Origin of the sequence: Nocardia sp. A7 (assembly GCF_046549215.1) — a bacterium.
In the GTDB taxonomy this organism is placed as follows: Bacteria; Actinomycetota; Actinomycetes; order Mycobacteriales; family Mycobacteriaceae; genus Nocardia.
In genome coordinates this window covers 1,772,942-1,827,751 of record NZ_JAJPWE010000001.1, presented here as the reverse complement: position 1 = coordinate 1,827,751, position 54,810 = coordinate 1,772,942, and the positions used below count along the sequence as shown (strand labels likewise).

Below are 54,810 nucleotides of genomic sequence, written 5' to 3'. Positions count from 1 at the left end.
ATCAAGCGCATCATCGAACTCACCAATCAGGTGGAGGCGTTGCAGCAGCGAGTCGAGGAGATGAGCGCGGAGATGGAGCGGTTGCGGGCGGGCTACCGGCCCGATCTGTCGCCGCCCGCACGCAGTACCGCGCTCGTGGTGTGGCAGCCACGGCATCGGCGCTGAGCTTTTCGATCCGACGAGCCTCCGGTTCGATATCCGCCGCGGCGGATGCCGAGCCGGGGGCTCGTCGGTCTCCGGTCAACCCCCGGCGACCGCCTGGTGACTCTCCAGCAACTCACTTATTCGTGATCTTGTTGAACGGAGATGCCGTCGCGGCGCGCTGAGGTGCGGATTCATCACGACGAACGTCCAAAAGTTTGCTGTCGGGATGCTGAAATCGGATCAATCAGAAGGCATTTCGACGTTCACGACCCGCCGGTCCTGGGTACCTACCCCGCGTGTCATGGCCCGGCGCGTCGGGCTGCGACTGCTGTCGACGTAGCGGAAAGGTCGCTCTACCAGGGCCGTTGGTCACCAATTGTCTGATATGCCGGGCGCTTTGAACATTCGTGCCCCGCTGTTCACCCGCGATTAACGGTCTTCAGGTATGTTTCTAAGGGAAACTACTAGGAACCGCCTGGTATATCTAGAATTACATGCGTGATGTTTAAGAGTACGATTCCTAAGCTGGCAAACCTCGCCTAGACTTCTCGCATCGGCTGCTGACGAGTGTCCTCCCAGCCCGTCACTCGCCGGCGCGGCTAGCGTTCGATGGCGAAACGAGGTTGTGACACATATGGATTCGCGGACTGTCGCTTTGATCCGTACTACGTTCAAGGCGGTTGCTGCTGAAGAAGGTGGATCCGAGAAGCTGTCGAGGTCGTTCTACTCGATCCTCTTCACGGACTACCCCGGTGTCCGCGACTACTTCCCGGCTGCCATGGATTCCCAGCGCGACCGACTGGTCACGGCGATCTCCTACGCCCTCGAACGCCTCGAGGAGCCCGACAAGCTCCTCCCGTTCCTGGCCCAGCTCGGGCGCGACCATCGCAAGTACGGCGTGCAACCGGCGCACTATGTGGCCGTGGCCAACTCGCTGAAGAAGGCCCTGCGGGTGTTCGCGGGCACCGAGATGTGGACCGACGAGGTCGCCAACGCCTGGGACGAGGGTCTGGCCACCATCAGCGGCGCGATGATCAGCGCTGCCGACAAGGAGACCACCCCCGCCGCCTGGACCGGCACCGTCGTCGAACATCGCGAGGTGCTGCGCAACCTGTCCATCGTGCGCGTGCAACTCGATCAGCCGATGCAGTACGCCGCGGGCCAGTACCTCAGCGTGGAGATCCCGTCGCGGCCCCGGATGTGGCGCTATCTCTCGCCCGCGAATCCGGCCAACGTCAACGGCGAGATCGAATTCCACGTTCGCGGCGTGCTCGGAGGCTGGGTGAGCCCCGCCATGGTGGCGCACACCGCCGTCGGCGATCAGTGGCGACTCGGCTCCCCCCTCGGCGGCCTCGGCGTACCACGCAACACCAAACGCAAGATGCTGATGGTCGGGTGCGGCACCGGCATCGCCCCCTTACGCGCCCAGATCATGGCGATGGCCCAACGCCGAGTGAACCCGAAGGTTCACCTCTTCGTCGGCGGCCACCACCCCTGCGACCTCTACGACCTCCAGGTCCTGAGCCAACTGGCCATCGCCAACAAATGGCTCACCATCACCCCTGTCACCGAAAGTGACGAAAACCCCTGGTGGTACTATGATTCCGGTGAGCACCACCCAGATCTACCAGGCCTGGAGCCCCGCATGACCGGCCAGATAGGCAAGGTAGTAGCCAGCTACGGCCCGTGGGCCGACCGCGACGTCCAAATCGTAGGCTCCCCGTCGATGGTCCAAACCACCAAGTTCCGCTTGATGGCAGCAGGTACACAAGCCCAATCGATCCGCCACGACCCCTTGTTCTGACTCGCGGTCTCAGGCGCCTTCGGAAGTGATGTTCGTTGGGGGAGTTCCTGATTGGATCAGGCGGTCGACGGTGGTGCGAACCATCGCGGGGGAGCCGCACACCAGCACTTGATGTTTGGTGAAGGGTCCGTGGGCGGCGGCGACGTCGGCGAGGGTGCCGTGCAGCATTTCCTCGGGAGCGAAGCCCACGTCGGAACGAGTCTGCTCGTGCCATTCATCGCGCACCGCAGGGTCATCCGGAGTCTCGACAACGGGAATGACCGAAAGCCACGGCAATTCGTCCGCCAGCAGGAACAGCATGTCGTTGGCGTAGAGGTCGCGAGGCGAGCGCCCACCGAAGAACAGGTAGGTGCGTGGCGGGGTGTCGCGGCGGGCCAGGTCCAGGATCTGGGCGCGCATCGGTGCCAGGCCGGTACCACCGGCGATCATCACCACCTCCACAGCGTCGGGATCGACCGCGAAAACCCCGTGGGGAGCATTGATTCGCCACTGATCACCGGGTTGGGTGTCGCCGACGATAGAACTCGAACACCACCCACCGGGCACCGTCCGCACATGGAATTCGAGCTTGCCGTCCAGCGAGGGCGGCAGCGCGGGGGAGAACCGCCGCCGCACCCCTGGATGCTGTGGCACTTCCACCTCCACCGAACCCCCGGCTTCGAACGGCACGAAATCGCCGATCAGCCGGATCACCGCGAGGTCGTGGCGCAACCGGTGGTGACCGACGACGGTGGCCGTCCAAGCGGGGTCGGGAAAAGCGTTGCTCATCATCCTCTTTCGCGAAGGGTCAGACAGGATCGGCAGCGATGATCTCACTCGGTGTACCGGCTCGCAGGAGCGCGTAACGGGTGTTGGCGATCATCGACGGCGATCCCGCGATCTGGATCTGCCGGTCCGACCACGCCCCGAAGCTGGTCACCACCGCTCCCAGATTACCGACCAATCGCCGCGGCATGCCCATCGGCGGTGTGCCCGAATCTTCGGGATACCACCAGGGATTGGCGCGTTCCTCGCAGACCGGCACCACGGTCAACCACGGATTGGATTGCGAGAGCTGCCACATGTTGTCCACGTCGTAGAGGTCGCCGGGGTAGCGCCCACCGGTGAAGAAGTGCACGCGCGGATTGATCCCCCGCTGGCTCATCTCGATCAGCTGTGCTCGCAACGGCGCGATCCCCGTGCCGGAGCCGATCATCAGCACATCGCGCCCCGACTCCCGATCCACCTGCAAGCCGCCAAGCGGCCCGGCGATCTTCCACCGATCCCCGACCTTGGTGTCGTTGACGATCGCCGGACTCACCCAGCCACCACTGATCCGCCGCACATGGAATTCGATCTCGCCATACGGGTTCGCGGGGATGGCGGGGGAGAAGTAGCGCCACATATTCGGCCGCTGCGGCACCGCGACCGGCACATACTGCCCGGCCTTGAAGGGAATGGGTCCGTCGGCCTGTAGTCGCACGATCGCCAGATCGTCGAGCACCCGCCGGTGACCGACCACGGTCGCGTCCCAGTACGGCTGCGAGGTGTCCTCGTTCGCCCCGATCGCCATCGACGCCGAGATCAGCAGCGTGATGTCGCGCCAGCCCTCGTCGAGTTCCCTGGTCCAGCGGTTGCCGTGGTAGGTGCGCAGCGCCGCGAGCAGCGCGCGTCCGGCCATGTCGTAGTGGTCGGCTTCGACGCCGTACTTGCGATGATCGCGGGCCAGTTGCTCGAGGAAGCGCTGGGCGCGTTCGAAGTCCTCGAGATGGTCGAGGACGAACTGCACCGCCGTCGTGATCCGCTTGGCCTGCATGTCCATGGCAGGCGGAAACAGCTCACGTAATCTCGGATCCTGGGCGAACAGGTGACCATAGAAAGCGCTGATCAGCCGCTCGGAACCACCGGGTGTCTCGGCCACCCCGCGGAAATCGGCGCGGACCAGCGCAAGCGAACGCGCATCCACGTCGTCAAGCTCCGTTTCTCTACAATTGCTGCAAAGTGGCCCCGCCCTGCGACGCGGCCATTACCAGTATCCCCCGAAACCACCGTCTCGGTGCGGGGATGCTCATCACGCCCGTTCCCGGCAGCACGGATCGTAAACCCCGTACTCCCGATCAGCGCGGTCTCCCCGTCATCGATACGCGTCGGTGATCTTGTGCGCTGCGCGGGACGGGTTTCGCGGGCGCTACCAGCCGTGTTCGAAGATGCTCGGGTCGTCTTCGGGATCGGTCGGTTCGGCCGGTGCCGGCGTGAACACCACGGTATCGGCCGAGGTGAACGCCATCGTCGATTCTACCAGCGGGTCAGCCGTGAGTTCGTGCATCGCGGCGGTGACCCGTGGTTGCATCTGCCGTACCGCGAGCTGATAGGCCGCGAGGATCGCCTCGCCCTGCGGGCCGCTGACCGCGACCACCTGGTTCTCGGCGTCGACCTCTACCGTCACGCCGTCGACGGTGCCGGTGCCACGAATCGACTCCAGCGCCTGCTGTGCCCGCAGGACTTTGAGGCCGAGCTCGTCGTATCGACTCGACACTCAGCCCCCGGCGGTAGCGGTGAAGACGAGAATCGGTCGGTCGGTGTGCAGGTATCCGGTCGCCGTGCCGTTCCATTCGGTGCCGCCGCCGAGCGCGGTGTCGAAGTCGGGACCGGTGGTGTAGGTGCCAGCGGGCACGAGGGCTTGCACGACATCGGGCAGTGCCGGTGGCTGCGCGGGTTCTCCGGGCACGTAGCGGGTGCGCAACGCGGCCGCGGTGTCGGGGTGCAGTTCGACGACGGCGTCGACCCAGTAGGTGGTCGGACCAGGTGCCCGGCCGCTCGCGTTGTTTCTGCCGACCCAGGACACCGCGACCGGGGTGCCGATTATCGGGAAGTATTTCTGCAGGGTCTGCGGGTCGTGGCGCAGTTCGTCGGACACGCTGCGGGTCCTTTCCTGCGAGTCGGAAGATGTGGTGGAACAGCCGAAGACGGCCAGCGTGGCGAGCGGAACCGCGAGCAGGGCGGCGATGCCTTTCGGTGGCGTCACTTCGGGCGGGCCTCTCCGGTGCTGCGATCGTTGTCCGGCATGCGGCCGTTGTCGCCGTCGTCGCGGCCGTCGGAGCGATCCTCGCGACCAGGGTTACGGTCCGGATTCGAGGTGTCGGTGGTCGTCGCGCTCGACGGCGGCTGCCCGAGTTCCCAGGACACCGTCCGGGTCACGCTGCCGTGCGATTCGAAGGGTTTCGCCCAGCCGATCTCGGCGAACCGACCGTTTTGCGAATCCGGTGCGCCGGTCGCGATATCGCTCTTGCCCTTGTCGAAATTGTAGTAGTCCTCGGCTTCCACGGTGACATCCATGACGACCCGGTTACCTTCGACGCGGACGTTGGCGTGGCTCCACTGCTGATGCCCCCCGATCGCCTTCTGCCAATTCTCGGTGCTCGTGCGTGCGGTTGTCGGATCACCGGTGATCGCGAAGTCCTTGTTGCCGGTTCTCGCGAAGTAGTCCGCGGCGGCGGCCGTGCTGGCGATCTCGGTATCGACAGCGCTACGAACCGATGGGTCTTCTTTGTAGGCCTCGTTGTAGTCGAATTTCATTCTTTCGCCGTTGTTGTCCCAGTAGTGCCGGTACAACGCGGTGGCGTCGTCCAATTCGGACTTGATGTATTCCCCGCCGAGCAGCTTGGCCTGCCACTTCTGTTTGTCGAGCCAGTCCTGGAAGTTGGAGTCTTTCGAGTTGTAGATGAATGTGTCGTCGTGCTTGACCCCCGGCCGTTTCGGGTCGCCGAGCCGATATCTGCCGTCCGGGGAGACCGACATCGATGGCAGGTTCGGTATCGACGCGGTGGGCTTGTCCTTCAGCGTCTGCAGTGCGTCGACCCCGAGTTTGATCGAGCTGGCGGCCTGCTGCTCGCCGGTGCCGAAGTTTTTGAGCAGGGCCGTCAGCTGGGTCTGGAACCACGCCGCCTGACCGTCGAGCTTGGCCTGCATGACGTACGCCATCAGCGTGCCGGAGGTCGCCGGATACTTCGGCGCGGTGACGGTGCCGTCGTCGGCGACCTTCATGCCCGCCGCGGGCGCGGCATTGTCGACGATGTTCAGCACCGCCGTGCGCGTCCCGTCCAGCTGGGCGCCGTAGGTCTTGTAGTACTCCGCGACGGAGGTGACCACTTCGTCGATTCGCGTGCCGATCAATTTCTGCGAGACCGAACCGGCCGATGCCGCCGCGCTCGCGACGCCCTTCCAGCCGTGCACGGTCTTGTCGACAGCGGAGGCCATATTTCTGACCTGCTCGGTGAATTCGCCGGTTCCGGTGGTGAGGGCCGCGCCGAAGCTCACCATTGTCGAGGGCCGGCAGCCGCGCACATGGCTGATCGTCGTCGCCATCGGCTCAGGCCAGCTTTCGGAACTGTTCCCCGAAGGCGTGGTCGACCTCTTCGTATGTTTTCGCGCCCGCCCCGGCTACCCGAGCCATCTGTCCGATGCGGTCGCCCATCGCGTGAAACGCTGCCTCCGCGTTCTCGTCGATGGCCGTGCTGACGCTGTGCACGGGCGAGCCCGGCATGGTGACAGCGACATCCAACGTGATGGCGGCGATGAGATCGGCCTGCCCTGTCAATGTCTTGCCCAGCTCCCGCAGCGCAGTCGCGTCTACCTGCAGAATCTCAACCATGGGTCTCCCCGTCGCAGCTGTCGAACCTTTCCCTGCGCGCGACCATAACCGATCGAGATTCCTTACGTAGCACTAACTTTCGTCGACCACGTAGGCCGCACATACCGTTCTCACGCGTAGGGGTCGGTGATTTCGCGGAGGGCGGTGAGTGTCTTGCGCAGTTCGGCAGCGGCGCGTTTCCCCAGGTGGGTGATCCATTCGGACTGAACCTCGGCGGCGGTGCGGTTGGCGAGGTCGGCGGCGGCGCTGCCGGTGGGGGTCAGGCGCAGCAGGCGAGCGCGGCCGTCGGTGGGGTCGGGGACGCGCTCGAGGTAGCCGGCGCGGACCAGCTGGTCGGCGAGGGTGCTCGCGGTCTGCTTGGTGACTTGGGCCTGGGCGGCGAGCTCGGTGAGCCGGGTGCCGTCGGGCCCGATCCTGGCGACCAGGCGTGCCTTGGCCGGTGTGAGTTCGGCGTGACCGCCCGCGGTGAGGGCGGCGAAAACCCGCCGCTCCATCTCCCGGTACGGGACGAACAGGAGTACGCCCAAGTTCACGTCGTCCACACTTCCTCCTTGTTTCGGTCAGTGTATCTGACTATATTGGTCAGAGAAGCTGATCAATATTCGGAGGTCGATCATGGATCGCGAGCAGCAATGGCAGGTCATCGAACAGCAGCGTCGCGCCGTCGCCGACCTACTCGACGACCTCACCCCGGCCGAATGGGACGCGCCGTCGCTGTGCGCGGGCTGGCGGGTGCGTGATGTCGCCGCGCACCTGGCGATGGCACCGCAACCGCCGGGCCCAGCCGCGATGGCCTGGCTGGCGATCCGGGCGGGCGGCAGCTTTCATCGCATGAATCATGATGTCGCAGTGCGCTATTCGACGCGCCCCGGGCTGGCAGGTGAGATCCGCGAGCACGCGGCCTCGCGCCGATTGCCCGCGGTCACCAGCTACCGCAACATCTTCTTCGACGTGATCGTCCACGCCCAGGACATCGCCCGCCCACTGGACCGCACCATCGAAGTGCACCCACGCGCCGCCGCCGCTGCCGCCCAACGGGTCTGGACGATGGGCTGGCCCTTCTGGGCGAAACGCCACCTACGCGGCCTGCACCTCGCCGCCGACGACATCGAATGGTCAACGGGTGCGGGCATTCCGGTACACGGCCCGATCCTCGACCTCCTACTGGTCATGACCGGCAGATCAGTCGCGGTGGGGAATCTGCGTGGACCGGGCGTGGAGGCGCTCACGCACAGCCTGCGCTGAGCACCGTCAACCGCCGATCTTCTGCACCGCCGCCTGCAGCACCCCCTCGTCGACCTCTCCGATCTCGAACCCCTTGCCCACGATGTGCTGGACCAGTGCGGGCTCCGGCGGCAGTCCGTACTTGCGCAGGTAATACGGGACCGCGCCCGGCCAGACGAAGACGCCGTCGGTGTGGAAGTTCAACGGCACGTCGCGCTGGGCGGGATCGAACTCGTCGGCGTCGTGGCCGCGGGCGCTCAGAATCACCGGCGCGTGCTCGAGGTAGGCCAGCACCCGATCCTGGATATCGGAGTCCACCGCAGACCGGTTCACCACCGGTTTGCCCTCGGAATTACGTCCGTCGAACGGCGCGGAAAGTCGAAGTTCGCTCATGTTCGGACAACCTACGCGGCTCCGGTTCGCGACCGTCGCCCGTGCTAATGTCCCTGGTCAAGGCAGTGCTCGGCCGGAAGGGGTGGGGATGAAACGCGCAGGTACGGCGTTGGTGGTTGCCGGTGTGGCGGTTGTCGGGCTGGTGGGTTGTGACTCGGGGGAGTCGCAGTCGCAGGGGACGACGACCACAGCGAAGCCGGCTCTCTGGAACCCGTGCACGGAGATTCCCGACGCCGCGTTGGCGGCGGCGGGGGTGGATCCGGGGACGGAGGAAAAGGGGGTCGCGGGTGTTCCACAGTCGGGTTGGGAGATCTGTGGATGGGATGGACCTGACTATTCGATCACCGTCTACACGACGAACAAGCCTGTGGGCGAGTTCGAGCAGAAGCCCGGCAATGTCGACTTCCGGGACGTGACCATCGCGGGCCGTACGGGACGCGAGTTCAGGGTCACGGGCGCATCCAAGGATCTCGGTTGCGACGTGGTCTTCCCCGCGAACCAGGGCGTCGTCCAATTGCAGATTTTCAACTCGGCGCTGAAGACAGGGCTGGATGATCCCTGCACGTATCTCGAGCGTGTTGGCGACGTGCTCGTTCCGCTGTTTCCGGCCTGAACAGGGGAGGGTTCATGAGTGAAAACACCGCATACAGCGCGTTGCTGACGCAGGCCAAAGCGGGCGAGGTCTATCTGAACGACGAAGCTGCGGCTTTCCACATGTTCAAGGCCTGCGACGACCGACTTGCCGACCTGCAAGAGATCCTGGTTGTCACCCGTCGGGTCCAGAGCGTCACCGGCTTCGGCGACTTCCAGATGGGCAAAGATCTCGAGAAGAAGTTCCTCCTTCAGGCGACTGGAGACCAGAACTCGATCGATGCCGTGGTGAGGAAGGACATCGAGGCCGTGCAACAGCTGCGCGAAGTCTTCTCCATCTCCTTCAAACGCATCGCGGGCAAAGACATCGAGAACGCCAACGCTCTCGACTACGTCACCGAGCAGGTGAGCTGAATGACCGGCATGCCGAGCATCGGCGGCCTCGACCTGTTCGGCAACCTGCGCGACTTCGTGATGTCCCCGTTCTCCGGCGACGACGGCGAACTCGACAGCTCCGAAATCGCTGACATCCAGAACCAGTACAACGCTCAGCGCGACGGCAACCGGCGCAAGGCGGGCGATCTCGGTTTCGACGGCGATTACCGTCCCACGGTGGTGACGAAGAACGATGCCTTCCCGGGGACAGTCGCGGAACTGCGCGCCAAGGTCGACAAGATCGATCTCGACGCCGTCAACGGCCTGATCGGTGCCTGGAACGAAATCTCCACCCGCAACAGCACCTCCCTCGACGAGTTCCGCAAGCAGATCGCGCGCGGGATGTCTCCCGATGTCTGGGCGGGTTCCGCGGCGAACGCGGCGGCGCAAACCGTTGCGGCATATGACGCTACGGGCAAGTTGGTCACCACGGCGGCCGCGCTCACCAGCACCAAACTGGACGAGTTGCGCACCGGCCTCGAGCCGACGAAACGTCTCGTCCCGCACGAGCCCGAGCACCGCAGCGGCTTGGACAACGTCGGCGCCCTGTTCACCGGTCGCGGGTGGCGCGATGATGATGTCGCGCAGGAGAACGCGCGCGTGGAGGCCGTCCGAATCCTCCAAACCGTCTATGCCCCAGTAATTTACGAGTCCGACAACAAGGTCCCGGTGATCCCCGTCCCGAAGACCGTCGATAACGGTGGCAGTGACCCCGAAATCACCGGCAGTGCAACACAACCGACCACCCCGGGTTCGGCAACGCAGCCAACCACCCAACCCGTCACGACGCCGACGACCACACCGGCGTCGACCACCCCCACCACCGACCAGGACGGCACCGACACCGACGACTCGACAGACGATTCGACCGACCCCGAATCCACCACCCCTCAGTCGACCGACCCGACCTCGACGACGCCGACCTCGACCACCCCGAGTGCGACGACCCCCGGTTCGGGCTCCCCCTCTGGATTACCAAGTGGCGCAGGCTCTCCCAGCGGCGGGTCCCCGGGCTCAGGCAATCCAGGCTCAGGCACGCCGGGCGCAGGCTCTCCCGGGGGCGCGGTTCCCGGCAGTCCGACCGCCGCGGGCGCCGGCGCGGGCCGCGGCACCGGTGCGGGCTCCGGCACGGCAGGCCGCTCCGGCATGCCGGGCATGATGGGCCCCGGCGCGGGCAAGGGTGGCGGCAACGACGACGAATCCACCAAGGCGATCCCCGACTACCTCATCACTCAGGAACACGGTGACGAACTCACCGGTCTGGACAATCTGCCCAACACGGTCCCGCCCGTCCTCGGCGCCGACTGAGCCGAATCCTGATGGAACAGAGTAGATCTCCCGTGCGAACCTGGCATCTCACCGCCCTAGATTTCCGCACCCTCTGGGAAGCCGCAGGCCGCGACGTCCTCCCGTACCCTCTGCACCACCGCCACACCGACGTCGAAACCCACGCCGAGATCCTGCGCCTGCGCAGCAAGGCGGCCGAGAATCTGATGGCCGAATTCGACAGCGACCTCGACCGCGCCATGGCCGCCCTGCTCGCCCCACACGCCCGCGTCGAGGTGGCGGGCGCGTCCAAGGGCGTCAAAACGATCCGCGCCCACGGCGGCACCCGCGACACCTACGCCTCCCTCGCTGTCCAAGCCCCCGGCGACGACGCGAACCCCGGCGACGTCACCCTCCACCTCTTCGACCCCGAAGCGCTCGCCCCCGCCGTCCTCGCCACCCTCCCCAAGGTCGCCCCCGGCAAAGGCCGCGAAATCCGCGTCACCGCAGCGGAACTCGCCGCCCCCCGCCCCCACGTCCGCGACCGCTGGAACCCCACCCCCCGCGAACAACTCGAATCCTTCCTGGCGAAACCCACCACCACCCTCACCCACATCGGCGTCTACGCCCACGCCAGCGTCGACAACCGCCACACCGAAGGCCGCGACGACTTCCAACTCCACGACATCCCCGGCGACGGCCGCTACGTCTTCTACGGCGAAACCACCTTCATCGCCAAACCCACCACCCCCGCCCGAATCCAATCCACCCTCACCACCATCCTCACCACCACAGCCACCAAGGCCCGCACCGGCACCTACCTCCCCCGCTGAGCCTTCGGTGCGGTGACCAGCTGACCTCCGGTGTTCGCGTTGGGCGAGATGTCAGTCCAAGACGGTGATTCGTGCGCCGGCGCCGAGAAGATCACTGGCATTGAGCCCGCACATGGCGTGAAAGGTGTCGCTGAAATGTGACGGGCTGGCGAATCCGGCATCGGTCGCGGCGGTGGTGAGGTCCGCGCCCTTCGCGACCGCGCGGCCGACGGCGAGCATTCGCGCCCAGATCCGGTAGCGGCGAAATGTGGTGCCCGCGTGATCGGCGAACAGGTGCAGCAGCCGGGATTTCGACAGATTCACTTCGCCGGCGAGTTGGTCCGCGGTGATCGTTCCGGTCGCGTGGGCGCGGACGATCGCGGTCGCGGCGGCGATTCTCGGATCGAGCGAGATATGGCTGGGACCACACGCGAGATCCATCACCTCGGTGGGGTCGAGGTCATCTCGGTCGGCGAGGCCGAGCAGAGCGGTTTCCTGGTTGTGGTCGATGCCGAACTCGTGCACGCGAACCGACATGTGATCCCAGCAGGAATGCGCGCGAGGTGAGCCAGGGTCGATGTAGCAGAACAACATTCGGGTTTTTCTCGCGACTACCTGATGGAGTGTGCGCGGGGGGATCAACGCGCTCCGCACGGTGCGCTGACCGAACGAATCGGCGTGCAGGGTGAACGGGGCATCGATGCCGACAGCCAGGCAGTGCACCGACCCTGAATGGCGGTCGAGTCGCAGCGAAGGTCCGCGATAGACGGCGTGTCCGATCCACAACCACACGTCCGCGCGCGGTGCTGCCGACGGGTAGCACGTTTCTGGAAGCGGTAGCTCACCCACGGCCGCCATGCTTGCACGAAATCAACCGAAACGAATCGCGTATCAATCGAGAGGACCCCGTGATGAGTGTTGTCACCGAACTCGGCGAATCACGCCTCGTGCACTTGCCGCAGGGCACGGTCCGGATCTACGAACGCGGTCAGGGCGAGCCGGTGCTGTTCGTTCACGGCCTGTTCGCCAATGCCGCCGCGTGGCGCAAAGTTGTTCCACCACTGGCCGATTCGTATCGGTGCGTCACAGCCGACTGGCCTTTCGGAGCGCACCGGATCCCGATGGCTTCCGATGCGGATCTGACCGCGCTGGGGATCGCCCACACCATCGCCGATGTGATCGAGACGCTCGATCTCGATGAGGTGACGCTGGTCGGCAACGATGGCGGCGGCATGCTCGCCCAGCTCGTCGTGGCCCATCGCCCCGAACGAATCGCCAGGCTCGTGCTGACTCCGTGCGATGCCTATGAGAACTTCCCGCCGCCACTGTTCGACTACATGTGCTGGATGGCCCGGACACCGGGGGCGGGCACGCTCATCGGTCGGCTCCTGCGAATCTCCACCCTTCGGCACGCCTGTGCGCGCTCGCGACTCGGATTCGGCGGACTGTCCTGCAATCCGATCAGCAGCGAACTGATAGACCACTACCTGCACGGATTGACACACGACCAGGGCGTCGTGCGCGACAGTCTCGAATTCCTTCGTACGGTCGACAACAAGTACACGCTCGATGCTGCCGCTCGTTTCGCATCGTCCACACTTCCGGTTCTCATCGCATGGGCCGAAGACGACAAGTTCTTCCCCTACGCGCACGCGGAACGGCTCGCGGAAGACTTTCCGAACGCCCGCCTCGAATCGATCACGGACTCGCTGACCTGGGTGGCCGAAGACCAACCCATCCGCACGGCCGACCTGATCAATCATTTCATCGGGTCGACACCGATCCACGTCGATCATCCCGGATAGGCAGATCGGAACCCATCTCGGCGAGGCGGGGTTATCCGTTGCTCACCTGCAAGTCCATGCCGACCGGCCCGTTATAGGCAGTCAACACCCCGCTCGCATTCGATCGGCTGGTCCCCCGGTCAACGTGAATCAGATTGCGAGAACGGTTTTTCCGCGCGCACTGCCCGCACCGAGTACGGCGGGCGCGGCTTCGAGCGGCACCGTCATCTGCACCGGAACAACAACATCACCCGCCGCGACCCGGGACAATAATCGGCTCAATTCCGGTGCGCGACCCTTGGATTCGAAATTGCCGCCGGTGAGGTCGCGGTCGCGCAGCGCGGCTTCGTCGGCTGCCCAGGTCGTCGAATAGGCATGTCCACCGCGACGGACAAGGGTGGCGTGTGACGCGAAATCGCGGGCCGTGCTGATCAAGTCGAACAGCACGTCGATGCCGTCGGGGTGGGTGAAGCGGACGGCGTCGGTGACGCTCGAGTCCTGATGGGTGGCCGGGTCCGGATCGACGAGATTCGGGTCAGCGGGGCGGGTCCGGGTGTAGTCGACAGTTTCGGCGGCGCCGAGACGCGCTACCTGGTCGGTGGCATCGCCGCGCGCGGTCGCGATCACATGGGCGCCGGCGATATTGGCCAGTTGCACGAGGAACGAGCCGACTCCGCCGGTCGCGCCGACGATCAGTACCGTCTGGTCGGGCTGGATACGGGCGGCGTCGACCAGGTCTTGGGCGGTCACGCCTGCGACCGGCAGCGCCGCCGCGGCGACCGCGGTGACGCCGTCGGGGATCGGGACGAGGGTCGCGTCCTCGGGGACCGTGGCGTACTGCGCCCAACTGCCGTGGCCCGCGGGTGCGGTCAGGAATTTGCCGACCACCTTGTCGCCCACCTTGAACTTGGTGACGCCGGTGCCGATCGCCGAGACGGTGCCCGCACCGTCGACGCCGAGGATCATCGGGAAGTCGATCGGCATCTTGCCCTTCAGCAGACCGTCCGCCATCTTCAGGTCGAACGGATTGACCCCGGCCGCGTCGAGTGCCACCTGAACCTCACCGGCACCCGGTTGGGGAACCGGCACATCGGCGAGCTCGGGTGTCGCGCCGAACTTCTGAACCACGATCGCGCGCATAGGGGGTGAACTCCTCGCATCTTCGGGTGGAGCCGGGCACCGTAATCCTAGGCGGATAGCCGTCCGACATGCAGTGATTGGTCGTCTTCGGTGGTGTCGCGGCGTAGCGTGAAGCCGGATCGGAAGTCGGGGAAAATTTTTGAAGTTGAGCGGAACAGACTCAACTTTTCGAGCGTTGAACAAGTCGATACCGGACACACCCAAGGAGATTCGTGGACTCGTTCAATCCCACCACCAAGACGCAGGCGGCCTTCAACGCCGCCCTTCAGGCCGCCGCGGCGGCGGGCAATCCGGAGATCCGTCCGGCGCATCTGCTGGTGGCGTTGCTGGATCAAACCGATGGCATCGCCGCACCGCTGCTCAAGGCCATCGGAGTCGATCCGGCGACAGTCGAACGGGAAGCAGGCGCCCTCGTCGACCGGCTGCCGCGCGCTACCGGCGCCACCACCACACCCCAACTGGGCCGCGAGGTACTCGCCGCGATGACCGCGGCCCAGCGGCTCGCCAGCGAGCTCGGCGACGAGTTCGTGTCCACCGAAAACCTGCTGGTGGGGCTGGCCGAGGGCAATTCGGATGTCGCCCAGCTGCTGCGCAAGCACGGTGCCACCCCGGAAGCCCTGCGCGACGCGTTCACCGCGGTCCGCGGCAGCGGCCGGGTCACCAGTGCCGACCCGGAAGCCAGCTACCAGGCGCTGGAGAAGTACTCCACCGACCTCACCGACCTGGCGCGCGCGGGCAAACTGGACCCGGTGATCGGTCGCGACACCGAGATCCGCCGCGTGGTACAGGTTCTGAGCAGGCGCACCAAGAACAACCCCGTCCTCATCGGCGAACCCGGCGTCGGCAAGACCGCCATCGTCGAAGGTCTGGCGCGGCGCATCATCGAAGGTGACGTACCGGAGTCGTTGCGCAACAAGAAGGTTGTCTCCCTCGACCTCGGCGCGATGGTCGCTGGCGCGAAGTATCGCGGTGAATTCGAGGAGCGGCTCAAGGCCGTGCTCGACGACATCAAGAACAGCGCGGGCGAGATCGTCACCTTCATCGACGAGCTGCACACCATCGTCGGCGCTGGCGGCACCGGCGACTCGGCGATGGACGCGGGCAACATGATCAAGCCTCTGCTGGCTCGCGGCGAGCTGCGTCTGGTCGGCGCGACCACCCTCGACGAGTACCGCAAGTACATCGAGAAGGACGCGGCGCTCGAGCGGCGTTTCCAGCAGGTGCTGGTCGGCGAGCCGTCGGTGGCCGACACCATCGGCATCCTGCGCGGCATCAAGGAGCGCTACGAGGTGCACCACGGCGTACGGATCACCGACTCGGCGCTGGTCGCGGCCGCGACGCTGTCGGACCGCTACATCACCTCGCGCTTCCTGCCCGACAAGGCGATCGACCTGATCGACGAATCGGCGTCACGGTTGCGGATGGAGATCGACTCGCGTCCCGTCGAAATCGACGAGATCGAGCGGGCCGTGCGGCGCCTCGAGATCGAGGAGGTGGCGCTGGAGAAGGAGACCGACGCCGCGTCGAAGCAGCGGCTGGAGAAGCTGCGTCAGGAATTGGCCGACGACCGCGAGAAGCTCAGCCAGCTCACCACCCGCTGGCAGAACGAGAAGAACGCACTCGACTCGGCTCGTGGGCTCAAAGAGCAGTTGGAGGCGCTGCGCGGGGAGTCGGAGCGGGCCGAACGCGACGGTGATCTCGGCAAGGTCGCCGAGCTGCGCTACAAGCGCATTCCCGACCTGGAGAAGGAGCTCGCCGACGCCGAAAAGACCAGTGCCGCAGCGTCCGACGGTGAGATGATGCTCAACGAGGAGGTGACTCCCGACGACATCGCGGATGTGGTTTCGGCGTGGACCGGGGTGCCGGTCGGGCGCATGCTCGAAGGCGAGACCGCCAAGCTGCTGCGGATGGAAACCGAGGTCGCAGGTCGCGTCGTCGGCCAGGAAGAAGCGGTGCAGGCCGTCTCGGACGCGGTGCGAAGGGCGCGCGCCGGTGTCGCCGATCCGAACCGCCCGACAGGCTCGTTCCTGTTCGTCGGCCCGACCGGTGTCGGTAAGACGGAACTGGCGAAATCGCTGGCCGACTTCCTGTTCGCCGACGAGCGCGCCATGGTGCGTATCGACATGAGCGAGTACAGCGAGAAGCACTCGGTGGCCCGACTCGTCGGCGCGCCGCCCGGATATGTCGGCTACGACCAGGGCGGCCAGCTCACCGAAGCGGTGCGCAGGCGGCCGTATTCGGTGGTGCTGTTCGACGAGATCGAGAAGGCACACCCGGACGTCTTCGATATTTTGTTGCAAGTTCTCGACGAAGGCAGGCTCACCGACAGCCAGGGTCGCACGGTCGACTTCCGCAACACCATCCTCATCCTCACCTCCAATCTCGGCGCCGGTGGCGACCGCGATCAGGTGATGGAGGCGGTGCGGCGCGCGTTCAAGCCGGAGTTCATCAACCGGCTCGACGACGTCGTGATGTTCCACGCGCTCGACGCGAAACAGCTGGAATCGATCGTCGACATCAACCTGCGTCAGCTGCAGAAACGGCTGTCCCAGCGCAGGTTGACCCTCGATGTCACCGCCGAAGCCAAACAGTGGCTCGCCGTGCGCGGCTACGACCCGGCCTACGGCGCGCGCCCGCTGCGCAGGCTGATCCAGCAGGCCATCGGCGACAGCTTGGCCAAGGAACTGCTCTCCGGTTCGGTCGCCGACGGTGACACGGTGAAGGTGAGTGTGGACGACGCCACCGACAAGCTCGTCGTCGAACGCGAAGTTGTCCACAGCCCGTGATTTATCCACAGGCCGGTGCGTAGGGACCTCCCAAACGCGCCGGCCTGTCCTACCCTGGAGTCCATGACGAACCCCAAGGATCCGTGGCAACGCCCGGACGACGCGCCGACCGAACGGCTGGGTTCGTCGGGCACCGAGTCGACCACGCAGTACGGCGGCAATGCGTTCGACGAGTGGGGGCAACCGTCGAACCCGACGCGGGCGTTGCCGCCGCACGACGAGGCATGGGGTGCCTACGAAAGTGGTTATCCGGCAGCGCAACCTCCACCTCAGCAGGCGCCACCCGGCTACAACCAGGGGTATCAGGGCGCGCCGCCGCCCGGTTACAACCAGGGGCCGCCGCCCGGTTATCCACCACGCCCGCAGGACGGTGACCAGGGAGAACCGCCCAAACGACACATCGGGTTGTGGATCGCTCTCGGTGTCGGCGTGCTGGCGTTGATCGCGGTCGGTGGAGTCCTGGCCGGTCTCGTGTTGAGCGGCAACGACTCGGACGACAACACCGCGTCGCCGCCGACGACCAGTCAACTCCTCGTCCCGCCGACGCTGAAACAGACCACTCCCGGCGCGCCGCCGAGCACGAGCGGATTGCCCGGTCTGCCAGGTCTGGGCGGCGAAGATCTCGGCGCCACCATGGGCAGCATCACCGCCAATACCGGCACCGAGATCACCATGAGCACCCTCGGCGGATCCGACGTTCGGGTGCTGATCGACGATGCCACCCAGGTGATCTCGTTGACCAGCACGAAGGCGAGCGAGCTTCCGGTGGGCGACATGGTTATGGTGCAGGGCGACAAGAACCCAGACGGGTCGATCCACGCCAAGATCATCATCAGTACGGCGTTGCCGGGCGGCCCCCGATGAGCGACCCGCGCGTCGAATCCCCGGTGCTACCGGGCAATCACGGCGACGGCTGGATAGGCTAGGCGACGATGACGGCTATGTGGTTCGGGTTAGCAGCGATCGCACTCGTGGGTGCGGTCGTCCTGTTGTATTTCGATCGGGTCCAGCGCCAGCGCACCGGACACGCCAGACAGGTGTGGGCGAAGTCCCAGGGCTACACCTATGTGTCGGTGGAACCCGCGCTCGCCTCCACGTGGCGTCGTGGCGCGCTGGCCAAGCTCGGCTACCTCTCGGCGGTCGACGTGGTCTCCGGCATTCGCAAGGGCGAGAAGTTCGTGCTCTTCGACCTGGAGGACGCGGCGACCCTGGTAGCCGTGCGCCGCCAGATCGGTTCCGAGATCGACGTCGACATGCGGCTCAAAACCGCGTCGCCACCGAAGGACCACGATCTGGAACTGCTCGGCGCCATCGGCGACCGGGTCGTGTTCGCCACCGATCCCGAGATCGCGCGTCACGCCGTCGATCAGCGAATGGTCGGCTTCATCGAGTCGCTGTCCGACACCGTGCAGATGCTGTGGAGCGAGGGCAACTGGACCCTCGGCATGCTTCCGGTGGGCAGCGGATCCAAGGACTGGGAGACCGCGATCGACGTGGTGCTCCGGCTGTCCGGCCTGCTGCACGTGCTGCCGCCGGTGGCCGAGCCGAACGAGTTCACCCGGCCACGGTCGAGTGCCAATCTCGCGCCGGGCTTCCGCCCCGAGTACGACGAAGAAGATGCCGATCGCGAATTCGCCTCTAGTCGTGCCGGATTCGATGCCGATGAGCGGGGCCGTGCCCGCTTCCCCGGACCCGACGACCTCGATGACGACGAGCCCTACGCCACGCGCGGCGCGGCGGCACGCCCGCCCGAGACCGACGACAGTCGAGTCGGCACGGACGACGACGAGCCCTATGCGACCCGAGGTGCGGCGGCCCGCCGCGACGATGACGAGTCCCGAGGCGGCCCGCCCCGCGACGATCGCGCGCCGATCGGTGGCCGTGCCCCCGCACTCCCCGCCGATTACGACCCCGACCTCGACGACCCCGAGTTCGAAGACCAGCCTGCCCCCGGCCGCCGCCCACTCGGCGAACCGCCGAAGCGTCCCTCGTTGGCCGTCGTCCCCGAGCCGCGTCCCCGCACCGAGCCCCCACTCGACGACGCGGAACCGGGTCAGCCGGGTGGACCGTTCCACCCCGGTTTCCGTCCGTACCAGGGCCCCGTACCGAAGTGATCCACCTGCCGCGGTAGTCGTCGCGGCACCCCGTCGACCGGAATCGACCAGCGATGTCTGATAGTCCTTCGCGCCCGCCCGGCGTACACCGCCCCGTCGCCATGATCACCGGACCGACGTCCGGTATCGGGCACGGCTTCGCCCACCGGCTGGCCGCCCTCGGCTACGACCTGGTCCTCGTCGCCAGGAACGAGGAACGACTACGCGAGCTGGCCGACGAATTGGCGCGCCGTTTCGCCACGTCGGCGGAGGTCCTCGTCGCCGACCTGGCCGATGACGACGACCGCGCCCGCGTCGCCGCCCGAGCTGCCCGGGGCATCGAATTCCTCGTCAACAACGCGGGTTTCGCGCATTCGGGTGAGTTCTGGACGCTCGAACCCGCGCAGCTGCAAGCCCAGCTCGACGTCAATGTCACCTCGGTCCTGCAGCTCACCCGAGCCGCCCTGCCGTCGATGGTCGCGGCGGGTGCCGGTTCGATCGTGAATGTGGCGAGTGTGGCCGGGCTGCTCTCCGGACGGGGGTCGACCTACTCGGCCTCAAAGGCCTACGTCGTATCCTTCTCGGAGGGTTTAGCGGGAGGATTGGTGGGCACAGGTGTCCGCGTCCAAGCGCTGTGCCCCGGATTCGTGCACACCGAGTTCCACGAGCGCGCGGGCATCGAGATGGGTTCGCTGCCCAAGCGCCTGTGGCTCGACGTCGATCAGGTCGTCGACGGGTGCCTGCAGGATCTGGACTCCGGCCGGGTGATCAGCGTGCCCGGCGTGCAGTACAAGGTGCTCACCGCGGTGGCGGGCTTCGTCCCGCGCTCCCTGGTGGCCCGCATCAATCGCGGACTCTTCAACGCACGCGGAAGGACATGACTCAGATGATCGACCAAGCACGTCAGTCGCTCACGAAGGCCGATCGCGACCAGCTGGCCGCCCTCGTGCGCGAGCTCGCGGTCGTGCACGGCAAGGTGACGCTGTCCTCGGGCAAGGAAGCCGACTACTACGTCGACCTGCGCCGCGCGACCCTGCACCACCAGGCGGCTCCGCTGATCGGTTCGCTGCTGCGCGAACTCGTCGCCGACTGGGACTTCGACGCTGTCGGTGGGCTCACCATGGGCGCCGATCCGGTCGCGATGGCCGTGATGCACGCGCCGGGTCGCGCGATCGACGCGTTCGTGGTCCGCAAGGCGGCCAAGGCGCACGGCATGCAGCGTCAGATCGAGGGCCCCAACATTGTCGACAAGCGGGTGCTCGTCGTCGAGGACACCACCACCACGGGTAACTCGCCGCTCACCGCGGTGCGCGCGCTGCGCGACGCCGGTGCGATCGTGGTCGGCGTTGCCACCGTTGTCGACCGGGAAACCGGTGCTGACCAGGTCATTGCTGACGAGGGGCTGGAATATCGGTCGATCCTCGGGCTCGACGATCTTGCCCTGAGCTAGCCTGGACAACGCCAAAACCGGACGACGACGTGGTCTGGCCGGAAAGTCTGAAGGACGTGTGAGTCACCTGTGGTGAGCATTGCAGTAAACAAAGGTCGCGACAACGTCGCGATGCTCGGGATCGGTGCCTACCGCCCGCAACGCATCGTCAGCAATGCCGAAGTGTGCGAGACCCTCGACTCGACGCCCGATTGGATCTTCGAGCGCACCGGTATCCACAACCGTCGCTGGATCAGCGGCGACGAGACGATCCGGTCGATCGCCGCGGCGGCTGGCGAGCGCGCGCTGAACAACACTCCGATCGATCGAACCAAGATCGGCGCGGTCATCCTGTGCACCTCGAGCTGGCTCAAGCTCACCCCGCACGGCGCGCCCTCGGTAGCATTCGACCTCGGGCTCAACGGGGTCGCCGCCTTCGATTTGACGTCCGGCTGCGGTGGCTTCTGTTACGGGCTCGGCGTCGCCGCCGACCTGATCCGCGCGGGTTCGTTCGACTACGTGCTGGTGATCGGCGCCGAGACGATGACCGTCGGCCTCGACCCCACCGACCGCGGCACCGCGATGATCTTCGGTGATGGCGCGGGCGCTGTGGTCGTCGGCCCGGCCGAGGACAACGGCATCTCCCCGACGGTCTGGGGCAGCGACGGCGAGAACGCCGAAGCCATCGCCCAGGACGTCGATTTCCTGGAGTACATGAACAAGGCGCAGGCCCTGCAGGGCACCGACCCGGCGGTCGAGGCCGTCGGCCGGATGTCGCTGCACATGGAAGGCCCGAAGGTCTTCCGCTGGGCCGCGGTCACCCTGCCGCGCGCGCTCTCGGCGGCACTCGAGTCCTCCGGGGTGGCCAAGGAGGACATCGAGGTGTTCGTCCCGCACCAGGCCAATGCCCGGATCAACGAGCTGATGAAGAAGAACCTCGGTCTGGCCGAAGAGGTCCCGATCGCCAACGACATCGAGAACACCGGCAACACCTCCGCCGCCTCGGTGCCACTCGCGATCGAGGAGATGCTGGTCACCGGCAAGGCGAAGGGCGGCCAGCTGGCGCTGCTGCTCGGCTTCGGCGCGGGTCTGAGTTACGCGGGCCAGGTCGTCACCCTGCCGCCCGCCCCGAAGGAACCGAGCTTCTGACATGCGAGGGTTGCGCGCGGCGTATATAGGGGCGGCGGCGGTCACCGTGTTCGGTGCCGTCACCGGCCGCGACCGCCTGCAATGGGTGGCCAAGCCACTACTGATGCCGCTGCTGGCCGCCGACACGGCGACCAGCGGCGATCTCGCTCCGGCGGAACGTCGACTGCTGCTCGGCTCGCTGGCCGCGGCCACGGTCGGCGACGTGCTGCTCCTCGACCCCGATGACGACCGCCGCCTCATCGCGGGCGCGTCATCCTTCGCGGTCATGCAAACCGGCTACTCCGTGCTCTGGTGGAACCGCGGCGCCCGCCCCCGCCCCGAGATCGCCCTGCCCCGGGTAGTGGCCTGGGTCGGCGCGGCGGGGCTGCTGCGCACCAAAGCCCCGAACCTCGCCCTCCCACTCACCGTCTACGGCGCCACCTTGGGCACCGCCGCAACGCTCGCTTCGGACCCAGCCCTCGCCCCGGACGCGAAAAACATTGCGGGCCTGAACATTCCGAACGCGGACCCCCGCAGCCGCTACGGCGTCGGCGCCCTACTGTTCACGATCTCGGACGGCCTGATCGTCGGGCGCCGCCTTTTCGCAAGAGACGATCGCACCCGCCGAATCACCGAAGGCATCATCCTGGCGACATACGCCGCAGCCCAGTACTTGCTCACAGTTGCGCCTCCCCGCGATTTCGGCCAGACCTAGGATTGTGGACCTGTAGCGTCGGCGCTTTGCGGTCGTCGAGCGGCCGGGTCGGCTCGTGCCCGACGAGTTACCCATGTGCTCGCGAGATCAGTAGTCGAGGTTCGGTCGCACCACGCTGGTCGGTTCATTTCTGGAACGCGGTGTCACACGGCGCTTACCTGCGTGTTGTCGGGGCGCAATACCTCGCGCGCACGCTTCGTAGATGAGCGGGGAAACGCAGTTCATCGAGGTGCACGGGTATCGCCGGGCGTTCCGGATGGCTGGAACAGGGCCGCCGCTGCTGCTCATCCACGGCATCACCGACAGCTCGGGAACGTGGGCGCCGGTGTTCGACGCGCTCGCCGAGCACTACACCGTGATCGCGCCCGACCTGCTCGGCCACGGGCAATCAGATAAACCGCGCGGCGACTACGCCGTGGGGGCCTACGCCAACGGCATGCGTGACCTGCTCAGCGTCCTTGGCATCGAGCGGATCACCGTCGTCGGGCACTCCCTCGGTGGTGGCGTCGCGATGCAGTTCGCCTACCAGTTTCCCGAGAAGGTGGAGCGGATCGTGCTGGTGTGCCCGGCGGGCATGGGGGCGGGCGTGCATCCCGCGTTCCGGCTCGCGACGCTGGCAGGCGCGGGACCGGCGCTGATGGCGATCACCAGCTGGCCGGTCCGCACTGCGGTGACGGCCGTGGTGCCGATCGTCACCGCACTGGGTGGCCTCGGCCTCGGTCCCGACGCCGAATACGTGCTCCGCCTCTACGGCCACCTCGCCGAACCGGGCGCCCGCAACGCTTTCCTGCGCACCATCCGCGCCGCCGCCGACCGCCGCGGCCAAACCATCACCATGCTCGACCGCGGCTACCTCGCCGCCCACCTGCCGACACTGGTCATCGGCGGCACCCGCGACACCGTCATCCCGTCGGGCCACGCCGGTCGCGCCCACCGCGCGTTCCCCGGCAGTCGCATCGAGATCTTCGCGGGCGCAGGCCATTTCCCACACCACTTCGACCCCGATCGCTTCGTGAAGCTGATCCGCGCCTTCATCGAGGAAACCGACCCGGCCGTCTTCGACCCGCTGCGCTGGCAACGAACCCTGCGCCGCGGCCTCCCGATCGTCGGCCTCCCGTCACCCGCGGTGTCGACCGAACCCGCGCCCGTGACCACGCCCGCGCCACCGGCCGCCGCTCTGCAAGCGGTTCAGCCCGCCACCGCGCAGACGGTCGGGTCCGAACCCGCCTAGCGACTCGCGTTGGCACCCGCCTTCACAGGTCCAGGATGATCCGATCCCGGTCCTGCGGATCGACGCGAATCGGAACAGTCTCTCCCACAACCATTTTCGGCTTGTGCACCGGCATCACATCCACCACGATCGTCCCGTGATAACTCTCGGCTCCCGGCACCGTGAGCTCCACGTCGAACTCGATCAGCTCGCTCGAATGATCGGTCCGGCTCAGTTGATGCACCCCATCGATCCGCGCCCACCCCTCCAACCCGTGCTTGCGCAGCCGCCGATCCGCCCGCGTCGGCATCGACGCCCACGCCATCGCGATTCCGCAGCTCGCGCCGAACAGCCCGACCATGATCATCACCTGATACGGCTTCGTCCCCGGCTCGGCGTGCGGGGCCAACCATGCCAACCACACCGCGAGCGCGATCAGATACCCCGCCACGACGCCGACCAGCGCCTGCAGAACCCGCCCATGATCCATCGCCGTCACCACCCAAGAGAAGCGATCACTTCAGAATAGGCGCCCCGCGTCGCCTAGCATGGCCGGGTGAATGAACCAGAGGTCGCGGGCCCGACCGAGTGGGGCGAGCACCCGCACGGCCTCGGTCCGTGGGCGCAGGAATACGACACCCCGGTCCCCACCGACGCCCGCTACGACCCCGTCCTGCTGGTCGAGGGCGACCGCCGCAATGTCGTCGACGCCTACCGCTACTGGACCCGCGAGGCGATCGTCGCCGACATCGACGCCCGCCGCTTCCCCTTCCATGTGGCCATCGAGAACTTCGGCCACGACGCCAACATCGGCACCGTCGTGCGCACCGCCAACGCGTTCGCCGCCGCCGCGGTGCACATTGTCGGCAGACGGCGCTGGAACCGCCGCGGCGCGATGGTCACCGACCGCTACCAGCACCTCGTCCACCACACCGACCTCGCCGAACTGCGCGAATTCGCCGCGCGCGAGTGGCTGACCGTGGTCGCCGTCGACAACGTGCCCGGCGCGGTCCCACTGGAAACAGCGGACCTGCCACGGCACTGCCTGCTGCTGTTCGGCCAGGAGGGTCCCGGTGTCAGCGATGACGCGAAAGACGCGGCAGCCCTGACCGTTTCGATCGCACAATTCGGCTCCACCCGCAGCATCAACGCCGGTGTCGCCGCGGGCATCGCCATGCACGCCTGGATTCGCCAACATGGCGATCTGTCCGCGGCCTGGTAACGAAATGGGTACGCCGATGTCGGTGCCACCTGGCACCATGGAGCCATGACCTCGCGCAGCGGCCGGCGCCCCCAGCCTGAAGATCGTGCCGGATCCGTGCCCACCCCGGCGCTGTGGTCCGAGCGTGCCGATATGGCCGAGTCCGCGATCGTCTCGCGGCATCTGCGGACGCTGTGGGGTTTTCCCGGAACGGAATTGGGTGTTGTCGGCTGGCCCGCCACCCGTCGCGAACGGGCTTTCGCGGGCTGGCACTACTGGTGGCAGGCCCACCTGCTCGACGTCGCGGTAGACGCCGCCAATCGCGTCCCCACCCCCGCCCGGCGCCGACGCATCGGCGCGATCGCCCGCGGCATCCGGCTGCGCAACCTCACCGGTTGGACCAACCGCTACTACGACGACATGGCCTGGCTGGCCATCGCCCTGGAACGCGCCGAACGCACCCAGGACCTCACCTCGGCCCGCGCCGGCCTGCTCGCCCTCGAGCAGAAGCTCTACGGCGCGTGGGAACCCGAGGTCGGCGGCGGCATTCCGTGGCGGATCAAATCGGACTTCTTCAACGCCCCCGCCAACGGTCCGGCAGGTATCGCGCTCCTGCGCCTTGGCCGGGTGGAGCGCGCGCGAGAGATGGCCGACTGGCTCGACGCCACCCTGCGCGACCCCGAATCCGGCCTGATCCTCGACGGTATCCACCTACCCGCCGGCGAGATCGAACGCCCGGTGTTCAGTTACTGCCAGGGTGTGGTCCTCGGTTTGGAGGCCGAACTGGCCGTGCACACCGACGACGACGAACGCCACATCGAACGGGTCAGCAAGTTGCTGGCCGCGGTGGAAGAACACATGACCACGCGCCTGGTGATCAACGGCGGTGGTGGTGGCGACGGCGGCCTGTTCAACGGCATCCTGGCCCGCTATCTCGCGGTGGTCGCCCTGATGCTGCCCGGCGAGGGTCGGCGGGAGGAAACCGCCAGGCGCTGTGCGGCCGCGATCGTGAAGGCTTCGGCCACCGCCGCCTGGGCCAATCGACTCGAGTACGAAGGCGAGCCGCTGTTCGGGTTCGACTGGAGCAAACCGGCTCGGCTGCCCGGCGGCACCACGGGCGCGGGCAAGTTCACCGCCGGCGGTTCGGTGACGGCCTCGGACGTGCCGGAACGCGATCTATCGGTGCAGTTGTCGGGCTGGATGCTGATGGAAGCGGCCTACCAGGTCACCGCGGCCGGACTGTAGCTCAGCGCTCCGTCTCGCCCGCGATGCTCGGCTCGAGATCGTAGTCTTCGAGCGGCTTCGCCATCTCCTGGCGGTAGTGGCGAAGCCCGAGAGCCGTGCCGATCACCAGACCGACGACGAGCGTGCAGACCACCGCTGGCATCAACCAGGACACCTGCTCGAGGAACTCACCGGCGTAATACCCGATCAGCAGCAACACCGGCGCCCAGATGATCGCGCCGATCGTGCTGGCGACGGTGTAGCGGCGATGATCCATCTTGGCCGCGCCCGCCACCATCGGACACAGCGTGCGCACCCACGGAATCCACCGCGCCACCAGCACCGCGAAGAACCCGTGCCGTTCCAGCAGATCGGTGACCTTGGCCAGGTTCTTGGTGTTGATATATCGGCCGTTCTTGCGCGCGACCAGGCGATGCCCGGTGCGCGCCCCGACGACATACCCCACCTGATTACCCGCGATCGCGGCGAGCATCGTGCCCACCGACAACGCCCAGACCTGCGCCTCGCCATTGGCATGCGAGGCCAGCACGATGCCCGCGGTGATCAGCATGGAATCACCGGGCAGGAACAGCCCGATGATGAACGCGCATTCGAGAAAGACGAAAACCAGCACGACCGTGCAGACCACAGCGGGGCCTGCCGAGATCAGTGGATCGAAGCTGCCCACAGCGAGGGTCGACGGTACCGCGGTCACGAGGATCAGTGCGTCTCGTTCGTCGAAGTCGCCAGCTCGCCGCTCTGCGCCGGGACTACCGGTGCCTTGCGCCGCTCGAGCACCTTCTTACCGACCGTGATGATCGCGGGCAGGATGGAGACGAACACGATCAGCAGGAAGATCGCTTCGACGTGGTCGCGGATGAACGGCACATTGCCGAGGAAGTAGCCGATCACCGTGACGCCGCCGCCCCACAGCACCGCGCCGATGATGTCGAACGCCACGTACTTGCGGTAGCTCATCTGCGACACACCGGCCAGCACCGGCATGAACGTGCGCACGATCGGCACGAACCTGGCCAGAATGATGGTCTTGGGGCCGTGCTTCTCGAAGAACTCGTGAGTCTCGGTGACGTAGTGCTTCTTGAAGAAGCGGCTGTCTTCCTTCTTGAAGATGGCCGGACCGATCTTGCGGCCGATCCAATACGCGCACTGGTCGCCGGCGAAGGCTGTGAGAATCACCAACGGTACGAGGACCCAGATCGAGAGGGTCGAACCCGGTTGCGCGGCGAGCATGCCGCCGGTGAACAGCAGCGAGTCACCGGGCAGCAACGGGAACAGCAAACCCGTCTCGATGAAGACAATCGCCAGGATGGCGGGCAGCACCGCATTGGCGAGCCAGGTCTCCTGGAGTAGATACATCGGGTCCAGCAACTGGGTCAACGCAAGGTTGGTCGTCACCGCATCGGATACCGCCAGCAAAGTCACGGCCCCCACAGTACCGGTCCGATCTGTGACATGAGTGCCCTGCGGGTGAACCTTGCCCCACCGGGTAATTCCCCGTTCGTCTTCCTGATTTAGGGTGTGGCCTGACAGAATTGGTTTTTGCACCCCACAAGACGGAGGTCACTGCTGTGCCTATCGCGACCCCGGAGGTCTACGCCGAGATGCTCGGCCGGGCCAAGGCGCACTCGTTCGCGTTCCCGGCTATCAACTGCACCTCGTCGGAGACGATCAACGCCGCCATCAAGGGCTTCGCTGACGCCGGCAGTGACGGCATCATCCAGTTCTCCACCGGTGGTGCCGAGTTCGGCTCCGGCCTCGGTGTGAAGGACATGGTCACCGGCGCGGTGGCGCTGGCCGAGTTCGCGCACGTCGTCGCCGCCCGCTACGGCGTGACGATCGCGCTGCACACCGATCACTGCCCCAAGGACAAGCTGGACACCTACGTGCGTCCGCTGATCGCGATCTCGCAGGAGCGCGTGAACAACGGCCTCAACCCGCTGTTCCAGTCGCACATGTGGGACGGCTCGGCCATCCCGATCGACGAGAACCTCGAGATCGCCAAGGAACTGCTGAAGGCCTGCCAGTCGGCCAACATCGTTCTCGAGGTCGAGATCGGTGTCGTCGGCGGCGAAGAAGACGGCGTCGAGGCCGAGATCAACGACAAGCTCTACACCTCGCCAGAGGACTTCCAGAAGACCATCGAGGCGCTCGGTGCGGGCGAGAACGGCAAGTACCTGCTCGCCGCCACCTTCGGCAATGTGCACGGCGTGTACAAGCCGGGCAACGTGGTGCTCAAGCCCGAGGTGCTGGCCGAGGGTCAGCGCGTCGCGGCCGAGAAGCTGGGCCTCGAGTCCGGTGCGCAGCCGTTCGACTTCGTCTTCCACGGTGGTTCGGGCTCGCTGAAGTCCGAGATCGAGGACTCGCTGCGCTACGGCGTGGTGAAGATGAATGTCGACACCGACACCCAGTACGCCTTCACCCGCCCGATCGCCGGTCACATGTTCGCCAACTACGACGGTGTGCTGAAGATCGACGGTGAGGTCGGCAACAAGAAGGTCTACGACCCGCGCAGCTACCTGAAGAAGGCCGAGACCTCGATGGCCGAGCGCGTGTTCGAAGCTTGCCAGGACCTGAAGTCGGCCGGACGCTCCGTCAGCGGTTACTGATTTTCGCTTCAACAAACGGGGCCCGAGCTCATGAGTCTTGATGTCCGTGTGCTCGGGCCCGTTCGACTGCTCGTCGGCGGCGAGCCGGTAGCGGTCGGCGGGCCCAAGCCGCGCGCTCTCCTTGCCGCGCTCACCGTCAACCGGCGGCGCGCGGTGTCTTCTGCTGTGCTCGCCGAGATGGTCTGGAACGAGGATCCGCCGGATTCCTATGCGGCCAGCCTGCAGGTGTTCGTGTCGAATATCCGCAAAGCGCTGCGCAACGCGGGGATCGATTCGGCACAGGTTCTGCGGACCGAAGGCGCGGGGTATCGGCTCGAAATCCCCGATACCGCCTGCGATCTCGGCCGATTCGAGAGCGCGCGCGAAGCGGGTTCTAGGTGTCTGGACGCGGGCGACCACCCCGGTGCGGCCAACCTTTTCGGTGCGGCGCTGCGGGAATGGACCGGGCGGGCACTGGCCGACCTGGCCGGATTGCAGTTCGCCGACGGTTTCGCCACCGCGATGAACGAGGAGCGGCTACTTGCCGTCTCCGCGCGCGTCGACGCTGAGATCGCCTGTGGGCGGGCGTCTTCGGTGATCGGCGAGTTGGTGTCGATGACCAACGAGCATCCGTTGCGCGAGCCGCTGTGGGGGCAGTTGATCACCGCGCTGTATCTGTCCGGGCGCCAGGCCGACGCCCTGGAGGCGTGCCGACGGGTGCGTGGGGTGCTGGCCGAGGAGTTGGGGATCGATCCCGGCGCGGCGCTGATCGAGTTGGAGCAGCGGGTTCTGCGGCAGGAGCCGTTGAATGTGTTGGCGTCCAGGCGATCTGACCAGGTGGCCGCGGCGATGACCGAGACCGTGACCGAGGTTCCGCAGTCGATTCGGAACGGGAATCTGCGGTTCGCTGATGGGCGTACGCTGCCGATTCCGCACGGCGGCATCAGAATCGGCCGCATGACGGACAACGAACTGGTGCTCGATGATCCGAAGGCCAGTCGCTATCACGCGCACATCATGCCAAGCCGGGCCGGCCTGCTGATCAAGGACCTGCACTCGGCCAACGGGGTCTACGTCAACGAGGTGCCGATCGACAATGGCGCACTTTTGGCTGACGGGGACGTGATCCGCATCGGTGGAACGGTTTTGGTGTTCATCGCGGTGAAGTAGGGGTGCTACGTGAGTCGGATCTCGGCTACGGCTCGACCGAAGAGCTTGCGGCCCTCGGAGACTCCGCTCAACAGCACGGTTGCCGCGCGGCGGTCGGGGTCGACCGACTTGATCTTTCCGGAGAACTCGATGACGCCTGCTTCGGCGGGGGGAACCGGGACGAATCCCGAGAAGCGCACGCTCAGCTTCTCTATGGCGGTCGGATCGCCGAGCCAGTCGGTCAGGTACTGGGCGGCCAGGCCCATGGTGAGCAGGCCGTGGGCGACCACGGTGGGCAGTCCTGCCAGTTCGGCGGCGCGGTCGCTGAAGTGGATGGGATTGGGGTCGCCGGAGACGCCCGCGTAGTTGGCCAGGTCGCCGCGGGTGAGGCGGGCGGTGGCGGGCGGCAGCGGGGTGCCCTTCGCCAGGGTGTCGAATTCGGGGGTGGTGTTGACCGCGACGATCTCGCGCGCGGGGAGTGCGCGGGCGGGGCCGGTGCGGCGGATCAGCAGGTCGCCGGTGCCGACGTCGGCGATGGTGCCGGGGCGCGGGTGCATGGTGATGTTCTCGACGGCCTCGACGATATTGGGGTCGACCTCGACACCGCGACGGGCCACGATCGTGGTGGTGCCCTGCACGGCGACCTGGTCGTGCTGGTTGCGCAGCTTGAAGCCGACATTGATGAAGTCGTTGTCGCTGAACTGGCGGATCGACTCGATCTCGATCTCGGTGCTGATCCGGTCGCCCGCCAGCATCGGGTGGAACAGCTCGAAAACCTGGTCGGTCTGCAGCACCTGCGACAGGTCGTACTCGGAGAGCACAGTGTCGAGCAGGGCGCGGGTGGCGGTCATGCCGATCACCGAGGCGAACGTCGGCGGGGCGATCACACCGTCGTAGCCGAGCTTGCGCGCGTCGACTTCCTGCTGATGGGCGGGGTGCAGATTCTGCACGGCCCTGGCGAATTCTCGGATCTTCTCGCGGCCGACTTCGTAGTGATCGCGGACGGCGAAGCGCTGACCGACCAGCGTCGCATCCGGGACCACAGCTTCGATGTCCGGCTGCACCACTGTCTGTTCCCTGCTCATGATCCGGAAAACTTTACTTGTTTACCGGTCTGGATCACCAGTTATGTGTGACCCGTCATAGCAGGCAGAAGTGCCCACTACGACGGGTCGACGCACGATCAGGAAGTTCCCGCGGGGTCGCACACCTTCCAGCTTCCGTCGGTGCGCTGCAGGTCGAACGTCCGCGCGGTCCGCTTCGACGGATCCGCTGTGGTGTACACCGTGGCCTGAGCCAGTGCGGTATCGCCGGTGATCCGCACCGCGTCCACGCTGTCGACCACCGGAATGGAACCACGCTCGGTGGAGACCTCGTGCACGCCCTTGAACTGCTCGGGAGTGATGCCCTGATAGAACGCGTGCAGCTCGCCACACGTGCTGGCCCGCAGGTCCGCCAGGTCACCGCTGCGCAGTGCGTCGGTGTAGTCCCCGATCACAGCCTTCACCTGTCCTTCGGGCGAATCGTCCGCACCGCCCATGAACGCCACAACGCTCGCGATCAAGGCGACGACCAGCACCGCGGCCCCACCGGCAGCCAGCAGCCACTTCTTGGACCGCTTGTCCCCGGCCGCATCGGCCTCCGCACCCTGCTGCACCCCGATCCGCTGCGGCGGCGCCACCGCCCGCTGCCCATCGGCCAACTGCTGGGCGGGCCGAGTCGGCTGAATATCCGCGGGTGACGGCGCCGACCCCTCCTTCCGCGGCGGTGCGCCCGGTCCGCGCGGCGGCGACGGCTGAGTCTCCTCGACTCCCGGTTGCCCACCACGAGGACCTTGCTGGCTCGGCCCCGCTGGTCCGTGCTGACCTGGCCCCGCTGGTCCGTACTGACCCGGCCCCGCTGGTCCGTGTTGCCCAGGTCCCGCTGGTCCGTGTTGGCCGAGACCCGCCGGTCCCTGTTGTCCCGGGCCAGCGGGGTGCTGGCCGGGACCGGCAGGACCGAGCTGGCCTGGCCCTGGCTGCCCGGCCTGCCGCGGCCCGGCAGGACCGCGCGGGGTATTCGGCGGCGGCGTCATCGCGGGCCGACCACCCGCGGGCGACACCACCCGATCGGTCCCACCCTGCCCCGAGGGCTTCACCCGCTGCACCGGCATGGCGGTGGTCGGCGCATCCGCCGAACTCACCACCCGCATCGCGACGGTCTGATCCTCGGAACCAGCGTCCACGCCCTTCGGCCCACTGGTCTGGAACTTCTCCGTCGCGTCAACGTCAGCCGACTGGTCGCCCAGCGAGTCACCTCCCGCAACAGCACCAGCTCCCGCCGCACCGGCACCGACACCGGGGCCGGGGCCCGCTTCACCGGTTCCAGCGACATCGGCACTGGTTCCGGCGGCACCGAACCCCGCATCGGCGGATTTCGAGGCACCGGCTCCGGGTGCGCCGGGCCGCGAGGTATCGAACTTGGCTGCTCCGGTTCCAGCGGCGCCGGACTTCGCGGCACCGGCTGTACCGGGCAGCGAGATATCGGACTTGGCTGCTCCGGTTCCAGCTGCGCCGGGCAGCGAGATATCGGACTTGGCTGCTCCGGCTCCGGCTGCGCCGGGCAGCGGGGTATCGGACTTGGCGGAACCGGTTTCAGCGGCACCGGGCCGCGAGGCGCCGGACTCCGCGCTCGCGGACTGCGAGGCATCGGCCCCTTCGGTACCGGATCGTGCGGCGGTGGCCGAGTGCGCGTCGGGCCCTGCCGCACCGAATCGTGCGGTCTCGGACCCGGCGGCGCCGGATGTCGCGATTGTCGGACCAGTGGCGCCGGGCTCTGCCTCCGCGGTCGAGTCGGACTGCTGCGCTGCATCGGCGTTCGGATCAGCTGTGGCTGCAGCGTCTTTCGTTGCGTGTGTGGGGCTGTCGCCGTCCTTCGCGCGAGTGCCGGCGGCGTCACCGGCGCTCGACTTCGAGCCCTGCGCATCCGGCGCATCGTCGGATCCAATGCCCCTAGCCGCAGCGGCAGCACCTGCGGCTGCGGCGCCGACCGCCGCTGCGCCGGCCACCGCACCACGGGCGGGCGTGCCGCTCGGTGTGGATATCTCGTCGGATTCCGCATCCGACGCCGCCTCGAGATCGGCCCTGGTCATCCCGGCAGTCGGCACATCTGCCTGAGCCGACTTCGCCTGGGCGCCACCCATCTTCACGGTGTGGTCGTCCGCCGAAGCCCCGCGTCCCGCCGCCGGATTTCGTCCGGGAATCGACATCGAGGTCGTCGGTGCGTCCGGTCCTGCGAGGTCGGCACCCCGCTCGTCACGAGGCGCTGATTGCGGAGCGTCCGCTCGGCCTGCCTGTCTCCCGCCAGGGAGTCCCTGCGACAACCCGGCAAGCGGCGACCCGCCACCAGCCGAATCCTGTTCCACCCCTTGCTCACCCGGCCTGCCACCGGAACCCGAAGGCGCATTCCCTTGCCGACCGACTGGCGATCCACCGCCGGACCCACTCCCTCGCGAAGCACCACCCGGCCACGATTCACCCCCTGCAGTGCCCGGCCCACCCGGTTGCCGAGCACCGGGCGCACCGACAGCCCCACCCCCGACTCGGGGACCACCATCTTGCTGCGAACCAGGCCCATTATCCGGCCCGCGACCGGCTTGGGGGCCGCCTTGCTGTGAACCAGACCCGCTCGGTCCGGGGCCGCTTTGCTGTGAGCCGGGCCCACCGCTGGGTCCGCGTCCAGCTTGCTGCCCACCTGCCTGTTGTGAACCGGGCCCACCGCTCGGCCCACGTCCCGCTGGAGGTCCACCAGCAGGTGAACCTGGGCCACCGTTTGGCCCGCGTCCTGCCTGTGGTGCACCGGGTCCGCCGATCGGACCTGCGGACCGTGGCGTACCTGGACCTGAATGCGGTTGTGCACCAGGCGAATTACCTGGCCTCCCCGAAGACTGTTGTGCACCAGGCGTGCCGCTGGGTCCGCGTCCCGCGTACGGTCCACCCTGCTGCGAACCCGGCCCACCGACCGGCCCACCGGAACGTGGGGCACCCGAATGTGGTTGTGCACCAGGCGCATTGCCCGGCTGTACCGTGCCGGGAGCGCCCGGCCGCGTGCCGCCGGGCGTAAAACCCGGCCGACCCCATGACTGCTGCGATCCCGGACTCGAATTCTGTTGTCCACCAGGTGCATTACTCGGCCGCGCGGAACCCTGCCCGGCGGCGGGCGCATTGCCTGGCTGACCACCAACGGCGTTACCCTGCGGTCCGCGCGGCCCCCCGCCCTGTGCCCGGGGCCCACCGGGAGTATCGGCACCACCCGAACGCTGCGAACCACCGGCCTGATCGCCTTGTCCCGCGGTGGGTCGCGTCCCACCGGAGCGCGCGTCCTGCACGCGCGCGGCAGCATCGGAGCGGCCAGGAAGGTCCCCGCGCCGAATCACCACTGTCTGATCGGAACCCGCGGGCTTCGTCGCGCGGTCCGGCTCGGTGACCGACTGCGGTGCGCCGGGAGGGGAGGCGGACGAATCGTCACGCTGGCCGGGCGCGCCGGAACCGGCAGACTCTGCTGCCGGGTTGTTCTCGTCGGTCGGGTCGGACACCTCTGTACCCCTCGCTCAGGCTCGAACTCTGCACTCTGCGCTCAGCCTAATAGGCACCGGCGCGAAGCGGTCCGAAGTCTGTTGCGCGCGGCTGCGGCGATGGCGAACGTACGCCCGGGGGATCGGAGCGGCGGGCCGGTCGGCGCCTGTCGGAGCCTCGGTGCACAATGAACCCCATGACCTCCTTCGGTGACCTGCTCGGACCGCAGCCGGTCCTCCTTCCAGAACTGATCGACGCCGAAGATGCCATTTCCGCGGGCACCGACCCGGTCGAGGTCGCCGCGCAGTTCCCGGCCGCATCGATCGCGTGGGCCCAGCTCGCCGAGGCCGCCCTGCAGCGTGCGGGCGGCGAGGTGACCCACGACACCGTCGCCGCGTACGCGTTCGCCCGCACCGGCTACCACCGCGGTCTCGACCTGCTGCGCCGCAACGGCTGGAAGGGTTTCGGCCCCGTCCCGTGGAGCCACGAACCCAACCAGGGCTTCCTGCGCAGCGTCGGCGCGCTGGCGAGCGCCGCGAAGACGATCGGCGAAACCGAGGAGTACGCGCGCTGCCTCGACCTGCTCGAGGATTGCGATCCGCGCGCGGCGAACGAACTCGGTCTGGACTGAGTCAGCGGCCGGGGCCGAGTCGTAGGTGAGCGAGCACAAGCCTTTCGCCGCCGTTGCCACGCCGGTAGTCGCGGCCGCCAAGGTCAGTACTGTCGGCCGGTACCGCGCATCGGTCGAGCGACTGCGGCTCTCGGCGATCCCGATCATCCAGTGCGCGCTCGGCGCCGCACTGGCCTGGTTCATCGCCCACAACCTCATCGGCCACATCGAACCGTTCTTCGCGCCGACCGCCGCGGTGGTCTCCATCGGCATCTCGTTCGGTGCGCGGGTGCGCCGCTCGGTGGAGCTGGTGGTGGGTGTCGCGGTCGGTATCGGCATCGGTGACCTGTTCATCGCCCAGGTCGGTACCGGTGTCTGGCAGGTTGCCCTGGTGGTCGGCGGTGCCATGGCGGTGTCGGTCTTCCTCGGCAGCGGTGCGCTCATGACCATCCAGGCGGCCGGTTCGGCGGTGCTGGTCTCGACCCTGAACCAGGCGCCCGGCGCGGGCCCCAACCGCATGATCGACGCCTTGATCGGCGGACTCGTCGGCGTACTGATGGTCGCGCTGATCCCCTTGCACCCGGTGCGCCGCGCCCGCGAGCATGCCGCCGATGTGCTGTCGGTGATGAGCAAATCGATGATCACCTGTGCCGAGGGCCTGCTCGAACAGAACTCGACGAAGGTGTCGGATTCGCTGTCGGCGGTGCGCGACACCCAGCCCCAGATCGACGCCTTACGCGACGCTCTCGCGGGCGGCCGCGAGATCAGCCGTATCTCACCGCTGTACTGGAATTCCCGAAAACGCTTGGAACGCATCCACAACGCGGCCGACCCACTCGACAACGCCATCCGCAATACCCGTGTGCTGCTTCGCCGTTCGCTCACCCTGGTCCGCGACGACGAGGTCCTCGATCCGCGCCTGATCGACCTGGTCGACCAGTTGGGCCACGCCACCGACGTGGTCCGCAAGATGATGCTGGCCGACCCGGGCGAGCAACCCGATCAGGCCGAGGCGCTCAAGGCGATGCGCAGTGTCGCCAAGTGCGCCCGCCCCGAACTCGTTGTGGGGGCGGGTTTGTCGGCGCACGTGGTGTTCGCGCAGATCCGTTCGATCGTGGTGGATCTGATGGTGGTGTGTGGGATGCAGCGGATCTCGGCGATCGCCCTGCTCCCACCCACCGTGCCCAATCCGTATGTGACGCCGGAGGAGTGACTCAGTCGCCGACCGGCGAAACGCGTGGACGTCCCGGACGCAGCGAGAAGCGCTTGCGGTCGAAATCCCACGCCCGGTAGATCGGCCACTGCGAGGTGTGCATGATCCACGCGCCGGTGATCACCGCGCGGTGGAACGGCACGACCGCGTAGCCCTGGTTGGCGATGGTCTGCAGCCCGCGCAGCTGGTATTTCCACCACACGTCCGGCGGGGTCTTGCGGCGGCGCGCGGAGATCTCGGCCCGCAGCGCGGGCAGCTGGTCGATGCGCAGCTTCGCTTTCGACAGGCACAGCGCCAGATCGAGGTCTTCGTGCAGGTCGCGGCGGGTGGTGGTGGCCGAACGCACCTGTTCCCAGGCCGAGCGCCGGATCGCCATGTTGGCGCCGTGCACATTGCCGACGGGCTGGGTCTTGATCATCCCGATCCGTTCCTGCCCGCCGATCGCGGCGGAGAGGAAGATGCCGATCGGGGAGTCGTGATAGGTGCTGATGCCGGTCACCGCCACGGTGTCCGGGTGGGTGTCGAGGTGGGTGCGCACCGTGGCGCCCCATTCGGGGGAGACGAGGGTATCGGCGTCGATCCGGCCGAGATAGTCGCCGCGAGCCTTGTCGAAGCCGGTGTTGCGCGCGAACGCGACGCCGGGCTGCGGCTCGGAGATCAGTTCGATCTTGGGATGGCGGGCGGCGATTTCGGCGACGATCTCGCGGGTGTTGTCGGTGCTGCCGTTGTCGACGACGACGATCTCATCGATCGTGTCCTGGCCGACCAGGCGCTCGAGGCATGCGGCGATGACCGCTGATTCGTCGAGTGCCGGAACGATGACGGACAGGACAGCGGACGGTTCGGTGGGGCTCATACGCACTTTCCGTTCCAGGGTCGATTGTGACCCGAGGCTATCAACGCCAGAAACGGGTCAACTGGCCACCGTAGGCGGCCCACACCTCTGGTACCCCGGAAAGTTCGAACAATGCGTAAACCCCGTTGAAGAACACCTGGCTCAACGGAGTGAAGAAGATGACAGCGAAGAGAATCAACATGCCGTAGGGCTTGATCTGCTCGAGTGAGCGCCGCGTCTGGTAGCTCAGCGACGGCTCGATGACCCCGTAGCCGTCCAGCCCCGGCACCGGCAGAGCATTCAGCAGAAATGCCGTGATCTGCAGAAACGCCAGGAAGCTGAGTCCGCACCAGAACGCCGGGTGCTCCTGGACCGACCCGAAAGCCCGGATCACGATCAGCAGCACCACCGCGCACAGCGCGTTCGACGCGGGCCCGACCGCGCTCACCAGTCGCTGCACACTCGATTTGAATCGTGTCGTATCCACATAAACCGCGCCACCGGGCAACCCGATTCCGCCGAGCGCGATGAATACCAGCGGCAGCCCGATCGACAGCACCGGGTGGCTGTATTTCAGCGGATTCAGCGTGAGATATCCACGCACCTCCACCTCGTGATCGCCCGCCCGCCACGCCACATACGCGTGCGAGAACTCGTGCAGGCACAAACTGATGATCCAGCCGAAGACCACGAGTAGGAAAACGCCCACCTTGGCGCGCACCGAATCGATATCGGCGTCCCAAGCGAGTGCACCGCCGCCCACGGTGATCAGCACGATCAGCAGGAAAACCGGACTCGGCCGGATCGCGCTGTGCCCGGACCGCCGATCCGTGGGGAAGGAGTAAGTCATCGCACCAGTAACCAGGGTTGTTCGAATCGATAAAAGGTCGAGCGGGGGACCGTGCGTTCGGCGGTGATCCCGTCGCGGGTGACCACGCCCCTCGGGGTGCCGAGTTGGGCGGCGCGACCGGATACCCAGGTGCGCTTGCGCATGCCCTTGCGGACTCGCGCGCGGACGCCGGGCATGGTCATCGTCGGCGAGATCAGCATCGTGGAGACGGTGCCGCTGAACAGCAGGGTGTCATCGACGTAGGCCTCGCCCTCAAGTTTCGCGCCGTCGACTCCGGTGATGCTCGCGCGACCGACCAGCACGGTGCCGGTGTCGTCGCGGATCAGCGGCGTCTCGATCGCCCGGCCCTCCACCGCGCGCTTCGCGGCGGCATTGCCCGTTCCGGTCTGATAGACCCGCGAGGCGTAGGTGGTATCGACCGGCACGAAACCGACCTCGACGTGCAGCCGCTCGGTGCGCATCAGGTGGGTGAGAACGGCGGCGAGCGAGGCATCGGCGCCGAGCACGATCAGGCGCGGCAGGCTGTCGGCGGCCAGCACCGGAAGCAGTTCGTCGATGACCGCGATATCGGGGACACGCCCGGTCTGAGTGTTGGGTAACGAGGAAAGCGCGATCGGGACCGGCATATCACCGCATCGAAGAACGTGGGTACTCAAACTGCGCCTACACCCTCCTCGGTCAAGCAAACTCACTGCCGACTGGTAACCGTAACCGATCAGGGCCGGTGGGGTGGGCCGGGGTCGGCGGGCCTCGGTCCGAATACGAGGCGGGCCGCGAACCTCCGCCGGGACCTGATCTTCGCGTCGGCTAGACTGTGTCTCCGGCCACCGCCTCAGTGATAGACGCGCAGCGTCTACGGCAGGTAGCTGCAGTGCTGCATGTGCTGCCGTCGATCTGTAGGAGACTCCGAAATGCCGGCAATCGTCCTCATCGGTGCCCAATGGGGCGACGAGGGTAAGGGCAAAGCTACAGACCTGCTCGGTGAGCGGCTGCAGTGGGTGGTCCGATACCAGGGCGGCAACAACGCCGGTCACACGGTAGTTCTGCCCAACGGCGACAAGTTCGCGCTGCACCTGATCCCGTCCGGCATCCTCACCCCCGGTGTGAAGAACGTCATCGGCAACGGTGTCGTCGTCGACCCGGGCGTACTGCTCGACGAACTCGCCGGTCTGGAAGAGCGCGGAGTCGACACCTCCGGCCTGCTGCTCTCCGCCGACGCGCACCTGATCATGCCGTATCACGTGGCCATCGATAAGGTCACCGAACGCTTCCTCGGCAACCGCAAGATCGGCACCACCGGTCGCGGTATCGGTCCCTGCTACCAGGACAAGGTCGCCCGCGTCGGCGTCCGGGTGGCCGACGTGCTCGACGAGAAGATCCTCACCCAGAAGGTCGAGGCCGCCCTGGAGTTCAAGAACCAGGTGCTGGTCAAGATCTACAACCGCCGCGCGCTCGACCCGCAGCAGGTGGTGGACGAGGTACTCGAGCAGGCCGAATCCTTCAAGCACCGCATCTCCGACACCCGCCTCGAACTGAATCTGGCGCTCGAGCGCGGCGAAACGGTCCTGCTGGAAGGCTCGCAGGGCACCCTGCTCGACGTCGACCACGGCACCTATCCGTTCGTCACCTCGTCCAACCCGACCGCGGGTGGGGCGGCGGTGGGTTCGGGTATCGGGCCGAACAAGATCGACACGGTGCTCGGCATCCTCAAGTGCTACACCACCCGCGTCGGCTCGGGCCCGTTCCCGACCGAGCTGTTCGACAACTTCGGTGAGTTCCTGGCCAAGAACGGCGGCGAGGTCGGTGTCACCACCGGTCGTGCGCGTCGTTGCGGCTGGTTCGACGCGGTGATCAGCCGGTACGCCACCCGGGTCAACGGTGTCACCGACTTCTTCCTCACCAAGCTGGACGTGCTGTCCGGGCTGGACACGGTCCCGATCTGCGTGGCGTACGAGATCGACGGCAAGCGGGTCGAGCAGATGCCGACCACGCAGACCGAGTTCCACCACGCCAAGCCGATCTACGAGGAGCTGCCGGGTTGGTGGGAAGACATCTCCCACGCCCGCACCTTCGAGGAGTTGCCCGCCAACGCGCAGGCGTATGTGCTGCGGCTGGAGGAACTGTCGGGTGCGCGGATCTCGTGCATCGGTGTGGGTCCGGGTCGTGACCAGACGATCGTTCGGCACGACGTGCTCGCTTGATGTGAGGCTGAACTAGTCAGGAGGTCCGGCGCCGGTTGCGGCGCCGGACCTTTCTTGTCTAGCGTCGAAGCGGTTTCGGATGGAGGTGGACGATGGCGGTACGTAGCGGGTTCGCCGTGGTGGCGTTGCTGGCGCTGGCGGTGCTACCCGGGTGCGCCGCCCCGGATGCGCCGCCGCCCTCGACCACGGCAGCCCCGGTGACGTCGGTGCCGCCGCCCGCGCAGACCCTCGTCCCCACGCAGCAACGTAACGAACGCATTCGCGGAATGCTCTACACCGCCGGGTGCACCAGCAACAGCTGCGTCCAGGTCTACTTCGCCTGCCTGGACGGCTACCTCACCGGCGAACCGTGCCAGTTCTTCCGCGACCACCCGCCGCCACCCTGATCACCTTGTGCGGGTGAGGAATTCGCCGACAGCGGGGGCGAGGATCGAGATCTTCGGGTTGTGACTCACCCCGGGGAGCCCGGCGAACTGCGCATTCGGCAGCACCGCGGCCGCCGCCTTCGAGCCCTTGAGGAGCAGCGGCGCGGTCCGGTCGCCGGCGAGCACGAGCACGGGAACCTCGATGTCCTGCCAATCGGCCGGGTCCAGCTTCTTGCCCTGCATGTACGGCTTCATCACGGCCCAGTCGTGCGCGGTCGAATTCGACGTCGCCGCCAGCGTCTTCCAGAACGGTGTCACCCGCATCGCCGCCACCATGAGCAGCGGCATCCCCATCGCCTTGGTCATGTAGTACCGGACGGTCTTCCCGCGATCACCAGCGGCGATCATCGGGTGCAGTTTCGCTTCCAGATCCTTCGGCGGCACATGGCCCTTCGTATCGACCACGAAGGGCGGTTCGAAGGCCACCACCTCGGTGACGCCGGGCACGGACTTCGCGGCCAGCAGCGCGAGCGCGGCACCGGAGGACCAGCCGAACAGCGCCGCTTTCCCGCCCGCGGCCTCGACCAGCGCCGCGATATCGGCGATCTCGTTGGCCGCGTCGTAGACACCGGGTGAATCGGTGCTGTCCCCGCGTCCGCGCCGGTCGTAGTTCAGCACCGTCAGCCCGTAATCGTCGGCCAGCGTCTGCGCGAGTTCGACCATCGTCGGGAACTCGCGGTAACTGAATGCCCCACCGATCAGAACGACGGTCCCCGCGGTCCCCTCGCCGACCCGGTCGTAGGCAATCGTGGTGCCGTCGGCCGACGTCACAGTCTGCATGGGTGATTCCTCTCGCTAACCAGATGACCTTGCTCGTTGAGACGTGCTCCGCTGACAATATTCATCGGTGCGGTGATCAGAACAACATCGGTTCGCCGAACCCCGGTGTGTGCTCGATCTCCAACAGGCGCGCCTTGGTCCCGATGCCGCCCGGCGCGGAGAACCCGTGCAGCGCGTGATCGGCCGCGAGCACCCGATGGCACGGAATGATGAGCGGAATCGGATTGCGCCCCAACGCTTGTCCGACAGCTTGTGCTGAACCAGGGGCACCGATACGACTCGCGATATCGCCGTAGCTGAGCGTGTGGCCGGGGTCGATGTCGCGCGTCACCGCGTACACCGCGCGATGGAATTGCGGGATCCCGCGCAGGTCGACCTCGATCCAGCGAAGCGAGTCGACCGCACCTTCGAGGTGGGCGCGAATCCCCGCGATCGCCTCGACGATCACCGGCCCCGGCGCGCTCTCGGGCACCGGGGCTCCGTCGAACGGCCGGGTGATCCGCGCGAGCGTCTGCTCTTCGCTCGCCTCCGGCAGCTGGAACCGGACAACGGCATCACCGTGCCAGGCGATCGCGCACAGCCCGATGGCGGTGTCGAACAGTGCCGAGACCACCGTCTCGGTCTGCGTCGAGTCACTCATGCGAACAGTGTGCGCCGACCCACCGACAAAGACACACTCACGCGGCGAGCGACCCCCGCTGCGTGTCGGTGGAGCCATTTTCAAGGCCAGTCTTCGGCGACTGGACTGCATCGTCGCCGACCTCGTGCGAGCGCATCGCATCCAGATCCCGATGCAGTCGCTGCTCGTCGTAGGTGCCGAAAGCCCGGTCGTGCGGCAAATATTGGAACGGCCAGTACGGCAGTTCGCCCTTCTTGGGCGAGAAGTGATAGACCGCCACCCCGACGGCAACGGCAACGGCGATGGCAAGGAAAGTGGTCATGTCAGTAAGAATCCACCCACTGGCCTTGCTTATAAATATCCACTTAGGGAATACTGGACTTTATGGCGACAAGAGTGATCGGCGCGGCAGGCTTGGCTCGTGACCTCGGCCGGTGGCGAGACCCCGAAGCCGACGGTGACGCCGAACGCCGCCCGCACCGTCCCGCCTACCTCGCACTGGCCGAGGCCATCCGTCTGTTGATCCACGACGGTCGCGCCCCACTCGGGGTCGCGCTGCCCAGCGAGCGCGATCTGGCGGGCACCCTAGGCGTCAGCCGCACCACCATCACCTCCACGTACTCGTTGCTGCGCGAACACGGCTATCTGATCAGCCGCCAGGGTTCCCGCAGCACCGTCGCGTTGCCGCCGACGATCCAGCACGACGGCGCAAAGCCCAGCCGCGGCATCATGGCCCTGATGGCGCAGCCGGAACTGCCGACCATCGACATGACCTACGCCGCGATGCCCGCCTCGCCGGAACTGCACGACGCGTATTCCACCGCACTGCAAGGGATTCCGGCCTATCTCGGCACGCACGGCATGGACCCGGTCGGTATCCTCGCGCTGCGCGAAGCACTGGCCCGCCGCTATACCGCCCGCGGTCTGCCGACGGAACCGGAACAGATCCTGGTGACCCTCGGTGCGCAACACGGACTTCGGCTGCTCCTCAACGTGCTCGCCTCACCCGGCGCGCGCGTCCTGATCGAACACCCCTCGTACCCGAACGCCATCGAAGCGATCCGCGACGTCGGCGCCCGCCCCATCCCGATCCCGCTGCGACCCGAATTCCCCGATGCCGGTTGGGATCTCGAAGGACTGCGCAGCACGGCGAGACAGACCGCGGCCACCCTGGCCTACCTGGTCCCCGACTTCAACAATCCCACCGGCCTGCTTCTCGGCGCCGAGGGCCGCGCGGAACTGGCTGCCATCGCGCGCGACACCAGGATGACCGTCGTCGTCGACGAATCGATGGGCGAGCTGAACCTGTCGGACGGCCCGATGCCCCCGCCGGTCGCCGCGTTCGCGAAGGGCTCCGAGATCGTCACGATCGGTTCGGCGTCGAAGTCGTTCTGGGGTGGCCTGCGTGTCGGCTGGATTCGCACGAATCAGCCGCTGATCACCAAGTTGCTCGGCATCCGCTCCACTGTCGATCTCGGCACCCCCGTGATGGATCAGCTCGCCACGGTGCACCTGCTCGAAAACGCCGAACCCATCCTCGAACGCCGCCGCGAACAGCTACGCACCCAGCGCACCGCCCTGCTCGACGCCGTCGCCGAAGAACTCCCCGGCTGGCACATAGCAGTCGGCGCGGGTGGCATGTCGGTGTGGGCACAGCTGCCGAGCCCGGTTTCCACGGCACTCGCGGCCACCGCACCCAATCACGGCGTATTGCTCGCCGCCGGACCACGTTTCGGTGTCCAGGGCGCCTTCGAGCGTTTCGTCCGCCTGCCCTACACCCACCCCGAGGCCGACCTGCGCATCGCCGTGAAATCCATCGCCGCGGCCTACGACGCGCTCACCCCCCGCGCCGCCGACCCACTGCAACCGCTCACCTGTTACTGAACGCGCACGGGTTGTGCCCGGTGGACGCTGGTTCGGGGCGGACGGTTTCGTACCCGGCCCCGAACATGAACAGCACCGACGCCACCAACCCCACCGTCGTCAACGGCACCGCGACGGCACTGCGTTCGGACGGATAGCGGAACAACAGCACCAGCAAACACAGCAGCGAAACGGCGGCGGCCAGCAGCAGTCCGGTCGCCAGCCCGTTCAACACACTCACCAGCACCGGCACCGGTGCCTCGCTGTGGCAAAGGGATTCGGTGATCCTGGCTTCGCGGTTGCCGAACGATCCTTCGGCCAGGATGAAGCACAGCACCGCGGTGCCGAAGGTGGTGACCGCGATGCGGGCGGCGAGCACCTTCGGTGGCGTTCGGACGGTTCGGACCCTCAGCCTGTCGTCGATAATGGGACTTTACCGACGACAGGCCGACAAATCAGTCAGCCCAGACCGTTTCGATCGGTGTCGCGACAGTCGGCGGGGGAGTTGGCGTGCCGCCGGGTGTGCGCGAGAAGCGCGGCGCGGGCGCGTGCTGGACGATGCCGTCGACCTCGATCAGACCGGTACGGGCCACGATGTGCGGGTTCTCGGTGGCCTCGGTGAATGTCAGCACGGGCGTGGTGCAGGCATCGGTGCCGTCGAAGATCTCGGCCCACTCGTCGCGCGTCTTGGTCAGGAACTTGTCGGTGAACAGCTTGCGCAGCTGCTCCTGGCCGTTCGGATCGATCTGCATCGGCAGACCTTCCGGATCGATCTCCAACCCGGCCAGCAGTTCCGCGTAGAACTGCGGCTCGATCGCGCCGACGGCCATGTACTTGCCGTCGGAGGTCTCGTAGGTGTCGTAGAACGCCATGCCCGTATCGAGCAGGTTGGTGCCGCGCTCGTCGGACCACAGGCCGACCCCGCGCATGCCCCAGATCATGTGCGAAAGGGCAAGCGCCCCATCGATCATCGCGGCGTCGATCACCTGACCCTTGCCGGAACCCTGCCGCTCCACCAGCGCGGCGAGGATGCCGAACACCAGGAACATCGAGCCGCCGCCGAAGTCGCCGACCATGTTCAGCGGCGGTACCGGGCGCTCGCCCTTGCGACCGATGGCGTTGAGCACGCCGGTCAGCGAGATGTAGTTGATGTCATGCCCCGCGCGATCGGCGAGCGGGCCGTGCTGGCCCCAGCCGGTCATCCGGCCGTACACCAGGCGCGGGTTGCGGGCCAGCGCGTCGTCGGGCCCGAGGCCCATGCGCTCGGTGACGCCGGGGCGGAAGCCCTCGAGCAGCACGTCGGCCTTCTCGACCAGGTCGAGGATCTTGGCGACGTCGGCCGGGTCCTTCAGGTTCGCCTCGACGATCGTCCGCCCGCGCCACTGCGCGCGTTCCATGAAACCGGGCAGCTGGTTGGCGCGCTGCACGCGCACCACGTCGGCGCCGAGGTCGGCGAGTAGTAGCGCGGCGTGCGGACCTGGCCCGATGCCTGCCAACTCGATGACCTTGATGCCCGCAAGTGGCCCCTGCTTGGCGGTGGACTCCGTGCTCACGCGGTGACCTCAGTTCGTCGTCTAACGGTATTGACACTCCGACAATAGCGCTGGGGTGGCGGCGCGGGTAGAGCATGGGCGAGAATTCGGGTAGCGCGACTCGGCGTGGCAACGGGAGGACCCGGTAGTGAGCGTGTGGGGTGAGGTCGTTGTCGGCCTCGTCATTCTGGTCGGCATCGTCGGCGTGATCGTTCCGATTCTGCCGGGGGTGATCCTCATCTTCGCGGCAATCGCGGTGTGGGCGTTCATGACCGGCGGCGCGACGGCCTGGACGGTGCTGGCGATCGCGACAGTGGCGCTGGTGCTCTCCGGCGTCGTGAAGTACACCTGGCCGGGTAAGCGGATGCGCGAGGCCGGTGTGTCCAACCGTGCGCTGCTGGCGGGCGCGGTGCTCGGCATTGTCGGCTTCTTCGTGATCCCGATCGTCGGCCTGTTCATCGGCTTCGTGCTCGGTGTGTACCTGGCCGAGCTGTACCGACTGAAGACCAACGACCTGGCGTGGCCCGCGACAATGCACGCGCTCAAGGGCGTCGGCCTGTCGATGCTGGTAGAGCTGTTCGGCGCGCTGATCGCGTCCGGTGTGTGGCTCACCGGCACGCTCATCAGCTGACTTATCGTTCGATGATCGGTAGCGGACGGGTGTGGTCGTCCGCGCCGGGGAGTTGGTTGCGCGGGATCGGGATGGTCGGATTCTCGGGGCGGTGCAGTGGCACCGGCTCCGGGCGGTGCGCCGCGGGCAACCGGTAGAACTCGCGGGCGTTGTCCTCGAGTACCGCGTGCATATCCGAGCCGACCACCTGGGAGATCAGGTCAACATCGCGTTCCTCGAACGGCCGACCGGCGCGCGTGCCGGGTAGGTCGCTGCCGAACATCAGCGCACCCGGATTGACCGTGTGGATGCGTCGCAGCGTCTCGGCCACGTCCATCTCGACCCGGCCGAAACCCGTCGCCTTCACCCGCGCGCCGCGGTCGACCAGATCGAGCAGGTACGGCAACCCCACCTCGGACATACCGAGATGGTCGATCGAGAGCGCGGGCAGCTTCGAGATCACCGGTTGTAGCGAGGCCAGCATCTGACCGTCGATGTAGAGCTCGACGTGCCAGCCCGCCAATTCATAGGCGCGCAAGGCCTGCAACGTCATCTCGGTGATATCGGCGGCCGCGCGCTTGAGATTGAACCGCAGGGCCCGCACACCGGCCTGGTTCAGCTCCAGGATCTCGTCGTCGGTGGCATCGAGGTCGAGCCGGGTGACGCCGACCCAGTCGGGACCGAGCGTGGACAGTGCTGCCTTCAGATACGTCTGATCGGCGCCTTGGAAAGACGCGCTGACGACAGCACCGCCGCGAACATCGAAGTGCGCCATACGCTGTCGATAGTCATCGATCACGTAGGGCTCGGGAAGGTAGCCTTCGTTCGCGACCAGCGGAAACCGCGGATCGATGATGTGGACGTGGGCATCGAACACTTGTACAGAATGCCCTATCTCGGCAGCGGCGGCAGCTCAGGCCTTGTTCGGCTCGGAGGCGCGCAGCATGTCCTCGCGCTCCACGACCTTCACGCGCTCACGGCCTTCGGGCTCGCCGAGGGCGCGCTCGTGGGCGTCGAGGCGGTACCAGCCTGCCCAGGTGGTGAACGGGATGCCCTTGCCCTCGAGGAACTCGGTGACGGCGTCGAGCTCGGGCTTGGGTGCCGGGGCGAAGGTCTTGGCGTCGTCGAGCAAGCAGGCGATGGTCTCGTTGGCGTCGCCCTTGGTGTGGCCGATGAGGCCGACCGGGCCGCGCTTGATCCAGCCGGTCACGTAGGTAGCGGGCATGAATCGAGCGTTGCCTTCAGCGGTGTCGTCGGAGATCACGCGACCGGCCTCATTGGGAACGGTGCCCGCCTGATCGTCGAACGGCAGCTGGGTGACGTTCTGCGAGAGGTAACCGACGGCGCGGTACACGGCCTGGATGTCCCAGTCGGTGAAATTGCCGGTGCCCTTGACATTGCCGGTGCCGTCGAGCTGGGTGCGCTCGGTCTTCAGGCCGACGACCTTGCCGTCTGCGCCGAGGATCTCCGAGGGGGACTCGAAGAAGTGCAGGAACAGCTTGTGCGGGCGGTCGCCGTGATCGCGAATGGCCCACTGCTCCAAGGTGTTGGCGACCATGTCGACCTGCTTGGAGTTACGACGCGCGGCTTCGGAGCCCTCGTCGTAGTCGATGTCCTCGGGGTTGACGATGACCTCGATCGTCGGCGAGTGATCCAGTTCGCGCAGCTCGAGGGGCGTGAACTTGGCCTGCGCGGGGCCGCGGCGGCCGAAGACGTGGACCTCGACGGCCTTGTTGGCCTTGAGTCCTTCGTAGACGTTCGGCGGGATCTCGGTCGCCAGCAGTTCGTCACCGGTCTTGGCCAGCACACGCGCGACGTCGAGGGCGACGTTGCCGACACCGAGGACCGCGACCTTCTCGGCCTCGAGGGGCCAGGAGCGCGGGACGTCGGGGTGGCCGTCGTACCAGGACACGAAGTCGGCGGCACCGTAGGAACCGTCGAGTTCGATACCGGGGATCGCGAGTGCGCGGTCGGCGTTGGCGCCGGTGGAGAAGATGACCGCGTCGTAGAACTGGCGCAGGTCGTCGAGGGTGATGTCGGTGCCGTAGTCGATGTTGCCGAGCAGGCGGACCTGTTCCTTGTCGAGGACCTTGTGCAGGGCGGTGATGATGCCCTTGATGCGCGGGTGGTCGGGGGCGACGCCGTAGCGGATCAGGCCGAAGGGCGCGGGCATGCGCTCGTAGAGGTCGATGCTCACGTCGGCATCGGACTTCATCAACGCGTCGGCGGCGTAGATACCGGCCGGTCCCGCACCCACGATCGCGATGCGAAGTGGGCGAGTCGCTGCAAGCTGTTCGGTCATTTCTACGCGCACCCTTTGGTCGAGAACTGATTTGACGGCGTCAACTTAGCTTAGGCTAAGTCGGACATCCGCTTAGTGGCAGCTGCCATCGACGTCGGCAGCCGACCGCGATCAAGGCGATTCTAGCTGCGGCGTTGCGGCCACCCGGCGCGCGGTGTAGCTGCCCGCGCGGGTCTGTCAGGATTACAGCATGAACGAGGAGCAAACAGGCTCGGATGACCAGCCCGTAGTGGTGGATCAGACCGACAAGCGTTCCATCGTCCCGTTCGTCGCGGCCGCGGTGATCGCGATCATCGTGCTCATCGGCATCGTGGCGGGCGGATTGCTCTCACCCGCTGAGAAAAATGTCACAGAGGCCGACCGTCTCGCAGCCGCCGTCACCAACTATATCGACGCCCGCTCGCGCAGCGACCTCCGTCCGCCTGCGGGCGTGGCCTGCCCAGGCTTCAACGAAGAGTCCTCAGGCCTCGGCGAACAGCTCGGTGGCCCGAAATCCACTGTCACGATCGACGGCAAGGGTTTCGTGAACGCGACTGTCAACGGCGACCGCGCCAAGATCGACGCGACCGTGGTGGTCAACGGCAACCCGTCGACGTTCAACTGGAAACTGACCCGCGTCGACAGCGCGTGGTTGGTGTGCACCTTCTGAATCGTTTGACACGATGACCGGTGCCGAGGCAATCTCAGATCGCAAGGTCATGAGTGCCAGCGTCAAGCCCCGGCTCGCTGGTCGGCAACCCTCCTCCGCGGTGGGGTGCTCCGGGTGACGACCTGGCCGTGTGTTCCGGAGTTCCGGCACGGCAAGAGCGGATTCACGCAGGAGGATCGACATGACTTACGCCGGCGATATCACCCCTGAGAAGGCGTGGGAGCTGCTCACCGAGCATCCCGGCGCCGTGTTGGTCGACGTGCGCACCGAAGGCGAGTGGGCACACATCGGCATTCCCGACACCAGCTCCATCGAACGCCCGGCCCATTTCATCGAATGGGTCGACGGCACCGGCACGCGTAACCCGGAGTTCGGTGTGCAGCTCGAGAAGGCACTCGCCGGTCGCCCCGACGACGCACCGGTGGTGTTCCTTTGTCGCTCCGGTCAGCGTTCCGCGCACGCGGCGAACCTGGCGACGGCGGCGGGCGTGGCACCGTCCTACAACGTGCTCGACGGATTCGAAGGTGGCCCCGACGCGTTCGGTCAGCGCGGTAGTACCGGTTGGCGCGCGGTCGGCCTGCCGTGGCGTCAGGCATAAGGAGAAAAGCATGATCACCGGTGGTTCGTTCGACAAGCCACTGCCCGAAGGCGTCGGTCCCGCCACGCTCGGCGTGCGTGGCGGCCTGCGCCGTTCCGGCTTCGACGAGACGTCCGAGGCGCTGTATCTGACCTCGGGTTTCGTCTACGAGAGCGCCGAGGCCGCCGAGGCCGCGTTCACCGGCGACGTCGAGCACTTCGTCTACTCCCGCTTCGGCAACCCGACCGTGGCGATGTTCGAGGAGCGCATCCGCCTGCTCGACGGTGCCGAGGCGGCCTTCGCGACCGCGTCCGGCATGTCCGCGGTGTTCACCGCCCTCGGCGCGCTGCTGCAGGCAGGCGATCGACTCGTGGCCGCCCGCAGCCTGTTCGGCTCCTGTTTCGTGGTCTGCAACGAGATCCTCCCGCGCTGGGGCATCGAAACCGTCTTCGTCGACGGTGACGACCTCGACCAGTGGGAGCAGGCCCTCTCCGTCCCCACGCAGGCAGTCTTCTTCGAGACCCCAGCCAACCCGATGCAGACCCTCGTCGACGTCCGTAAGGTCACCGAGCTCGCCCACGCCGCGGGCGCGAAGGTGGTGCTGGACAACGTCTTCGCCACCCCGTTGCTCCAGCGCGGCTTCGAACTCGGCGCCGACGTGGTCGTCTACTCCGGCACCAAGCACATCGACGGCCAGGGCCGCGTTCTCGGCGGCGCGATCCTCGGCGCCAAGGACTACATCGACGGCCCCGTCAAAACCCTGATGCGCCACACGGGTCCGGCCCTGAGCCCCTTCAACGCGTGGACCTTGCTCAAGGGCCTGGAAACCATGCCGTTGCGCGTGCGCCACTCCACCGAATCGGCGCTGAAAGTGGCCGAGTTCCTGGAGACCAGCACATCGGTCGACTGGGTGAAATACCCCTTCCTGCAATCACATCCGCAACACGCACTGGCCACCGAGCAGATGACCGGCGGCGGCACAGTCGTCACCTTCGCCCTCAACGGCGACGACGGCAAGAAGCGTGCCTTCGAGGTACTGAACCGCCTGCGCATCATCGACATCTCCAACAACCTCGGCGACGCCAAAACCATGATCACCCACCCCGCCACCACCACCCACCGAGCCATGGGCCCGGAAGGGCGCGCGTCAATCGGCTTGTCCGACGGGGTAGTTCGCATCTCGGTCGGCCTGGAAGACCTCGAAGATCTCCTCGGCGACCTCGACCACGCCCTGAGCTAGCCGCACCGTCACGAGGTCCTCGCGGCGTCCAGGATCGCGATCGCCTCGTCGATCGGATCGATGACGAAGAGTTCGGTTCCGGCGTCGGTGTCGAGGCGCAGGCGAGTGCGGATGCCGCCGCTGAACAGGCCGCCATCCGGGCTCTGTCGTCCGACGGCACGCAGTTGGGTCAGGGGCGCTTCCCAGCGCTTGCCACCGGTGATCGCCTCGATGTGATTGGGTACGAAGAGCAGGCGGGTTCCGGTCAGGTGGAGGCGTCCGCCGACGGCCCTGCCGCCTTGTGTTCGATTGGCGAGTTTCTGCCAGATGATGTTCTCGGTGGCGTTCAGCGCGGGGGTACCGATCCACAATCCCATGGTTCATTTCCTTGTGTCGTTCCGGTGTTCGTCACCGTGGATCGACAGCTGGCCGGGCGCCGTTAATGGCGCCCGGCCAGGGATCTGAGCAGACCGGTGTCAGCCCAGCGCGCGCAGGCGCGGCGCCAGGTCGCGCTCGAACAGATCGAGAAAGCGGAGTTGGTCCTGGCCGGGGGCGTGGAAGACCAGGTGGTTGAGGCCTGCGTCGAGGTAGGGCTTGATCTTGGCGACGGCCTCGTCGGGGTCGCTGGCCACGATCCAGCGCTTGGCGACCTGTTCGATCGGAAGGGCGTCGGCGGCGGCTTCCATTTCGATCGGGTCGGTGATGCTGTGCTTCTGTTCGGGGGTCAGCGAGAGCGGGGCCCAGAAGCGGGTGTTCTGTAGTGCCAGTTCGGGATCGGTGTCGTAGGAGATCTTGATCTCGATCATCTTGTCGATCTCGGCGGCATCGCGCTCGACCTTGGCGGCACCCTCGGCGACGGCGGGCAGCAGCTTCTCGGTGTAGAGGTCCATGCCCTTACCCGAGGTGCAGATGAAGCCGTCGCCCGCGCGACCCGCGTACCGGGCCACCACCGGGCCGCCGGCGGCGATGTAGACGGGGATGCCGCCCTTGGGAACGTCGTAGATGGAGGCGCCGACGGTGTGGTAGTACTCGCCGTCGAAATCGACGCGATCGCCGGTCCACAGTTCGCGCATCATCTTCACCGCTTCGCGCAGGCGGGCGAAACGCTCTTTGAAATCGGGCCATTCGCCCTTGTAGCCGGTGGCGATCTCGTTGAGTGCCTCACCGGTGCCGACTCCGAGCATCACCCGGTTCGGGTACAGGCAGCCCAGTGTCGCGAAGGCCTGCGCGATCACGGCCGGGTTGTAGCGGAAGGTCGGGGTGAGCACGGAGGTGCCGAGCTGGATGCGCTCGGTGCGCTCGCCGACGGCGGCCAGCCAGGCCAGCGAGAACGGGGCGTGGCCGCCGTCGTGGCGCCATGGCTGGAAGTGGTCGCTCACGGTCGCGCTGTCGAGACCGTGCTGCTCGGCGGCGACGCCGAGTTCGACCAGCTCTCGCGGCCCGAACTGCTCTGCCGATGCCTTGTACCCGAGCTTGAGATCGACCATTCCAGCCACTCCTGTCGTCCGTTGACCCCTGCCACACGACACTAGCGCGCGGTCCGCTCTGGCGTGCCCGTGCCATTTCGTCACCCATCACGTCAGGTTTTAGCGGACAATTAACTGGTGACCGTGAAAGATGAGCAGATCCTGTCGTACCTGACCGACATGGACGGTGTCCTGGTGCACGAGGATCAACTGATTCCCGGTGCCGACGAGTTCCTGGCCGAACTGCGCTCCAACGAGATTCCGTTCCTCGTGCTGACCAACAACTCGATCCGCACCCCGCGCGACCTGCAAGCCCGTCTGCGCCACACCGGTCTCGACATCCCCGAGGAGTCGATCTGGACCTCGGCGCTGGCCACGGCGACCTTCCTCGCCGATCAGCGCCCCAACGGCACCGCGTACGTGGTCGGCGAATCCGGCCTCACCACCGCGCTGCACGAGATCGGCTACGTGCTCACCGACAGCGATCCCGACTACGTGGTGCTCGGCGAGACCCGCACCTACTCCTTCGAGGCCATCACCACCGCGATCCGCCTGGTCGATCGTGGCGCCAAGTTCATCGCCACCAACCCCGACGCCACCGGCCCCTCCCGCGACGGTGTGCTGCCCGCCACCGGTTCGGTCGCGGCCCTGATCACCAGGGCCACCGGCAAGGAGCCGTACTACGTCGGCAAGCCGAACCCGCTGATGATGCGTTCGGCGCTGCGCCGGATCGGCGCGCACTCCCAATCGACGGTGATGATCGGCGACCGGATGGACACCGACGTGATCGCGGGCCTCGAGGCAGGTCTGCGCACGGTGCTGGTGACCTCCGGTATCTCGACCAAGTCCTCGGTGGAGGCCTACCCGTTCCGTCCCACCATGGTGGTGGGCTCGGTGGCCGACTTGATCGGCCGCACCCGGCGCCCGTTCGCCGAGTAGCCATGTGATCCGCATCTCAGCGGAATAGGTTCCCGCCTGCCGTGGTTATAGTTGCCATGGCAACCAAAGGAGGGCCCGTGCAGTTCGGAATCTTCAGCGTCGGCGATGTGACCACCGATCCCACCACCGGCCGCACCCCCACCGAGGCCGAGCGGATCAAGGCGATGGTCGCGATCGCGCAGAAGGCCGAGGAGGTGGGGTTGGATGTGTTCGCGATGGGCGAGCACCACAATCGGCCCTTCGTCCCGTCTTCGCCGACCACGATGCTCGGCTACATCGCGGGCCGCACCGACAAGATCACGTTGTCCACCTCGACCACGCTCATCACCACGAACGACCCGGTCAAGATCGCCGAGGACTTCGCGATGCTGCAGCACCTGGCCGACGGCCGGGTCGACCTGATGCTCGGCCGCGGCAACACCGGCCCGGTCTATCCGTGGTTCGGCAAGGACATCCGCGACGGTATTCCGCTGGCCATCGAGAACTACGCGCTGCTGCACCGGCTCTGGCGCGAAGACGTCGTGAACTGGGAAGGCAAGTTCCGTACGCCGTTGCAGTCGTTCACCTCGACACCGCGTCCGCTCGACGATGTGCCGCCGTTCGTCTGGCACGGGTCGATCCGTAGCCCGGAGATCGCCGAGCAGGCCGCGTACTACGGCGACGGCTTCTTCGCCAACCACATCTTCTGGCCCACTGACCATTTCAAGCGGTTGATCGATCTGTACCGCCGCCGCTACGAGCACTACGGGCACGGCAGCGCCGACCAGGCGATCGTGGGACTCGGTGGACAAGTGTTCCTGCGCAAGAACTCGCAGGACGCGGTGCGCGAATTCCGCCCCTACTTCGACAACGCGCCCGTCTACGGACACGGCCCGTCGCTGGAGGACTTCACCGAGCAGACCCCGCTCACCGTCGGCAGCCCGGAACAGGTCATCGAGAAGACGCTCACCTTCCGCGAGAACTTCGGTGACTATCAGCGCCAGCTGTTCCTGGTCGACCACGCCGGGCTCCCGTTGAAGACGGTGCTCGAGCAGCTCGACCTGCTCGGCGAGGAGGTGATCCCGGTGCTGCGCAAGGAATTCGCGGCCCGCCGCCCCGCACATGTGCCGGACGCGCCGACCCACGCCGCACTGCTGGCCGCGAAGCAAGCGAAGGAGGTGACGGTATGACCCGCATCGCCGTGGTGTCGGCCGGGCTGTCGCAGCCCTCGTCCACGCGATTGCTGGCCGACCGGCTGGCGGCCGCGACGGCGCGGGAACTGGGCGGTGAGGCCGAGCTGGACTTCATCGACCTGCGCGATCACGCCCGCGATCTCGCCGACAACCTGCTCACCGGGTTCCCCGCCCCGGCGCTGCGGGCGGCGATCGACAAGGTCGTCACCGCCGACGGCCTGATCGCCGTCACGCCGATCTTCAGCGCGTCCTACAGCGGCCTGTTCAAGACATTCTTCGATGTGCTGGAACCGGATTCGCTCGCCGGCCTGCCGGTGCTGGCCGGCGCGACCGGTGGCACCGAACGGCACTCCCTCGCGCTCGAGCACGCGGTACGCCCGCTGTTCGCCTACCTGCGCTCGATCGTCGTCCCGACCGCGGTCTACGCGGCGACGACCGATTGGGGTGCGAACGGCGCCGACCAGGCGCTGAACAACCGAATAGACCGCGCCGCAATCGAATTCAGCGCACTGCTACTCGGCAGATCCGCTACCCGACCCACCGACCCCTATACCGATACCACCCCGTTCGAAGACCTGCTCGCAGCAAATCACTGATCCACACCTAATCCACAAGGAGCACACTCATGACC

At 66.8% G+C, this 54,810-nt stretch carries 60 protein-coding genes and 1 riboswitch (2 of these 61 only partly in view); of the genes, 33 read left to right on the top strand and 27 right to left on the bottom strand.

All coding sequences use genetic code 11. The annotated features are described in order from the left end of the window. Positions 1–165: the 3' portion of a heat shock protein transcriptional repressor HspR gene (locus ACLJPD_RS08310; protein WP_410871262.1), read on the top strand. It extends 237 nt beyond the left edge of the window; 165 of the gene's 402 nt are visible here — the last part of the coding sequence; the start codon falls outside the window, past its left edge; the stop codon is at positions 163–165. Between the two features lie 613 nt (positions 166–778). Continuing rightward, on the top strand, positions 779–1,948 hold the full coding sequence (locus tag ACLJPD_RS08305; protein WP_410871261.1) for an FAD-binding oxidoreductase: 1,170 nt from the start codon (positions 779–781) through the stop codon (positions 1,946–1,948). A gap of 9 nt (positions 1,949–1,957) precedes the next feature. Here ACLJPD_RS08305 and ACLJPD_RS08300 read toward each other — a convergent pair whose 3' ends face one another. From ACLJPD_RS08300 to ACLJPD_RS08270, 7 genes are all read right to left on the bottom strand, one after another. After that, positions 1,958–2,716: an FAD-binding oxidoreductase gene (locus tag ACLJPD_RS08300; RefSeq protein WP_410871259.1), complete on the bottom strand. Its 759-nt coding sequence runs from the start codon at positions 2,714–2,716 to the stop codon at positions 1,958–1,960. Between the two features lie 19 nt (positions 2,717–2,735). Then, complete coding sequence (locus ACLJPD_RS08295; RefSeq protein WP_410871257.1) at positions 2,736–3,893, bottom strand: FAD-binding oxidoreductase; 1,158 nt, start codon at positions 3,891–3,893, stop codon at positions 2,736–2,738. Between the two features lie 222 nt (positions 3,894–4,115). Beyond that, the gene (locus tag ACLJPD_RS08290) at positions 4,116–4,463 is read right to left on the bottom strand and encodes a hypothetical protein (RefSeq protein WP_410871256.1); all 348 of its coding nucleotides are present in this window, start codon (positions 4,461–4,463) and stop codon (positions 4,116–4,118) included. Then, positions 4,464–4,952: a hypothetical protein gene (locus tag ACLJPD_RS08285; protein WP_410871255.1), complete on the bottom strand. Its 489-nt coding sequence runs from the start codon at positions 4,950–4,952 to the stop codon at positions 4,464–4,466. Continuing rightward, entirely contained in the window at positions 4,949–6,292 is a 1,344-nt protein-coding gene (locus ACLJPD_RS08280; protein ID WP_410871254.1) for a hypothetical protein, read from the bottom strand. The genes ACLJPD_RS08285 and ACLJPD_RS08280 overlap by 4 nt, the downstream gene beginning before the upstream one ends. Positions 6,293–6,296: 4 nt before the next feature. Then, entirely contained in the window at positions 6,297–6,578 is a 282-nt protein-coding gene (locus tag ACLJPD_RS08275; protein WP_410871253.1) for a hypothetical protein, read from the bottom strand. 110 nt (positions 6,579–6,688) lie between these two features. Further along, a complete protein-coding gene (locus ACLJPD_RS08270) occupies positions 6,689–7,072 on the bottom strand; it encodes a MarR family winged helix-turn-helix transcriptional regulator (protein WP_410871968.1) in 384 nt (127 codons plus the stop codon). Positions 7,073–7,193: 121 nt separating this feature from the next. On the opposite strand from ACLJPD_RS08270, the gene ACLJPD_RS08265 reads away from it, so the two are divergent. Beyond that, positions 7,194–7,823, top strand: coding sequence for a maleylpyruvate isomerase family mycothiol-dependent enzyme (locus ACLJPD_RS08265; protein ID WP_410871251.1), 630 nt, complete (start codon positions 7,194–7,196; stop codon positions 7,821–7,823). 6 nt (positions 7,824–7,829) lie between these two features. On the opposite strand, the gene ACLJPD_RS08260 is transcribed toward ACLJPD_RS08265, so the two are convergent. Continuing rightward, entirely contained in the window at positions 7,830–8,195 is a 366-nt protein-coding gene (locus ACLJPD_RS08260) for a hypothetical protein (protein WP_410871250.1), read from the bottom strand. Between the two features lie 88 nt (positions 8,196–8,283). On the opposite strand from ACLJPD_RS08260, the gene ACLJPD_RS08255 reads away from it, so the two are divergent. From ACLJPD_RS08255 to ACLJPD_RS08240, 4 genes are read left to right on the top strand one after another with little or no spacing between them, the layout of a single operon-like run. Further along, positions 8,284–8,808, top strand: coding sequence for a DUF3558 domain-containing protein (locus tag ACLJPD_RS08255; protein WP_410871248.1), 525 nt, complete (start codon positions 8,284–8,286; stop codon positions 8,806–8,808). 14 nt (positions 8,809–8,822) lie between these two features. Beyond that, positions 8,823–9,200, top strand: coding sequence for a hypothetical protein (locus ACLJPD_RS08250; protein ID WP_410871246.1), 378 nt, complete (start codon positions 8,823–8,825; stop codon positions 9,198–9,200). Next, positions 9,201–10,529: a hypothetical protein gene (locus ACLJPD_RS08245; RefSeq protein ID WP_410871245.1), complete on the top strand. Its 1,329-nt coding sequence runs from the start codon at positions 9,201–9,203 to the stop codon at positions 10,527–10,529. Between the two features lie 32 nt (positions 10,530–10,561). Continuing rightward, positions 10,562–11,320: an ESX secretion-associated protein EspG gene (locus ACLJPD_RS08240; protein WP_410871243.1), complete on the top strand. Its 759-nt coding sequence runs from the start codon at positions 10,562–10,564 to the stop codon at positions 11,318–11,320. A gap of 51 nt (positions 11,321–11,371) precedes the next feature. Here ACLJPD_RS08240 and ACLJPD_RS08235 read toward each other — a convergent pair whose 3' ends face one another. Then, the gene (locus tag ACLJPD_RS08235) at positions 11,372–12,148 is read right to left on the bottom strand and encodes a helix-turn-helix domain-containing protein (protein WP_410871241.1); all 777 of its coding nucleotides are present in this window, start codon (positions 12,146–12,148) and stop codon (positions 11,372–11,374) included. Between the two features lie 62 nt (positions 12,149–12,210). On the opposite strand from ACLJPD_RS08235, the gene ACLJPD_RS08230 reads away from it, so the two are divergent. Next, positions 12,211–13,104, top strand: a complete 894-nt coding sequence (locus ACLJPD_RS08230) for an alpha/beta fold hydrolase (RefSeq protein WP_410871240.1) — start codon at positions 12,211–12,213, stop codon at positions 13,102–13,104. Positions 13,105–13,233: 129 nt separating this feature from the next. Here the strand turns inward: ACLJPD_RS08230 and ACLJPD_RS08225 are convergent, their stop codons facing one another. Continuing rightward, positions 13,234–14,223: an NADP-dependent oxidoreductase gene (locus tag ACLJPD_RS08225; RefSeq protein ID WP_410871239.1), complete on the bottom strand. Its 990-nt coding sequence runs from the start codon at positions 14,221–14,223 to the stop codon at positions 13,234–13,236. A gap of 212 nt (positions 14,224–14,435) precedes the next feature. Between ACLJPD_RS08225 and clpB the strand changes: the two genes are divergently transcribed. The 8 genes from clpB (at position 14,436) to ACLJPD_RS08185 (ending at position 23,605) form a co-directional block, all read left to right on the top strand. Further along, complete coding sequence (clpB, locus tag ACLJPD_RS08220; protein WP_410871238.1) at positions 14,436–17,009, top strand: ATP-dependent chaperone ClpB; 2,574 nt, start codon at positions 14,436–14,438, stop codon at positions 17,007–17,009. A 63-nt stretch (positions 17,010–17,072) separates the two neighbouring features. After that, positions 17,073–17,873, top strand: coding sequence for a DUF5666 domain-containing protein (locus tag ACLJPD_RS08215; RefSeq protein ID WP_410871236.1), 801 nt, complete (start codon positions 17,073–17,075; stop codon positions 17,871–17,873). Between the two features lie 68 nt (positions 17,874–17,941). After that, entirely contained in the window at positions 17,942–19,123 is a 1,182-nt protein-coding gene (locus ACLJPD_RS08210) for a hypothetical protein (protein ID WP_410871234.1), read from the top strand. A gap of 53 nt (positions 19,124–19,176) precedes the next feature. Then, a complete protein-coding gene (locus ACLJPD_RS08205) occupies positions 19,177–19,983 on the top strand; it encodes an SDR family NAD(P)-dependent oxidoreductase (RefSeq protein WP_410871232.1) in 807 nt (268 codons plus the stop codon). 5 nt (positions 19,984–19,988) lie between these two features. Then, positions 19,989–20,552 (top strand): orotate phosphoribosyltransferase, encoded by a 564-nt coding sequence (pyrE, locus tag ACLJPD_RS08200; protein WP_410871231.1) that lies wholly within the window; start codon positions 19,989–19,991, stop codon positions 20,550–20,552. Between the two features lie 69 nt (positions 20,553–20,621). Then, complete coding sequence (locus tag ACLJPD_RS08195) at positions 20,622–21,680, top strand: beta-ketoacyl-ACP synthase III (RefSeq protein WP_410871230.1); 1,059 nt, start codon at positions 20,622–20,624, stop codon at positions 21,678–21,680. Position 21,681: 1 nt separating this feature from the next. Then, positions 21,682–22,374, top strand: coding sequence for a lysoplasmalogenase family protein (locus ACLJPD_RS08190; RefSeq protein WP_410871229.1), 693 nt, complete (start codon positions 21,682–21,684; stop codon positions 22,372–22,374). 202 nt (positions 22,375–22,576) lie between these two features. Continuing rightward, positions 22,577–23,605 carry an alpha/beta fold hydrolase gene (locus ACLJPD_RS08185; RefSeq protein WP_410871228.1) on the top strand — a complete coding sequence of 343 codons (1,029 nt, stop codon included), beginning with the start codon at positions 22,577–22,579 and terminating at the stop codon, positions 23,603–23,605. A gap of 22 nt (positions 23,606–23,627) precedes the next feature. On the opposite strand, the gene ACLJPD_RS08180 is transcribed toward ACLJPD_RS08185, so the two are convergent. Continuing rightward, a complete protein-coding gene (locus ACLJPD_RS08180; RefSeq protein ID WP_410871227.1) occupies positions 23,628–24,074 on the bottom strand; it encodes a hypothetical protein in 447 nt (148 codons plus the stop codon). A gap of 66 nt (positions 24,075–24,140) precedes the next feature. Here ACLJPD_RS08180 and ACLJPD_RS08175 point away from each other — a divergent pair, with 66 nt between their 5' ends. Next, on the top strand, positions 24,141–24,806 hold the full coding sequence (locus tag ACLJPD_RS08175; RefSeq protein ID WP_410871226.1) for a TrmH family RNA methyltransferase: 666 nt from the start codon (positions 24,141–24,143) through the stop codon (positions 24,804–24,806). A 132-nt stretch (positions 24,807–24,938) separates the two neighbouring features. After that, positions 24,939–26,030 (top strand): glycoside hydrolase family 76 protein, encoded by a 1,092-nt coding sequence (locus ACLJPD_RS08170; RefSeq protein WP_410871967.1) that lies wholly within the window; start codon positions 24,939–24,941, stop codon positions 26,028–26,030. A gap of 1 nt (position 26,031) precedes the next feature. Here the strand turns inward: ACLJPD_RS08170 and ACLJPD_RS08165 are convergent, their stop codons facing one another. Then, positions 26,032–26,724 (bottom strand): DedA family protein, encoded by a 693-nt coding sequence (locus tag ACLJPD_RS08165; protein ID WP_410871225.1) that lies wholly within the window; start codon positions 26,722–26,724, stop codon positions 26,032–26,034. Positions 26,725–26,729: 5 nt separating this feature from the next. Continuing rightward, a complete protein-coding gene (locus ACLJPD_RS08160) occupies positions 26,730–27,386 on the bottom strand; it encodes a DedA family protein (protein WP_410871966.1) in 657 nt (218 codons plus the stop codon). Positions 27,387–27,598: 212 nt separating this feature from the next. Between ACLJPD_RS08160 and fbaA the strand changes: the two genes are divergently transcribed. Further along, on the top strand, positions 27,599–28,636 hold the full coding sequence (gene fbaA / locus ACLJPD_RS08155) for a class II fructose-bisphosphate aldolase (RefSeq protein ID WP_410871224.1): 1,038 nt from the start codon (positions 27,599–27,601) through the stop codon (positions 28,634–28,636). Positions 28,637–28,666: 30 nt separating this feature from the next. Further along, positions 28,667–29,785: a BTAD domain-containing putative transcriptional regulator gene (locus ACLJPD_RS08150; RefSeq protein ID WP_410871223.1), complete on the top strand. Its 1,119-nt coding sequence runs from the start codon at positions 28,667–28,669 to the stop codon at positions 29,783–29,785. Between the two features lie 5 nt (positions 29,786–29,790). On the opposite strand, the gene ACLJPD_RS08145 is transcribed toward ACLJPD_RS08150, so the two are convergent. Both ACLJPD_RS08145 and ACLJPD_RS08140 read right to left on the bottom strand, forming a co-directional pair. After that, a complete protein-coding gene (locus ACLJPD_RS08145) occupies positions 29,791–30,849 on the bottom strand; it encodes a fused (3R)-hydroxyacyl-ACP dehydratase subunits HadA/HadB (protein ID WP_410871222.1) in 1,059 nt (352 codons plus the stop codon). Between the two features lie 98 nt (positions 30,850–30,947). After that, positions 30,948–33,011 carry a hypothetical protein gene (locus ACLJPD_RS08140; protein WP_410871221.1) on the bottom strand — a complete coding sequence of 688 codons (2,064 nt, stop codon included), beginning with the start codon at positions 33,009–33,011 and terminating at the stop codon, positions 30,948–30,950. A 1,502-nt stretch (positions 33,012–34,513) separates the two neighbouring features. On the opposite strand from ACLJPD_RS08140, the gene ACLJPD_RS08135 reads away from it, so the two are divergent. Next, entirely contained in the window at positions 34,514–34,948 is a 435-nt protein-coding gene (locus ACLJPD_RS08135; protein WP_410871220.1) for a DUF3151 domain-containing protein, read from the top strand. Positions 34,949–34,973: 25 nt separating this feature from the next. Beyond that, complete coding sequence (locus tag ACLJPD_RS08130; protein ID WP_410871219.1) at positions 34,974–36,140, top strand: FUSC family protein; 1,167 nt, start codon at positions 34,974–34,976, stop codon at positions 36,138–36,140. A 1-nt stretch (position 36,141) separates the two neighbouring features. On the opposite strand, the gene ACLJPD_RS08125 is transcribed toward ACLJPD_RS08130, so the two are convergent. Genes ACLJPD_RS08125 through ACLJPD_RS08115 form a run of 3 tightly spaced genes read right to left on the bottom strand, consistent with a single transcriptional unit; the run spans position 36,142 to position 38,451 of the window. After that, complete coding sequence (locus ACLJPD_RS08125) at positions 36,142–36,996, bottom strand: glycosyltransferase family 2 protein (protein WP_410871218.1); 855 nt, start codon at positions 36,994–36,996, stop codon at positions 36,142–36,144. A gap of 40 nt (positions 36,997–37,036) precedes the next feature. After that, positions 37,037–37,825 carry a site-2 protease family protein gene (locus ACLJPD_RS08120; RefSeq protein ID WP_410871217.1) on the bottom strand — a complete coding sequence of 263 codons (789 nt, stop codon included), beginning with the start codon at positions 37,823–37,825 and terminating at the stop codon, positions 37,037–37,039. Further along, the gene (locus tag ACLJPD_RS08115) at positions 37,822–38,451 is read right to left on the bottom strand and encodes a hypothetical protein (RefSeq protein ID WP_410871216.1); all 630 of its coding nucleotides are present in this window, start codon (positions 38,449–38,451) and stop codon (positions 37,822–37,824) included. The genes ACLJPD_RS08120 and ACLJPD_RS08115 overlap by 4 nt, the downstream gene beginning before the upstream one ends. A 285-nt stretch (positions 38,452–38,736) precedes the next feature. Here ACLJPD_RS08115 and ACLJPD_RS08110 point away from each other — a divergent pair, with 285 nt between their 5' ends. Both ACLJPD_RS08110 and ACLJPD_RS08105 read left to right on the top strand, forming a co-directional pair. After that, on the top strand, positions 38,737–40,026 hold the full coding sequence (locus tag ACLJPD_RS08110) for an adenylosuccinate synthase (RefSeq protein WP_410871214.1): 1,290 nt from the start codon (positions 38,737–38,739) through the stop codon (positions 40,024–40,026). 92 nt (positions 40,027–40,118) lie between these two features. Next, positions 40,119–40,412, top strand: a complete 294-nt coding sequence (locus ACLJPD_RS08105) for a hypothetical protein (protein WP_410871213.1) — start codon at positions 40,119–40,121, stop codon at positions 40,410–40,412. On the opposite strand, the gene ACLJPD_RS08100 is transcribed toward ACLJPD_RS08105, so the two are convergent. The 3 genes from ACLJPD_RS08100 to ACLJPD_RS08090 form a co-directional block, all read right to left on the bottom strand. Continuing rightward, positions 40,413–41,231 (bottom strand): alpha/beta fold hydrolase, encoded by an 819-nt coding sequence (locus ACLJPD_RS08100; protein ID WP_410871212.1) that lies wholly within the window; start codon positions 41,229–41,231, stop codon positions 40,413–40,415. It lies immediately after the preceding gene. A 76-nt stretch (positions 41,232–41,307) separates the two neighbouring features. Beyond that, entirely contained in the window at positions 41,308–41,871 is a 564-nt protein-coding gene (locus tag ACLJPD_RS08095) for a methylated-DNA--[protein]-cysteine S-methyltransferase (protein ID WP_410871210.1), read from the bottom strand. A 37-nt stretch (positions 41,872–41,908) separates the two neighbouring features. Continuing rightward, positions 41,909–42,172, bottom strand: a complete 264-nt coding sequence (locus ACLJPD_RS08090) for a hypothetical protein (protein ID WP_410871209.1) — start codon at positions 42,170–42,172, stop codon at positions 41,909–41,911. Positions 42,173–42,234: 62 nt separating this feature from the next. On the opposite strand from ACLJPD_RS08090, the gene ACLJPD_RS08085 reads away from it, so the two are divergent. Next, the gene (locus tag ACLJPD_RS08085) at positions 42,235–43,734 is read left to right on the top strand and encodes a PLP-dependent aminotransferase family protein (RefSeq protein ID WP_410871207.1); all 1,500 of its coding nucleotides are present in this window, start codon (positions 42,235–42,237) and stop codon (positions 43,732–43,734) included. Here the strand turns inward: ACLJPD_RS08085 and ACLJPD_RS08080 are convergent. Together ACLJPD_RS08080 and ACLJPD_RS08075 are read right to left on the bottom strand one after the other, a co-directional pair. Then, complete coding sequence (locus ACLJPD_RS08080) at positions 43,721–44,092, bottom strand: hypothetical protein (protein ID WP_410871205.1); 372 nt, start codon at positions 44,090–44,092, stop codon at positions 43,721–43,723. The two genes, ACLJPD_RS08085 and ACLJPD_RS08080, sit on opposite strands and share 14 nt — an antisense overlap. 76 nt (positions 44,093–44,168) lie before the next feature. Further along, a complete protein-coding gene (locus ACLJPD_RS08075) occupies positions 44,169–45,266 on the bottom strand; it encodes a CaiB/BaiF CoA transferase family protein (protein WP_410871204.1) in 1,098 nt (365 codons plus the stop codon). 127 nt (positions 45,267–45,393) lie between these two features. Between ACLJPD_RS08075 and ACLJPD_RS08070 the strand changes: the two genes are divergently transcribed. After that, the gene (locus ACLJPD_RS08070; protein WP_410871202.1) at positions 45,394–45,876 is read left to right on the top strand and encodes a DUF456 domain-containing protein; all 483 of its coding nucleotides are present in this window, start codon (positions 45,394–45,396) and stop codon (positions 45,874–45,876) included. A 1-nt stretch (position 45,877) separates the two neighbouring features. Here ACLJPD_RS08070 and ACLJPD_RS08065 read toward each other — a convergent pair whose 3' ends face one another. Then, positions 45,878–46,732, bottom strand: a complete 855-nt coding sequence (locus tag ACLJPD_RS08065) for an amidohydrolase family protein (protein ID WP_410871200.1) — start codon at positions 46,730–46,732, stop codon at positions 45,878–45,880. A 36-nt stretch (positions 46,733–46,768) separates the two neighbouring features. Further along, positions 46,769–48,157 carry an FAD-dependent oxidoreductase gene (locus tag ACLJPD_RS08060; protein WP_410871198.1) on the bottom strand — a complete coding sequence of 463 codons (1,389 nt, stop codon included), beginning with the start codon at positions 48,155–48,157 and terminating at the stop codon, positions 46,769–46,771. Between the two features lie 190 nt (positions 48,158–48,347). Between ACLJPD_RS08060 and ACLJPD_RS08055 the strand changes: the two genes are divergently transcribed. From ACLJPD_RS08055 to ACLJPD_RS08045, 3 genes are all read left to right on the top strand, one after another. Then, positions 48,348–48,806 carry a hypothetical protein gene (locus ACLJPD_RS08055; protein ID WP_410871196.1) on the top strand — a complete coding sequence of 153 codons (459 nt, stop codon included), beginning with the start codon at positions 48,348–48,350 and terminating at the stop codon, positions 48,804–48,806. 45 nt (positions 48,807–48,851) lie between these two features. Then, positions 48,852–48,970: riboswitch (SAM riboswitch) on the top strand. Positions 48,971–48,987: 17 nt separating this feature from the next. After that, positions 48,988–49,404, top strand: a complete 417-nt coding sequence (locus ACLJPD_RS08050) for a rhodanese-like domain-containing protein (RefSeq protein ID WP_056815009.1) — start codon at positions 48,988–48,990, stop codon at positions 49,402–49,404. A gap of 10 nt (positions 49,405–49,414) precedes the next feature. Beyond that, positions 49,415–50,623 (top strand): O-succinylhomoserine sulfhydrylase, encoded by a 1,209-nt coding sequence (locus ACLJPD_RS08045; protein ID WP_410871195.1) that lies wholly within the window; start codon positions 49,415–49,417, stop codon positions 50,621–50,623. 8 nt (positions 50,624–50,631) lie between these two features. On the opposite strand, the gene ACLJPD_RS08040 is transcribed toward ACLJPD_RS08045, so the two are convergent. Together ACLJPD_RS08040 and fgd are read right to left on the bottom strand one after the other, a co-directional pair. Beyond that, positions 50,632–50,979: a hypothetical protein gene (locus tag ACLJPD_RS08040; RefSeq protein WP_410871194.1), complete on the bottom strand. Its 348-nt coding sequence runs from the start codon at positions 50,977–50,979 to the stop codon at positions 50,632–50,634. Between the two features lie 99 nt (positions 50,980–51,078). Beyond that, positions 51,079–52,089: a glucose-6-phosphate dehydrogenase (coenzyme-F420) gene (fgd, locus tag ACLJPD_RS08035; protein WP_410871193.1), complete on the bottom strand. Its 1,011-nt coding sequence runs from the start codon at positions 52,087–52,089 to the stop codon at positions 51,079–51,081. Between the two features lie 159 nt (positions 52,090–52,248). On the opposite strand from fgd, the gene ACLJPD_RS08030 reads away from it, so the two are divergent. The 4 genes from ACLJPD_RS08030 to ACLJPD_RS08015 all read left to right on the top strand — a co-directional run. Beyond that, entirely contained in the window at positions 52,249–53,007 is a 759-nt protein-coding gene (locus tag ACLJPD_RS08030) for an HAD-IIA family hydrolase (RefSeq protein ID WP_410871965.1), read from the top strand. A 77-nt stretch (positions 53,008–53,084) separates the two neighbouring features. Beyond that, positions 53,085–54,176, top strand: a complete 1,092-nt coding sequence (locus tag ACLJPD_RS08025; protein WP_410871192.1) for an LLM class flavin-dependent oxidoreductase — start codon at positions 53,085–53,087, stop codon at positions 54,174–54,176. Then, positions 54,173–54,775, top strand: a complete 603-nt coding sequence (locus tag ACLJPD_RS08020) for an FMN reductase (RefSeq protein WP_410871190.1) — start codon at positions 54,173–54,175, stop codon at positions 54,773–54,775. Before ACLJPD_RS08025 ends, ACLJPD_RS08020 begins: the two co-directional genes overlap by 4 nt. Before the next feature lie 29 nt (positions 54,776–54,804). Beyond that, positions 54,805–54,810 carry the start of a YceI family protein gene (locus ACLJPD_RS08015; RefSeq protein ID WP_410871189.1) on the top strand. 543 nt of this gene lie beyond the right edge of the window, so only the first 6 of its 549 coding nucleotides appear in the window; it begins with the start codon at positions 54,805–54,807; the stop codon falls past the right edge of the window.

Excerpts from the sequence above, each read along its gene's own strand:
- ACLJPD_RS08275 (WP_410871253.1), bottom strand. The coding sequence starts at position 6,578 with ATGGTTGAGATTCTGCAGGTAGACGCGACTGCGCTGCGGGAGCTGGGC.
- ACLJPD_RS08020 (WP_410871190.1), top strand. The coding sequence starts at position 54,173 with ATGACCCGCATCGCCGTGGTGTCGGCCGGGCTGTCGCAGCCCTCGTCC.
- ACLJPD_RS08300 (WP_410871259.1), bottom strand. The coding sequence starts at position 2,716 with ATGAGCAACGCTTTTCCCGACCCCGCTTGGACGGCCACCGTCGTCGGT.
- pyrE (WP_410871231.1), top strand. The coding sequence starts at position 19,989 with ATGATCGACCAAGCACGTCAGTCGCTCACGAAGGCCGATCGCGACCAG.
- ACLJPD_RS08110 (WP_410871214.1), top strand. The coding sequence starts at position 38,737 with ATGCCGGCAATCGTCCTCATCGGTGCCCAATGGGGCGACGAGGGTAAG.
- ACLJPD_RS08140 (WP_410871221.1), bottom strand. The coding sequence starts at position 33,011 with ATGTCGATTCCCGGACGAAATCCGGCGGCGGGACGCGGGGCTTCGGCG.
- ACLJPD_RS08100 (WP_410871212.1), bottom strand. The coding sequence starts at position 41,231 with ATGCAGACTGTGACGTCGGCCGACGGCACCACGATTGCCTACGACCGG.
- ACLJPD_RS08210 (WP_410871234.1), top strand. The coding sequence starts at position 17,942 with ATGACGGCTATGTGGTTCGGGTTAGCAGCGATCGCACTCGTGGGTGCG.
- fgd (WP_410871193.1), bottom strand. The coding sequence starts at position 52,089 with ATGGTCGATCTCAAGCTCGGGTACAAGGCATCGGCAGAGCAGTTCGGG.
- ACLJPD_RS08050 (WP_056815009.1), top strand. The coding sequence starts at position 48,988 with ATGACTTACGCCGGCGATATCACCCCTGAGAAGGCGTGGGAGCTGCTC.
- ACLJPD_RS08055 (WP_410871196.1), top strand. The coding sequence starts at position 48,348 with ATGAACGAGGAGCAAACAGGCTCGGATGACCAGCCCGTAGTGGTGGAT.
- ACLJPD_RS08180 (WP_410871227.1), bottom strand. The coding sequence starts at position 24,074 with ATGGATCATGGGCGGGTTCTGCAGGCGCTGGTCGGCGTCGTGGCGGGG.
- ACLJPD_RS08120 (WP_410871217.1), bottom strand. The coding sequence starts at position 37,825 with ATGACTTACTCCTTCCCCACGGATCGGCGGTCCGGGCACAGCGCGATC.
- ACLJPD_RS08060 (WP_410871198.1), bottom strand. The coding sequence starts at position 48,157 with ATGACCGAACAGCTTGCAGCGACTCGCCCACTTCGCATCGCGATCGTG.
- ACLJPD_RS08215 (WP_410871236.1), top strand. The coding sequence starts at position 17,073 with ATGACGAACCCCAAGGATCCGTGGCAACGCCCGGACGACGCGCCGACC.
- ACLJPD_RS08270 (WP_410871968.1), bottom strand. The coding sequence starts at position 7,072 with ATGGAGCGGCGGGTTTTCGCCGCCCTCACCGCGGGCGGTCACGCCGAA.
- ACLJPD_RS08145 (WP_410871222.1), bottom strand. The coding sequence starts at position 30,849 with ATGAGCAGGGAACAGACAGTGGTGCAGCCGGACATCGAAGCTGTGGTC.
- ACLJPD_RS08250 (WP_410871246.1), top strand. The coding sequence starts at position 8,823 with ATGAGTGAAAACACCGCATACAGCGCGTTGCTGACGCAGGCCAAAGCG.
- ACLJPD_RS08255 (WP_410871248.1), top strand. The coding sequence starts at position 8,284 with ATGAAACGCGCAGGTACGGCGTTGGTGGTTGCCGGTGTGGCGGTTGTC.
- ACLJPD_RS08095 (WP_410871210.1), bottom strand. The coding sequence starts at position 41,871 with ATGAGTGACTCGACGCAGACCGAGACGGTGGTCTCGGCACTGTTCGAC.
- ACLJPD_RS08260 (WP_410871250.1), bottom strand. The coding sequence starts at position 8,195 with ATGAGCGAACTTCGACTTTCCGCGCCGTTCGACGGACGTAATTCCGAG.
- ACLJPD_RS08125 (WP_410871218.1), bottom strand. The coding sequence starts at position 36,996 with ATGAGCCCCACCGAACCGTCCGCTGTCCTGTCCGTCATCGTTCCGGCA.
- ACLJPD_RS08135 (WP_410871220.1), top strand. The coding sequence starts at position 34,514 with ATGACCTCCTTCGGTGACCTGCTCGGACCGCAGCCGGTCCTCCTTCCA.
- ACLJPD_RS08150 (WP_410871223.1), top strand. The coding sequence starts at position 28,667 with ATGAGTCTTGATGTCCGTGTGCTCGGGCCCGTTCGACTGCTCGTCGGC.
- ACLJPD_RS08190 (WP_410871229.1), top strand. The coding sequence starts at position 21,682 with ATGCGAGGGTTGCGCGCGGCGTATATAGGGGCGGCGGCGGTCACCGTG.
- ACLJPD_RS08105 (WP_410871213.1), top strand. The coding sequence starts at position 40,119 with ATGGCGGTACGTAGCGGGTTCGCCGTGGTGGCGTTGCTGGCGCTGGCG.
- ACLJPD_RS08265 (WP_410871251.1), top strand. The coding sequence starts at position 7,194 with ATGGATCGCGAGCAGCAATGGCAGGTCATCGAACAGCAGCGTCGCGCC.
- ACLJPD_RS08160 (WP_410871966.1), bottom strand. The coding sequence starts at position 27,386 with ATGTATCTACTCCAGGAGACCTGGCTCGCCAATGCGGTGCTGCCCGCC.
- ACLJPD_RS08045 (WP_410871195.1), top strand. The coding sequence starts at position 49,415 with ATGATCACCGGTGGTTCGTTCGACAAGCCACTGCCCGAAGGCGTCGGT.
- ACLJPD_RS08205 (WP_410871232.1), top strand. The coding sequence starts at position 19,177 with ATGTCTGATAGTCCTTCGCGCCCGCCCGGCGTACACCGCCCCGTCGCC.
- ACLJPD_RS08280 (WP_410871254.1), bottom strand. The coding sequence starts at position 6,292 with ATGGCGACGACGATCAGCCATGTGCGCGGCTGCCGGCCCTCGACAATG.
- ACLJPD_RS08225 (WP_410871239.1), bottom strand. The coding sequence starts at position 14,223 with ATGCGCGCGATCGTGGTTCAGAAGTTCGGCGCGACACCCGAGCTCGCC.
- ACLJPD_RS08230 (WP_410871240.1), top strand. The coding sequence starts at position 12,211 with ATGAGTGTTGTCACCGAACTCGGCGAATCACGCCTCGTGCACTTGCCG.
- ACLJPD_RS08305 (WP_410871261.1), top strand. The coding sequence starts at position 779 with ATGGATTCGCGGACTGTCGCTTTGATCCGTACTACGTTCAAGGCGGTT.
- ACLJPD_RS08245 (WP_410871245.1), top strand. The coding sequence starts at position 9,201 with ATGACCGGCATGCCGAGCATCGGCGGCCTCGACCTGTTCGGCAACCTG.
- ACLJPD_RS08115 (WP_410871216.1), bottom strand. The coding sequence starts at position 38,451 with ATGCCGGTCCCGATCGCGCTTTCCTCGTTACCCAACACTCAGACCGGG.
- ACLJPD_RS08170 (WP_410871967.1), top strand. The coding sequence starts at position 24,939 with ATGGCCGAGTCCGCGATCGTCTCGCGGCATCTGCGGACGCTGTGGGGT.
- ACLJPD_RS08185 (WP_410871228.1), top strand. The coding sequence starts at position 22,577 with ATGAGCGGGGAAACGCAGTTCATCGAGGTGCACGGGTATCGCCGGGCG.
- ACLJPD_RS08085 (WP_410871207.1), top strand. The coding sequence starts at position 42,235 with ATGGCGACAAGAGTGATCGGCGCGGCAGGCTTGGCTCGTGACCTCGGC.
- ACLJPD_RS08040 (WP_410871194.1), bottom strand. The coding sequence starts at position 50,979 with ATGGGATTGTGGATCGGTACCCCCGCGCTGAACGCCACCGAGAACATC.
- ACLJPD_RS08090 (WP_410871209.1), bottom strand. The coding sequence starts at position 42,172 with ATGACCACTTTCCTTGCCATCGCCGTTGCCGTTGCCGTCGGGGTGGCG.
- ACLJPD_RS08030 (WP_410871965.1), top strand. The coding sequence starts at position 52,249 with ATGGACGGTGTCCTGGTGCACGAGGATCAACTGATTCCCGGTGCCGAC.